Source organism: Sphingomonas sp. ABOLH, from assembly GCF_003951715.1.
Lineage (GTDB): Bacteria > Pseudomonadota > Alphaproteobacteria > Sphingomonadales > Sphingomonadaceae > Sphingomonas > Sphingomonas hankookensis_A.
On the sequence record NZ_QQWV01000026.1, the window covers coordinates 1 to 55,258 of the forward strand.

At 67.6% G+C, this 55,258-nt stretch carries 57 protein-coding genes; 29 read left to right on the forward strand and 28 right to left on the reverse strand.

Features of this window, described 5'->3' with window-relative positions; all coding sequences use genetic code 11:
- The 4 genes from CA237_RS12505 to CA237_RS12520 form a co-directional block, all read left to right on the forward strand.
- The coding region (locus tag CA237_RS12505; protein ID WP_126014260.1) for a cob(I)yrinic acid a,c-diamide adenosyltransferase at positions 1-422 on the forward strand (422 nt) is incomplete at its 5' end.
- 9 nt (positions 423-431) lie between these two features.
- Positions 432-1,688: an ergothioneine biosynthesis protein EgtB gene (gene egtB, locus CA237_RS12510; RefSeq protein ID WP_066688877.1), complete on the forward strand. Its 1,257-nt coding sequence runs from the start codon at positions 432-434 to the stop codon at positions 1,686-1,688.
- On the forward strand, positions 1,688-2,662 hold the full coding sequence (egtD, locus tag CA237_RS12515) for an L-histidine N(alpha)-methyltransferase (RefSeq protein ID WP_066688875.1): 975 nt from the start codon (positions 1,688-1,690) through the stop codon (positions 2,660-2,662). The genes egtB and egtD overlap by 1 nt, the downstream gene beginning before the upstream one ends.
- Positions 2,659-3,513, forward strand: coding sequence for an endonuclease/exonuclease/phosphatase family protein (locus CA237_RS12520; protein WP_241215490.1), 855 nt, complete (start codon positions 2,659-2,661; stop codon positions 3,511-3,513). Before egtD ends, CA237_RS12520 begins: the two co-directional genes overlap by 4 nt.
- Positions 3,514-3,526: 13 nt before the next feature.
- Here the strand turns inward: CA237_RS12520 and CA237_RS12525 are convergent, their stop codons facing one another.
- Positions 3,527-4,585, reverse strand: a complete 1,059-nt coding sequence (locus CA237_RS12525; protein WP_126014262.1) for a DUF1176 domain-containing protein — start codon at positions 4,583-4,585, stop codon at positions 3,527-3,529.
- Between the two features lie 88 nt (positions 4,586-4,673).
- Between CA237_RS12525 and CA237_RS12530 the strand changes: the two genes are divergently transcribed.
- From CA237_RS12530 to CA237_RS12540, 3 genes are all read left to right on the forward strand, one after another.
- Entirely contained in the window at positions 4,674-5,543 is an 870-nt protein-coding gene (locus CA237_RS12530) for a 3-hydroxyacyl-CoA dehydrogenase NAD-binding domain-containing protein (protein WP_126014264.1), read from the forward strand.
- Between the two features lie 65 nt (positions 5,544-5,608).
- The gene (locus CA237_RS12535; RefSeq protein ID WP_066689018.1) at positions 5,609-6,022 is read left to right on the forward strand and encodes a hypothetical protein; all 414 of its coding nucleotides are present in this window, start codon (positions 5,609-5,611) and stop codon (positions 6,020-6,022) included.
- Positions 6,015-6,215: a helix-turn-helix transcriptional regulator gene (locus tag CA237_RS12540; RefSeq protein WP_126014266.1), complete on the forward strand. Its 201-nt coding sequence runs from the start codon at positions 6,015-6,017 to the stop codon at positions 6,213-6,215. The genes CA237_RS12535 and CA237_RS12540 overlap by 8 nt, the downstream gene beginning before the upstream one ends.
- Before the next feature lie 134 nt (positions 6,216-6,349).
- On the opposite strand, the gene CA237_RS12545 is transcribed toward CA237_RS12540, so the two are convergent.
- The 3 genes from CA237_RS12545 to CA237_RS12555 all read right to left on the reverse strand — a co-directional run bounded on the left by CA237_RS12545 (position 6,350) and on the right by CA237_RS12555 (position 8,633).
- The gene (locus tag CA237_RS12545; protein ID WP_084401359.1) at positions 6,350-6,652 is read right to left on the reverse strand and encodes a YggT family protein; all 303 of its coding nucleotides are present in this window, start codon (positions 6,650-6,652) and stop codon (positions 6,350-6,352) included.
- A gap of 126 nt (positions 6,653-6,778) precedes the next feature.
- The gene (gene argB / locus CA237_RS12550; protein ID WP_066688868.1) at positions 6,779-7,675 is read right to left on the reverse strand and encodes an acetylglutamate kinase; all 897 of its coding nucleotides are present in this window, start codon (positions 7,673-7,675) and stop codon (positions 6,779-6,781) included.
- 289 nt (positions 7,676-7,964) lie between these two features.
- Positions 7,965-8,633, reverse strand: a complete 669-nt coding sequence (locus CA237_RS12555) for a queuosine precursor transporter (RefSeq protein ID WP_066688867.1) — start codon at positions 8,631-8,633, stop codon at positions 7,965-7,967.
- Positions 8,634-8,764: 131 nt separating this feature from the next.
- Here CA237_RS12555 and CA237_RS12560 point away from each other — a divergent pair, with 131 nt between their 5' ends.
- Positions 8,765-10,027, forward strand: a complete 1,263-nt coding sequence (locus CA237_RS12560) for a NupC/NupG family nucleoside CNT transporter (protein WP_066688866.1) — start codon at positions 8,765-8,767, stop codon at positions 10,025-10,027.
- Positions 10,028-10,131: 104 nt separating this feature from the next.
- Positions 10,132-10,536, forward strand: a complete 405-nt coding sequence (locus tag CA237_RS12565; RefSeq protein ID WP_084401357.1) for an Hpt domain-containing protein — start codon at positions 10,132-10,134, stop codon at positions 10,534-10,536.
- 232 nt (positions 10,537-10,768) lie between these two features.
- Here the strand turns inward: CA237_RS12565 and bfr are convergent, their stop codons facing one another.
- From bfr to purL, 4 genes are all read right to left on the reverse strand, one after another.
- Positions 10,769-11,260, reverse strand: a complete 492-nt coding sequence (gene bfr / locus CA237_RS12570; protein WP_066688864.1) for a bacterioferritin — start codon at positions 11,258-11,260, stop codon at positions 10,769-10,771.
- Between the two features lie 102 nt (positions 11,261-11,362).
- A complete protein-coding gene (locus tag CA237_RS12575; RefSeq protein ID WP_084401356.1) occupies positions 11,363-11,533 on the reverse strand; it encodes a (2Fe-2S)-binding protein in 171 nt (56 codons plus the stop codon).
- A gap of 90 nt (positions 11,534-11,623) precedes the next feature.
- Positions 11,624-12,850 carry a DUF418 domain-containing protein gene (locus CA237_RS12580; protein ID WP_126014268.1) on the reverse strand — a complete coding sequence of 409 codons (1,227 nt, stop codon included), beginning with the start codon at positions 12,848-12,850 and terminating at the stop codon, positions 11,624-11,626.
- A gap of 42 nt (positions 12,851-12,892) precedes the next feature.
- Positions 12,893-15,115 carry a phosphoribosylformylglycinamidine synthase subunit PurL gene (gene purL / locus CA237_RS12585; protein WP_066688859.1) on the reverse strand — a complete coding sequence of 741 codons (2,223 nt, stop codon included), beginning with the start codon at positions 15,113-15,115 and terminating at the stop codon, positions 12,893-12,895.
- 242 nt (positions 15,116-15,357) lie between these two features.
- Between purL and CA237_RS12590 the strand changes: the two genes are divergently transcribed.
- Positions 15,358-15,597 carry a hypothetical protein gene (locus CA237_RS12590; protein WP_066688857.1) on the forward strand — a complete coding sequence of 80 codons (240 nt, stop codon included), beginning with the start codon at positions 15,358-15,360 and terminating at the stop codon, positions 15,595-15,597.
- A 44-nt stretch (positions 15,598-15,641) separates the two neighbouring features.
- Here the strand turns inward: CA237_RS12590 and CA237_RS19895 are convergent, their stop codons facing one another.
- From CA237_RS19895 to aroQ, 6 genes are all read right to left on the reverse strand, one after another.
- Entirely contained in the window at positions 15,642-15,785 is a 144-nt protein-coding gene (locus CA237_RS19895) for a hypothetical protein (protein WP_157092688.1), read from the reverse strand.
- Positions 15,786-15,929: 144 nt separating this feature from the next.
- Entirely contained in the window at positions 15,930-17,513 is a 1,584-nt protein-coding gene (locus CA237_RS12595; RefSeq protein WP_126014270.1) for a phospholipase D-like domain-containing protein, read from the reverse strand.
- Between the two features lie 529 nt (positions 17,514-18,042).
- The gene (gene arsC, locus CA237_RS12600) at positions 18,043-18,378 is read right to left on the reverse strand and encodes an arsenate reductase (glutaredoxin) (protein WP_066688849.1); all 336 of its coding nucleotides are present in this window, start codon (positions 18,376-18,378) and stop codon (positions 18,043-18,045) included.
- A 195-nt stretch (positions 18,379-18,573) separates the two neighbouring features.
- Entirely contained in the window at positions 18,574-19,923 is a 1,350-nt protein-coding gene (accC, locus tag CA237_RS12605) for an acetyl-CoA carboxylase biotin carboxylase subunit (RefSeq protein ID WP_066688847.1), read from the reverse strand.
- Between the two features lies 1 nt (position 19,924).
- The gene (accB, locus tag CA237_RS12610; protein WP_066688845.1) at positions 19,925-20,446 is read right to left on the reverse strand and encodes an acetyl-CoA carboxylase biotin carboxyl carrier protein; all 522 of its coding nucleotides are present in this window, start codon (positions 20,444-20,446) and stop codon (positions 19,925-19,927) included.
- Between the two features lie 41 nt (positions 20,447-20,487).
- Entirely contained in the window at positions 20,488-20,922 is a 435-nt protein-coding gene (gene aroQ / locus CA237_RS12615) for a type II 3-dehydroquinate dehydratase (RefSeq protein WP_066688843.1), read from the reverse strand.
- A gap of 125 nt (positions 20,923-21,047) precedes the next feature.
- Between aroQ and thiS the strand changes: the two genes are divergently transcribed.
- Together thiS and CA237_RS12625 are read left to right on the forward strand one after the other, a co-directional pair.
- Positions 21,048-22,055: a sulfur carrier protein ThiS gene (gene thiS / locus CA237_RS12620; protein WP_084401354.1), complete on the forward strand. Its 1,008-nt coding sequence runs from the start codon at positions 21,048-21,050 to the stop codon at positions 22,053-22,055.
- 89 nt (positions 22,056-22,144) lie between these two features.
- Positions 22,145-22,327, forward strand: a complete 183-nt coding sequence (locus CA237_RS12625; RefSeq protein WP_066688841.1) for a CsbD family protein — start codon at positions 22,145-22,147, stop codon at positions 22,325-22,327.
- 86 nt (positions 22,328-22,413) lie between these two features.
- On the opposite strand, the gene CA237_RS12630 is transcribed toward CA237_RS12625, so the two are convergent.
- Positions 22,414-23,082, reverse strand: coding sequence for an outer membrane beta-barrel protein (locus tag CA237_RS12630; RefSeq protein ID WP_066688840.1), 669 nt, complete (start codon positions 23,080-23,082; stop codon positions 22,414-22,416).
- 61 nt (positions 23,083-23,143) lie between these two features.
- Complete coding sequence (locus CA237_RS12635) at positions 23,144-24,796, reverse strand: thiamine pyrophosphate-binding protein (RefSeq protein ID WP_126014272.1); 1,653 nt, start codon at positions 24,794-24,796, stop codon at positions 23,144-23,146.
- 217 nt (positions 24,797-25,013) lie between these two features.
- Here CA237_RS12635 and CA237_RS12640 point away from each other — a divergent pair, with 217 nt between their 5' ends.
- The 3 genes from CA237_RS12640 to CA237_RS12650 all read left to right on the forward strand — a co-directional run bounded on the left by CA237_RS12640 (position 25,014) and on the right by CA237_RS12650 (position 27,362).
- Entirely contained in the window at positions 25,014-25,715 is a 702-nt protein-coding gene (locus tag CA237_RS12640; RefSeq protein ID WP_066688837.1) for a CoA transferase subunit A, read from the forward strand.
- A 71-nt stretch (positions 25,716-25,786) separates the two neighbouring features.
- Positions 25,787-26,722, forward strand: coding sequence for an HAD family acid phosphatase (locus tag CA237_RS12645; RefSeq protein ID WP_332307266.1), 936 nt, complete (start codon positions 25,787-25,789; stop codon positions 26,720-26,722).
- Positions 26,723-26,726: 4 nt separating this feature from the next.
- Positions 26,727-27,362, forward strand: a complete 636-nt coding sequence (locus CA237_RS12650) for a CoA transferase subunit B (RefSeq protein WP_066688835.1) — start codon at positions 26,727-26,729, stop codon at positions 27,360-27,362.
- Positions 27,363-27,639: 277 nt separating this feature from the next.
- Here the strand turns inward: CA237_RS12650 and CA237_RS12655 are convergent, their stop codons facing one another.
- Complete coding sequence (locus CA237_RS12655; RefSeq protein ID WP_084401348.1) at positions 27,640-28,878, reverse strand: MFS transporter; 1,239 nt, start codon at positions 28,876-28,878, stop codon at positions 27,640-27,642.
- 142 nt (positions 28,879-29,020) lie between these two features.
- Here CA237_RS12655 and leuC point away from each other — a divergent pair, with 142 nt between their 5' ends.
- The 10 genes from leuC to phbB all read left to right on the forward strand — a co-directional run bounded on the left by leuC (position 29,021) and on the right by phbB (position 38,653).
- Positions 29,021-30,457: a 3-isopropylmalate dehydratase large subunit gene (gene leuC, locus CA237_RS12660; protein ID WP_066688834.1), complete on the forward strand. Its 1,437-nt coding sequence runs from the start codon at positions 29,021-29,023 to the stop codon at positions 30,455-30,457.
- Positions 30,458-30,578: 121 nt separating this feature from the next.
- Complete coding sequence (locus tag CA237_RS12665) at positions 30,579-31,412, forward strand: N-acyl homoserine lactonase family protein (protein WP_332307265.1); 834 nt, start codon at positions 30,579-30,581, stop codon at positions 31,410-31,412.
- Positions 31,412-32,041 carry a 3-isopropylmalate dehydratase small subunit gene (leuD, locus tag CA237_RS12670; RefSeq protein WP_066688833.1) on the forward strand — a complete coding sequence of 210 codons (630 nt, stop codon included), beginning with the start codon at positions 31,412-31,414 and terminating at the stop codon, positions 32,039-32,041. The genes CA237_RS12665 and leuD overlap by 1 nt, the downstream gene beginning before the upstream one ends.
- The gene (locus tag CA237_RS12675; protein WP_198158498.1) at positions 32,004-32,999 is read left to right on the forward strand and encodes an NADPH:quinone oxidoreductase family protein; all 996 of its coding nucleotides are present in this window, start codon (positions 32,004-32,006) and stop codon (positions 32,997-32,999) included. The genes leuD and CA237_RS12675 overlap by 38 nt, the downstream gene beginning before the upstream one ends.
- A gap of 184 nt (positions 33,000-33,183) precedes the next feature.
- Complete coding sequence (locus tag CA237_RS12680; RefSeq protein WP_126014274.1) at positions 33,184-33,507, forward strand: DUF1476 domain-containing protein; 324 nt, start codon at positions 33,184-33,186, stop codon at positions 33,505-33,507.
- A 1-nt stretch (position 33,508) separates the two neighbouring features.
- The gene (locus CA237_RS12685) at positions 33,509-33,745 is read left to right on the forward strand and encodes a BolA family transcriptional regulator (RefSeq protein WP_066688828.1); all 237 of its coding nucleotides are present in this window, start codon (positions 33,509-33,511) and stop codon (positions 33,743-33,745) included.
- A gap of 31 nt (positions 33,746-33,776) precedes the next feature.
- Positions 33,777-34,097 (forward strand): Grx4 family monothiol glutaredoxin, encoded by a 321-nt coding sequence (gene grxD, locus CA237_RS12690; protein WP_066688826.1) that lies wholly within the window; start codon positions 33,777-33,779, stop codon positions 34,095-34,097.
- Between the two features lie 293 nt (positions 34,098-34,390).
- Positions 34,391-36,622: a molybdopterin cofactor-binding domain-containing protein gene (locus CA237_RS12695; protein ID WP_066688824.1), complete on the forward strand. Its 2,232-nt coding sequence runs from the start codon at positions 34,391-34,393 to the stop codon at positions 36,620-36,622.
- A gap of 269 nt (positions 36,623-36,891) precedes the next feature.
- Positions 36,892-37,899: a ferrochelatase gene (gene hemH, locus CA237_RS12700; RefSeq protein WP_126014276.1), complete on the forward strand. Its 1,008-nt coding sequence runs from the start codon at positions 36,892-36,894 to the stop codon at positions 37,897-37,899.
- 31 nt (positions 37,900-37,930) lie between these two features.
- The gene (gene phbB, locus CA237_RS12705) at positions 37,931-38,653 is read left to right on the forward strand and encodes an acetoacetyl-CoA reductase (protein ID WP_126014278.1); all 723 of its coding nucleotides are present in this window, start codon (positions 37,931-37,933) and stop codon (positions 38,651-38,653) included.
- Between the two features lie 41 nt (positions 38,654-38,694).
- On the opposite strand, the gene purU is transcribed toward phbB, so the two are convergent.
- From purU to dacB, 3 genes are all read right to left on the reverse strand, one after another.
- Positions 38,695-39,546, reverse strand: coding sequence for a formyltetrahydrofolate deformylase (gene purU, locus CA237_RS12710; RefSeq protein WP_066688996.1), 852 nt, complete (start codon positions 39,544-39,546; stop codon positions 38,695-38,697).
- A gap of 495 nt (positions 39,547-40,041) precedes the next feature.
- The gene (locus CA237_RS12715) at positions 40,042-43,059 is read right to left on the reverse strand and encodes a TonB-dependent receptor (RefSeq protein ID WP_126014280.1); all 3,018 of its coding nucleotides are present in this window, start codon (positions 43,057-43,059) and stop codon (positions 40,042-40,044) included.
- Between the two features lie 164 nt (positions 43,060-43,223).
- Positions 43,224-44,627 carry a D-alanyl-D-alanine carboxypeptidase/D-alanyl-D-alanine-endopeptidase gene (gene dacB / locus CA237_RS12720; RefSeq protein ID WP_066688813.1) on the reverse strand — a complete coding sequence of 468 codons (1,404 nt, stop codon included), beginning with the start codon at positions 44,625-44,627 and terminating at the stop codon, positions 43,224-43,226.
- Positions 44,628-44,701: 74 nt separating this feature from the next.
- Here dacB and CA237_RS12725 point away from each other — a divergent pair, with 74 nt between their 5' ends.
- Positions 44,702-46,537 carry an amidohydrolase family protein gene (locus tag CA237_RS12725; RefSeq protein WP_126014282.1) on the forward strand — a complete coding sequence of 612 codons (1,836 nt, stop codon included), beginning with the start codon at positions 44,702-44,704 and terminating at the stop codon, positions 46,535-46,537.
- Here CA237_RS12725 and fucP read toward each other — a convergent pair.
- The 5 genes from fucP to CA237_RS12750 are packed head-to-tail and all read right to left on the reverse strand — an operon-like array spanning position 46,528 to position 51,068.
- Positions 46,528-47,826, reverse strand: coding sequence for an L-fucose:H+ symporter permease (fucP, locus tag CA237_RS12730; RefSeq protein ID WP_241215491.1), 1,299 nt, complete (start codon positions 47,824-47,826; stop codon positions 46,528-46,530). The two genes, CA237_RS12725 and fucP, sit on opposite strands and share 10 nt — an antisense overlap.
- On the reverse strand, positions 47,823-48,167 hold the full coding sequence (locus CA237_RS12735) for an L-rhamnose mutarotase (RefSeq protein ID WP_126014284.1): 345 nt from the start codon (positions 48,165-48,167) through the stop codon (positions 47,823-47,825). The genes fucP and CA237_RS12735 overlap by 4 nt, the downstream gene beginning before the upstream one ends.
- Positions 48,164-48,895 (reverse strand): SDR family oxidoreductase, encoded by a 732-nt coding sequence (locus tag CA237_RS12740; RefSeq protein ID WP_126014286.1) that lies wholly within the window; start codon positions 48,893-48,895, stop codon positions 48,164-48,166. The genes CA237_RS12735 and CA237_RS12740 overlap by 4 nt, the downstream gene beginning before the upstream one ends.
- Positions 48,892-49,899, reverse strand: a complete 1,008-nt coding sequence (locus tag CA237_RS12745) for an aldo/keto reductase (protein WP_241215492.1) — start codon at positions 49,897-49,899, stop codon at positions 48,892-48,894. Before CA237_RS12745 ends, CA237_RS12740 begins: the two co-directional genes overlap by 4 nt.
- Before the next feature lie 59 nt (positions 49,900-49,958).
- A complete protein-coding gene (locus tag CA237_RS12750) occupies positions 49,959-51,068 on the reverse strand; it encodes an S-(hydroxymethyl)glutathione dehydrogenase/class III alcohol dehydrogenase (RefSeq protein WP_126014288.1) in 1,110 nt (369 codons plus the stop codon).
- A 100-nt stretch (positions 51,069-51,168) separates the two neighbouring features.
- Here CA237_RS12750 and CA237_RS12755 point away from each other — a divergent pair, with 100 nt between their 5' ends.
- Entirely contained in the window at positions 51,169-51,636 is a 468-nt protein-coding gene (locus tag CA237_RS12755) for a hypothetical protein (protein WP_066688804.1), read from the forward strand.
- Entirely contained in the window at positions 51,633-52,181 is a 549-nt protein-coding gene (locus tag CA237_RS12760) for a septal ring lytic transglycosylase RlpA family protein (RefSeq protein ID WP_066688802.1), read from the forward strand. Before CA237_RS12755 ends, CA237_RS12760 begins: the two co-directional genes overlap by 4 nt.
- A gap of 410 nt (positions 52,182-52,591) precedes the next feature.
- Here the strand turns inward: CA237_RS12760 and CA237_RS19695 are convergent, their stop codons facing one another.
- Positions 52,592-52,744, reverse strand: a complete 153-nt coding sequence (locus CA237_RS19695) for a hypothetical protein (RefSeq protein ID WP_157092687.1) — start codon at positions 52,742-52,744, stop codon at positions 52,592-52,594.
- A 134-nt stretch (positions 52,745-52,878) separates the two neighbouring features.
- Positions 52,879-53,490: a 30S ribosomal protein S4 gene (rpsD, locus tag CA237_RS12765; protein ID WP_066688799.1), complete on the reverse strand. Its 612-nt coding sequence runs from the start codon at positions 53,488-53,490 to the stop codon at positions 52,879-52,881.
- Between the two features lie 197 nt (positions 53,491-53,687).
- On the opposite strand from rpsD, the gene CA237_RS12770 reads away from it, so the two are divergent.
- Positions 53,688-53,993 (forward strand): chorismate mutase, encoded by a 306-nt coding sequence (locus tag CA237_RS12770; protein WP_066688797.1) that lies wholly within the window; start codon positions 53,688-53,690, stop codon positions 53,991-53,993.
- Between the two features lie 150 nt (positions 53,994-54,143).
- Here CA237_RS12770 and CA237_RS12775 read toward each other — a convergent pair whose 3' ends face one another.
- Positions 54,144-55,202, reverse strand: coding sequence for a TrmH family RNA methyltransferase (locus CA237_RS12775; protein ID WP_084401341.1), 1,059 nt, complete (start codon positions 55,200-55,202; stop codon positions 54,144-54,146).
- Between the last annotated feature and the right edge of the window lie 56 nt (positions 55,203-55,258).

Here is a 55,258-nt window from a genome sequence, read left to right on the forward strand (position 1 = left end):
TCGCCGCGCTGGGCGAGCATCCCGACACGAAGACGCTGCTGACGATCCAGAACGACCTGTTCGATCTGGGCGCCGACCTGGCCACCCCGCCGTCGATCGACGGGGCGCTGCGCATCGTGCCGGAACAGGTGACGGCGCTCGAACAGGCGATCGACCGGGCCAATGCCGGCCTGTCGCCGCTGACCAGCTTCATCCTGCCCGGCGGGTCGGCGGCGGCGGCGGCGCTGCATCTGGCGCGCGCGATCGTGCGCCGGGCGGAGCGATCGGCGGTGGCGGCGTCGCACGATGCGCCGCTTAACCTGCATCTACTGGCCTATCTCAACCGGCTGTCGGATTTTCTCTTCGTTTTCGCGCGGCTTGTGAACCAAAGTGCCGGTGGAGACGTTTTGTGGGTACCGGGCGGGGAGCGTCCGGCACCCTAGGAGACGATCATGCGAGCGACACCGGCCGACCGGTCCGACCATCCGCTCGCACATCGTTACCGCACCGTCCGATCGCTGACCGATTCGCTGGCGGCACCGCTGTCCGATGCCGATGCCACCGTTCAGTCGATGGACGATGCGTCGCCGGCCAAATGGCATCTGGCGCACACCACCTGGTTCTTCGAAACCTTCGTCCTGCGCGACCATGTGCCCGGCTATACGCTGCACGACGACCGTTTCCCGTTCCTGTTCAACAGCTATTACGAGGCGGAAGGCCGGCGCCATGCGCGCAGCCGGCGCGGGATGATTACCCGCCCCAGCCTGGACGAGGTGCGCGGCTATCGCGCGGCGGTCGATGCCGCCCTGCTCGCCGCCTTGCCGACCCTGTCGGAGGCCGCGCAGGAACTGGTGGCGCTCGGCTGCAACCATGAGGAGCAGCATCAGGAATTGCTGCTGACCGACATTCTCCACCATTTCAGCGAGAACCCTCTGGAGCCGGCGATGTTCGCGCCCGAGCCCAAACGCCCGGTGGCGGTGCCGCCGCCGACCGGCTGGATCGAGCATCCAGGCGGGATCGTGCAGGTCGGCCATGGCGGACAGGGCTTCGCGTTCGATTGCGAAGGGCCGCGGCATGACGTGCTGCTCCACGCCCATGCCATCGCCGACCGGACCGTCACCAATGGCGAATGGGCGGCGTTCATCGCGGATGGCGGCTATCGCGACGCGCGGCTGTGGCTGGCCGATGGCTGGGCATGGGTGCAGGCGAACGGGATCGACGCGCCGCTCTATTGGGAGCGGCAGGGCGAGGTCTGGACCCGGTTCGGGCTGGACGGGCGGCGCGCGATCGATCCCGCCGCGCCGGTGACGCATGTCAGCTTCTTCGAGGCGGATGCCTATGCGACCTGGGCCGGTGCCCGCCTGCCGACCGAGTTCGAATGGGAGGCCGCCGCCGCCGCCCATGATCCGGCGGGCGGCAACCAGCTGGACCATGCCCATGCGGTCGAACCGCGCCCGTCGAGCGGCGGGCCGGCGTTCTTCGGCGATGTGTGGCAATGGACCGGCAGCGCCTACCGCCCCTATCCCGGCTTCCGCACCGTGGAGGGCGCGGTCGGCGAATATAACGGCAAGTTCATGAGCGGGCAGTTCGTGCTGCGCGGGAGCTCCTGCGCCACGCCGCGCGGCCATGCGCGCGCCTGCTACCGCAATTTCTTCTACCCCCATCAGCGCTGGCAATTCACCGGCGTCCGCCTTGCAAAGGATCTGTGATGCTGCTCAGCGACGACGTGCCGATGGTGACCCGTGCCGACCCCGCGTTCCGCGCCGATGTGCTGGCCGGGCTGTCGCTGTCGCAAAAGGCGATTCCGGCGCGCTGGTTCTATGACCGCAAGGGGTCGGAGCTGTTCGAGGACATCACCGCGCTGCCCGAATATTATCCGACGCGCGCCGAAACCGCGATCCTGAAGACGATCTGCCCCGAACTGGTCGGCGCGGTCGGCGACGGCGTGGCGGTGGTGGAGTTCGGATCGGGATCGTCGGTCAAGACGCCGATCCTGCTCAACTGCATCGAACCGGCCGCCTATGTCCCGATCGATATTTCGGGCGATTTCCTGCGGTCGTCGGCGGCGACGCTGAGCGGGCAGTTTCCGGGGCTGCCGGTGCTGCCGGTCGAGGCGGACTTCATGCATCCGGTGCCGTTGCCCGATGCGGTGGCGGACATGCCCAAGCTCGGCTTCTTCCCCGGATCGACCATCGGCAATATGGAACCGCTGGCGGCGGGTACGCTGTTGCGCGCAATGCGCGACTGGCTGGGCGAAGGCGCGATGCTGCTGATCGGGATCGACCGCGTGAAGGACGAGGATACGCTGGTCGCCGCCTATGACGATGCGGCAGGCGTGACGGCTGCGTTCAACCTGAACCTGCTCGACCGGATCAACCGCGAGCTGGCCGGCACGGTGCCGGTCGACGCGTTCGCGCACGAAGCGCGCTGGAACGACGATGCCGCGCGGATCGAGATGCATCTGCGCGCGACCCGCGACGTGGGTTTCACGGTCGACGGGCGATCGTTCGCGATGCGCGCCGGAGAGACGATCCATACCGAGAACAGCCATAAATATGGCGACCGCGACGCGCGGCTGTTGCTGCGCAGCGGCGGGTGGACCCCCCAGCAGCAATGGTGCGGCGACGATGGCGCGTTCTGCGTGATCCTGGCCGAAGCGCAGACGGTGCCGATCGCCCCGTGATCCGCCTTGTCCTGACGATGGTGGCGCTGGCGGCGGCGGTGCCGGCAGCGGCGCGCGACCTGACCGTGATGAGTCTCAACATCCGCCTGCCCGCCGAGGGCGACGGGGCGAACCGGTGGGAATTGCGGCGTGACCTGACCGCCGCGACGATCCGCCGGGCCGATCCGGACGTGATCGGTATGCAGGAATTGTTCAAGCTACAGGCCGACGACGTGGTCGCCCGGCTGCCGCGCTATCGGTGGATCGGCGTCGGGCGCAGCGGGACGGGTCGCGCCGAGGACGAGCATATGGGCGTCTTCTACCGCGCCGACCGGCTGCAGGTGGAGCGCTGGGGCAATTTCTGGCTGTCGGACACGCCCGAAGTGCCGGGCAGCATCAGCTGGGGACACCCTTATCCGCGCATGGTGACCTGGGCGATTTTTCGGGAGCGGGACGGCAAGCGGTTCGCGATGTTCAACACGCACCTGCCGTACCGCGCCGAGGACGAGGCGGCGCGGGAGAAGGGCGCGGCGCTGCTGGCGGCGCGGATACCGGGCATTGCCCGCGAGCTGCCCGTCGTGCTGACCGGCGATTTCAACACCGTGCCCGACAGCCCGACCCATCGCCGGCTGGAACGCGATCTGACCGATGCATGGGTCGCGACCAGGCGCCGTAGCGGACCGGAGGCGACCTTTCACGGCTTTACCGGCAAGCCCGACCGGCGGATCGACTGGATTTTCACGCGCGGCTTTACGCCGGTGTCGGTGACGACGATCGATACGCGCCGGGGCGACGTGTTTCCCTCGGACCATTATCCGGTGGTCGCGGTGCTGCGGCGCGCTCGGCAAGGTTCTGCGTCACCCCGGACGTGATCCGGGGCGAAGGCTAACGGATCACCCGCGCGGTCCAGGTCCGGATGAAGTCGGGATTGCCGCGACAGTCGTCCATCTGGCGCTGCTCGATCAGGCGGAAGCGGGTGCCGTCCCATGCATAGCGTTGCGTCATGCCGCAATCGCCCAGCCCCCGCCCCTTGGCGAAGGTGTCGAGGATGCCGTCCTCGAACGTCGCGTTGTACACCAGGTCGCCGTCGGAATCGCCGGCGACCGGCATGTCGAACGAGGCCGGTATCGCCTCGCCCCGCTCGATCACGAACAGCGCGGACAGGATGTTATAGGCCCCGGCGGCGCAGGGCACGATCGCCAGCGTGCGCGGGCCGTCCAGCGTCTTGGTGGTGACGTCGGGCAGGTCGTGGTCGTCGCAATCGGCCTGTTGGCGCATCCGGGTGATGAGCAGCGGGTCGAGCAGCGCGGCCTCCCCCCGGATGGTCGCGGCGCGGACGACCGGCAGCGGCGGGGCGGGGCGGGTATCGGGCTTCGTGCCGCGCGCGACGATCGCGCCGGTGGTGCCGACGCGCCCCTGCCGGTCGTCGATCCAGCGCAAGGCCGCCGACGCGCCGGTCAGCTTCACGGGAGTAATGCTCCGGCCACCGGCGGCGATGAGGGTCAGCGTCCGCCCGCTGGCGAGCTTTGCGGCGAGCGCCATTGCCGGAGCGCCGGTCAGGACGATGGCGTCGTCCTGCAGCGTGCCGCCGCGCGCCACCGGTTCGTCATCGACCGTGGCGGTCAGCGGGAGCGCGATGTCGTCCTGGCTGCGCAGGCGGATCGCGACCGGGGCGTCGGTGCCGGGGCCGCGTTCGATCGACAGGGTCAGGGCGGGGGCGTCGCCCTCCTCCGGCATCAGCGACCCCGCCTGACAGGTGCCGCCATTGTCGCAGCCGACCGCCCAGTCGCCGAAGCGCTTGAGGGCCAGGGGGCGGGGCGGGGTGGCGGTGTCGGTGAGCGGCGTGGGCGAGGGCGATGCGCTCGCCTCCGGGGCGGGCGGCGCCGACGCGCCGTTGCAGGCGAACAGCGACAGCGGCAGGGCGAAGGGCAGGAAACGGCGCATGGGGGTGCGATACCGGCATGCACCCGTGATCGAAAGCCGCTATTGCCGCGTTCGAGCCGGGAAACGGCATTTATCGAGAGGAAGCAGGATGAAGACGATTGGCGTGATCGGCGCGGGCCAGATGGGGGCCGGCATCGCGCAGGTGTCGGCGCAGGCCGGCTATGACGTGCTGCTGTCCGACGTGTCGGTCGAGCGCGCGCTGGGCGGCAAGGACGGCATCGCCAAGCAGCTGGCGCGCGCGGTGTCGAAGGAAAAGATCACGCAGGGCGATGCCGATGCGGCACTCGGGCGGATCACGCCGGTCGGCGACCTTGCGGCGATGGCGCCATGCGACCTGGTGATCGAGGCCGCGACCGAGCGGGAAGCGATCAAGCGCCAGATCTTCGAAACGGTCGGCAAGGCGCTGTCCGATACCGCGATCCTCGCCAGCAATACCTCGTCGATTCCGATCACGCGGCTGGCGCAGGCGGCCCCCGATCCGGCGCGGTTCATGGGGGTGCATTTCTTCAACCCGGTGCCGGTGATGGGCCTGATCGAACTGATCCGCGGCCTTGCCACCAGCGACGCGACGGTCGCGGCGGTCGAGGCGTTCGGGCAGAGCCTGAACAAGCGGATCGTCCATGCCAATGACGCACCGGGCTTCATCGTCAACCGCGTGCTGATGCCGATGCTGAACGAGGCCTGCTTCGCGCTCGGCGAAGGCGTGGCGACGATCCCCGATATCGATGCGGCGTGCCAGCTGGGGCTCAATCACCCGATGGGGCCGTTCACGCTCGCCGACTTTATCGGGCTGGACACCTGTCTGGAGATCACCCGCGTGCTGTTCGAAGGGACCGGCGACCCGAAATTCCGCCCCGCGCCGCTGCTCGTCAAATATGTCGAGGCCGGCTGGTACGGGCGCAAGGTCAAGCGCGGCTTTTATGATTATTCGGGCGAGGAGCCAGTGCCGACCCGGTAAAGGACGCTTGACGTAAAGCGAGCTTGTCATGTAAAGCGTCCTTCACAATAGTGGAGGACGCCGTGATGTCGATGCCGCCTGAAATGAAGCGCTATACCGTGCGGCTGATGAGCGTGATGACGCTGTACGGGGTCACGCTGGTCGGGGTGAATCTATGGTTCCGGCACGCGCCGCCGACAGGGGCGCTGGCCTATGTCGCGGCGGTACTGCCGGCGGTACCGATCGCGCTGGTATTCGTGGTGATCGGGCGGCTGCTCGTCGAGATGCGCGACGAGTATCTGCGGGCGCAGATGGTGCGTGATCAGCTGATCGCGACCGGAGTCACGCTGTCGATCACGACCGCCATGGGCTTTCTCGAAGGGTTCGGCATGATCGGCCATGTCGAGGGCTATTATGCGGCGACGATCTGGTTCGGCGCATTGGGGCTTGCCGCCTGCCTGCGCGGCATCGGCCGGTTGCGGGAGCGGGCCGATGGATAATCATCTGCGTACGCTCCGGGCCGAGCGTGGCTGGTCGCAGCAGCATCTGGCCGAGCGGCTGGAGGTGTCGCGCCAGAGCGTCAACGCGATCGAAACCGGCCGCTACGACCCGTCGCTGCCGCTCGCCTTTCGGATTGCCGAGCTGTTCGGGCTGACGATCGAGGACGTCTTCGTCAGCCCGACGCGGGGTTAGCGTTCGAGCCATCCATCATGGGAACGTCACCCCAGCGAAAGCTGGGGTCTCAGGCGACTCTTGCTGCGTGCCCCCACCGGGAGATCCCAGCCTTCGCTGGGATGACGTCGGGTCCGAGTGCAAGGGACCGAACCTCAGATAAACGTCGCCACCGTCGCGCGGTAGATGGCGGGCAGGATGATGCCCTGCAGGATGCCGATCAGCACCAGCACCACGAACGGCGCGAAGTCGAGCGCGCCGAAATCGGGCAGGATGCGCCGGATCGGGCGGTAGATCGGTTCCGTCACCACCATCAGCCCGCGATAGAGCGAGCGGATGAAGTCGTTGTGCGTGTTGATGACGTTGAACGCGATCAGGATCGACAGGAGCGCCTGTACGATGATGATCCACCACAGGACGTTCAGCAGTACCTGAATGATATCGAGCAGGACGTTCAACGCAGGGGGCCTTTCGCGAATGGCTCTCGACTATAGGGATGCGGACGCCCGGGTCCAAGCCTTGTCAGGTCGGTTCGGGGCCGGCGTGTTGTCGGTGCAACACAGCCGGCTGCCGTTCGTTCCTTGTCAGGCGTGGACCAGCGTGCCGGCGCCCTGTTCGGTGAAGATTTCGAGCAGCATGGCGTGCGGCACGCGGCCGTCGAGGATGACCGCCGCGTCGACGCCCTGCGCCACCGCCGATACGCACGTCTCGACCTTCGGGATCATGCCGCCGCTGATCGTGCCGTCGGCCTTAAGCTCGGCGATGCGCGCCGCGTCGAGGTCGGTCAGCAGCTCGCCGCTCTTGTCGAGCACGCCCGCGACATCGGTCAGCAGGAAGAAGCGCGAGGCGCCCATCGCCCCGGCGATCGACCCGGCCATGGTGTCGGCGTTGATATTGTAGGTGTCGCCATCCGCGCCCAGCGCGACCGGCGCCACGACCGGAATGAAGCCGTCGCGCGCGAGGCTGTGCAGGATCGTCGGATCGACCGCGACCGGCGTACCGACAAAGCCCAGGTCGACATGGCGTTCGATCCCCTGCGCGCGGTCGGGTTCGTTGCGGCCGACCTTTTCGGCGGTGACGAGGCGCGCGTCCTTGCCCGAAATGCCGACCGCCTTGCCGCCCGCCGCCGCGATCCAGGCGACGATTTCCTTGTTGATCTTGCCGGCCAGCACCATTTCCGCGACCTCGGCGGTGGCGGCGTCGGTGACGCGCAGCCCGTCGACGAAGCGCGATTCGACGCCCAGCCGCTTGAGCATCGCCCCGATCTGCGGACCGCCGCCATGGACGACGACCGGATTGATGCCGACCTGCTTCAACAGCACGACATCCTCGGCGAAATCGCGCGCCAGTTCGGGATCGCCCATCGCGTGCCCGCCATATTTCACCACGAAGGTGCGACCGGCATAGCGCTGCAGATAGGGCAGCGCCTCGGTCAGCGTTTCCGCCTTGGCGAGCATCTTCGGATCGGGTGCGTGGGTCATGGATGGGCGCTTTAGCGGGGTCGGGGGGCGGAAGGAAGAAGTTGGTTCACGCGGAGGCGCGGGGCGGCGGGAGAAAGAGATTTATTCGCGCAGAGGCGCAGAGGGCGCAGAGATAGTGCGCTCGCCGCGACAGCGGCTCTCCATCATCGGCTGCCGATAGAGAAGAGGCTGCGCCAGACCGGCCGCCATCGCCGGCACCACAACCTCTCAGCGCCCTCTGCGCCTCTGCGCGACAAAACCCCTTCTTCTTCTCCGCGCCTCCGCGCCTTCGCGTGAACCCGAATCCTTCTTACCGCGCCCGGTCCAGCCAGCGCCCCAGCCCGACAAAGGCATAGATCAGCGGCGGGACCAGCACGATCGACAGCACGACCTTGGCCAGCATCTGTCCGACCACCAGCTGCCCGATCGGGAACACGCCATAGAAGGCGACCGTCACGAAGATCAGCGTATCGACGATCTGCGACAGCACGCTGGCGATCGCCGCGCGCAGCCAGAGCAATTTGCCTTCGCCGCGCTTCAGCCAGCCGAAGATCGTGACGTTGAGCGTCTGCGATACGCCATAGGCGATGATCCCCGCGCCCCAGATGCGCCACGTCGCGCCGAGGATGATCTGGATCGCATCGCGATTGACCGGCAGCATGTCCGCCGATGCGGGCAGCGCCCACACGATCCATGACAGGATCATCGAGGTGATGAGCGGCACGAAGCCGAACCACACCAGATGCTTCGCGCGCCCCGGGCCATAGAGTTCGGCGATCGCGCTCGACACCACGACCAGCAGCAGGAAGGCGAAGATGCCCGCCTCCACCGCCAGCGGGCCGATCGCGACCTGCTTGTTGCCCAGCACGCCTGCGACGCAGACCATGCCGCCATAGAAGATCGAGAGGATGAACAGCGCGCGGGGCAGGGTGATCGTCGCGGACGCAGGTGCGGTCGCGGGCGGGGCGGGTGTCGTCATGACCCTTGCTAGTCCCGAAATCGGCCGATGGCAAAAGCGTTTGTCGCCGCTGGCGTCGCTGGCCGTGGCATGGCATGTCACGACGGTTTGGGCCGTCCGGGGCGGGCGGCGGGGCAGGGTAAGCGTTCAACATGACTCGTTTTCTGATCGGCATCGCCGGCATCGTCGTGATTCTGGGGATTGCCGTCGCATTGTCGACCAACCGCCGGGCGATCCGGCTGCGCGTGGTGGGGGCCGCGTTCGCGTTGCAGGTCGGGATCGCGGTGCTGGTGCTCTATACGCCATGGGGCAAGGGCGTGCTGGGCTTCCTGTCGGGCGGGGTCGCCAACCTGCTGGCCTATGCCAATGCCGGCACCTCGTTCCTGTTCGGGCCGCTCGCCCGGCCGGAAATCGGCGGGCAGAGCTTCGCCATCGCCGCGCTGCCGGTCATCATCTTCTTCGCGTCGCTGGTGTCGATCCTCTATTATCTGGGGATCATGCAGCTGGTCGTGCGCTGGATCGGCGGCGGCATCGAAAAGGTGATCGGCGTCAGCAAGGTTGAATCACTGTGCGCCGCCGCGAACATCTTCGTCGGCCAAAGCGAATCGCCGCTGGTGATCCGCCCCTATCTGGCAGGCCTGACCCCGGCACAGCTGTTCACGGTGATGACCAGCGGCATGGCGGGCGTCGCCGGCACGATCCTCGCGGCCTATGCGTCGATGGGCATCCGCATCGATTTCCTGCTGGCGGCCAGCTTCATGGCGGCGCCGGGCGGCATATTGATGGCCAAGATCATCATGCCCGACACGCCCGAACCTCCCGCCGGCGAACTGCCGCTGGGTGACGACCGCGAGGCGGAGGCGATCGCGCTGGCCGAGGCGACGCATGACGAGGAACGCCCGGCCAACATCATCATGGCGGCGGCCCAGGGCGCGCAGACCGGCGTGAAGCTGGCGGTGGCAGTCGGCGCGATGGTGCTGGCGTTCGTCGCGCTGGTGGCGCTGGCCAACGGGCTGCTCGGTGGCATCGGCAACTGGTTCGGCGTGGCGGACCTGAGCTTCCAGCGGCTGCTCGGCTATGTCTTCGCACCGGTCATGTATCTGCTGAACGTGCCGTGGAACGAGGCGGGGATCGCCGGCGGGCTGTTCGGGCAGAAGGTCGTGCTGAACGAGTTCGTCGCCTATATCTCGCTGGGCGAGGCCGGCGCGCAGCTGTCGACGCGGACGATCGCGATCATCACCTTCGCGCTGTGCGGCTTCGCCAATTTCTCGTCGATCGCGATCCAGATGGCGGTGACCGGCAGCCTGGCGCCGAACCAGCGGCCGATGATCGCCAAGCTCGGCATCCGCGCGCTCGTCGCCGGCAGCCTCGCCAACCTGATGTCAGCGGCGCTGGCCGGGCTGCTGCTCGCCTGAAATCCGGTCGGACGCGCCGGGTATCAACGCTCTGTTTACGATGGGTCGGCTAGATTCGACCCATCGTGCCGGACGCGGCGCGTTGAGTGACAGGACGGACAAAGATGCACCAGGGACTGATCGACGAGCGGACGCTGGCCAACGCGCGCGCGGAACTGGGCGCGAATTTCGTCCGCATTCTCGGCTATTTCAAGGAAGACGGCGTCAAGTCGCTGATCGCGATCGAACAGGCGATGCGGCAGCAGAATGCGGCGGCGATGGTGCTGCCGGCGCATACGCTGAAAGGGGAGTCGCGCCAGTTCGGTGCCGACACGCTGGCCGACCTGGCCGAGGTGATCGAGACGATCGCGCGCAACTGCGTCGAGACGCGCGACGTGCCGACCGAAGCACTGGAACATGTCGCGCAGCTGCGCCCGACGTTCGAGGCGACGCTGGGCGTGCTGGATCGCGACAGCAATCCGCTGGCGCAGCGGCGCAACGGGTTCGGAAAGCGGCCGGTCGCGCTGTAGGGCGATACGCTTAAGGACCACCCAAGGCCGAGTCCCGCCGGCGGTGAATCCGGCTGCGCTTTGACGTCACCCCAGCGAAGGCTGGGGTCTCAAGCGGCTCCTGCCATGTGATCCTACCGGGATATCCCAGCCTTCGCCGGGATGACGTCTGGTTCAGGCAGGGGGGGGGCAGGCCCTAATGCACCGGTCCCGGGCCAACCGGCCGCGCGTCCACGCGGCCGGTCGCGTCGGGTCAGCCGCCGTGCTTGTCCAGTTCGGCGACCGAGTTGAGCTGCACGTAATTCTGGATGCCCATCCGCTCGATCATCTCGAACTGGGTTTCGAGCGTGTCGACATGCTCTTCCTCGTTCATCAGGATCTCGGCGAACAGGTCGCGGCTGACGAAATCACGGATGCTTTCGCAATAGGCGACGGCTTCGCGCAGCTGGGCGACGGCCTCGACCTCGATCGCCAGATCGGCTTTCAGCACCTCTTCGACGGTCTCACCGACGCGCAGGCGGCCGAGCAGCTGGAAATTGGGCAGGCCGTCGAGGAACAGGATGCGCTCCGCCAGTCGGTCGGCGTGCTTCATCTCGTCGATCGATTCGTGACGTTCGAACTGGGCCAGCTTGTAGACGCCCCAATGGTCGAGCAGGCGATAGTGCAACCAGTACTGGTTCACCGCCGTCAGCTCGTTCTTGAGCGCTTCGTTCAGAAATTCGATGACCTTGGCGTCGCCCTTCACGTCGTTCGTCCTTATATGATGACGAACCGCCCATACGCGTTTCGGGGCTTTGGCGACAGGGTAAAAATGGCGGATTTCCGCCGTTTTCGGCAGCTGCGAACGTTACGCAGCCGCGCGTTCCGCATCGATAATGGCTCGCGCGAACGGCACGCATTGCCCGCATTTCGCCTGGCATCCCAAGGCCCGGTACGCCTGGCAGGCGCTGCTGGCACCGCCCCGTGCGGCCGCGCGGACATCGCGTTCTTTGATGGCATTACAGACGCATACGACCATGTTCGACCCTCGCTCTGACGAGTCGATCAATAGTAGTAATGAAACTCGTTCGCAAGAGTTATTGCGGATGACTCGCACGAACGGCGGCGATCAGCGGATGCGGATCGGTTGCAGCTGCCACCGGGCGAGCGACCGCCACAGCCATTCGAACGGGCCGAAGGGGAACCGGGCGAGCCACCAGGGCGACCACAGCAGCATCAGTCCGCACATCGCCAGCACGGGCAGGTACAGCGTGGCGCGCGACCAGAAGCCGAACTGGCCGAGGCCCCAGCCATGAAAGACGAAGCACATGACGATGGTGGTCGCCAGATAGTTGCTGAGCGCCATGCGCCCGACCGCTGCGCACCGGGCAACGATGGCGCCGCCGCGCTGCGCGAGCAGCAGGATCGCGGCGGCATAGCCCGCGATCATCACGCCCCGGAGCGGCGGGGGAAGGGCGAAGGCGCCGATGATGACCGAGCGGGCATCGATGCCGTGCGAGAACATCCATGCGGCGATCATGGCATAGCCCGCCACGCCGATGCCGATCCCGACGCCTGCCCAGCGCCACAGCCGGGCGCGGGACCATGTGCCCGTCAGCATCCCGCTGCGCAGCGCCGCCATGCCGAACAGCATATAGGCGAGCGTCTCGATGCCGATGAAGATGGTGTTGTAGAGCGTCGTCGCCAGCTCGACCAGATTATGGTGCACGATGCCGGCATAGCTGCCGCGAAACAGCGCGATCTCCTGCGCCAGCACGGCGGGCGTCGGGATGCCGAAGCCGTTTTCGAAGTCGCGCAACCCTTGTGCGGCGGCAGGCGTGTCCGCACCCTTCATCGCGACGAACGACAGCGCGATCGCGCCCAGCAACAGCCATTCGAGCGCCGCCAGCGCGATGCCGCATGCGACCATCCGCCGTACCGAGCTGGCGCGAAAGCCATAGGCGGCGCTGGAGACCAGCGCATAATGCATCAATATGTCGCCCGGCCACAGCAGCACGGCATGGGCGAGCCCCAGGACGAACAGCCAGGCCATCCGCCGGTAATGCACCGCCGCCGGGTCCGCGCCGCCGGCTTCCGCCCGGTCGACGACCAGCAGCAGCGAGGCCCCGAACAGGAAGGAGAACAGCCCGCGCATCTTGCCGTCGAACGCGATCATCGTCGCGAAATAGGCCCATAGGTCGGCGGGACCGGTCATGCCCCACGCATGGGGGCTGAGCCGCGCGGTGTCGGGCAGCGCGAAGCTCAGGATGTTGACGAACAGGATGCCCATCACCGCAACCCCGCGCACCACGTCGAGGGTGACGATGCGGTCGGCGGCAGGGCGGGGGTCGGTCATGGGAAATTCCCCTGCCCGATCGCGCGGGCAGGGGGAAGGTGGTTAGGCGAGCGCCGCGTCGGCACCCATCAACGCGGGGAAGAAGCCTTCATGTGCCTTGCGCAGGTCGTCCAGGGACACGGCGAAGTCGCCATCGGTCAGTTCGAAGATGATCCGGCTGCCGATGGTGCGGCCGATCGGTTCGGCATCGACCCCGGCCTTTTCGGCGCCCTGCAGGAATTCGAGCAGCGCGTGGTCGTGCACCGTGACGATGTAATTGCCCTGATCCTCACCGAACAGCGAGCGGGCGATGTCGTCGAACGGCAGCTTGCGGTCGAGGATCGCGCCGACATTGCCGGCGAGCGCCATCTCCGCCACCGTCACCGCGACGCCGCCATCCGACACATCGTGGCAGGCGGTGATCTTGCCCGACAGGATCGCCTGGCGGATATAGCCGCCGGTACGACGCTCGCCGTCGAGATCGACCGGCGGCGGCGGGCCTTCCTCGCGGCCATGGACTTCGCGCAGCCATAGCGACTGGCCGAGCGAGCCGGTGCGGTCGCCGACGCGCAGGATGATGTCGCCGGTCTGCTTGAAGGCGATGGTCGCCGACTTCTCCCAGTCGGCCAGCAGCCCGACACCGCCGATCGCCGGGGTCGGCAGGATCGCCGAGCCGCCGCCGGTCGCCTTCGATTCATTGTAGAGCGAGACGTTGCCCGACACGATCGGGAAGTCGAGGGCGCGGCAGGCCTCGCTCATCCCGTCGAGGCAGCCGACGATCTGGCCCATGATCTCGGGGCGCTGCGGGTTGGCGAAGTTCAGACAGTTGGTGACAGCGAGCGGCGTCGCGCCGACCGCGGTCAGGTTGCGATAGGCCTCGGCAATCGCCTGGCGACCGCCCTCGACCGGATCGGCGAAGCAATAGCGCGGGGTGCAGTCGGTGGTCATTGCCAGCGCCTTCTGCGTCCCGTGCACGCGCACCACCGCCGCGTCGCCGCCCGGGCGCTGCACGGTGTCGGCGCCGACCATGTGGTCATACTGTTCCCAGATCCAGCGACGCGACGCGATGTCAGGCGATCCCATCAGCTTGAGCAGGTCGGCGGCCGGATCGGTGCTTTCGGGCACGTTTGCCAGTTCGGCGGATTTCGGCGTCGGGACATGCGGCCGGTCGTAGAGCGGGGCTTCGTCCGCCAGCGGGGCGAGCGGGATGTCGGCGACGACGTCGCCCTGCCACTTCAGCACCATGCGGCCGGTGTCGGTGACATGGCCGATGACCGCGAAGTCGAGTTCCCATTTGTCGAAGATCGCCCGCGCGAAGTCCTCGCGGCCGGGCTTCAGCACCATGAGCATCCGCTCCTGGCTTTCCGACAGCATCATCTCGTACGGGGTCATGCCGCGTTCGCGCTGCGGCACGTCGTCCATGACCAGTTCGATGCCGACGCCGCCCTTCGACGCCATTTCGACCGAAGAGGAGGTGAGGCCGGCGGCGCCCATGTCCTGAATCGCGACGATCGCGTCGGATGCCATGAGTTCGAGGCACGCCTCGATCAGCAGCTTTTCGGTGAAGGGGTCGCCGACCTGCACGGTCGGACGCTTTTCCTCGGCATCCTCGCCGAAATCGGCCGAGGCCATGGTCGCGCCGTGAATGCCGTCGCGGCCGGTCTTCGACCCGACATAGACGATCGGATTGCCGACGCCGGAGGCGGCCGAATAGAAGATCTTGTCGGTATCGGCGATGCCGACGGTCATGGCGTTGACGAGGATGTTGCCGTCATAGGCCGGGTGGAAATTCACCTCGCCGCCCACGGTCGGCACGCCGACGCAATTGCCATAGCCGCCGATGCCATGGACCACCCCCGCGATCAGGTGGCGCATCTTCGGGTGATCGGGCCGGCCGAAGCGCAGCGCGTTGAGGTTCGCGATCGGCCGCGCGCCCATGGTGAACACGTCGCGCAGGATGCCGCCGACGCCCGTCGCCGCACCCTGATAGGGTTCGATGTAGGACGGGTGGTTGTGGCTCTCCATCTTGAAGATCGCCGCCTGCCCGTCACCGATGTCGATGACGCCGGCATTCTCACCCGGCCCGCAAATGACCTGACGTCCGGTGGTCGGCAGCTTCTTCAGGTGGATGCGGCTGGACTTGTAGCTGCAATGTTCCGACCACATGACCGAGAAGATGCCCAGTTCGGTCAGGTTCGGTTCGCGCCCCATCGCGTGCAGGACGCGCTCATATTCTTCGGGGCTCAGGCCGTGTTCGGCGACAATCTCGGGCGTGATCTGGGTCATGGGCGAGCCTCTAGCGCGCACGCGCCTGTGGTGCCAGCCGGTTTGTTGGCCGCGGCGACGTAACAGAAGGGCAATGTTGCGTTGCCGAATAGATACAGTGGTGGAACAAATTTCGTTCGAAAGGATTAAAGCGCTTCTGAATCATGCCGGTGCGTGGGAACCGTTCGCCACGCTGGGAGTCGGTGCGGTGCATCGTCGGACTCGGCGTAGCATGGCATGATGCCGAGCAAGGGAGAATGTGAATGGTTTCGAAGTTTCTGACGGCAATCGCCGCGACCACGCTGGCCGCTGCTCCGGTCGCCGCCAATGCCGCGCAGAACGCGTCGGCCCTGTCGGTCGCCAAGTCGGTCCGCGCGTCGGCTCCGGCCAAGGGTGGCCAGAAGCTCGCCGGCGGCGGCATCGTGTTCGCGCTGCTGGCAGCCGCGATCGTGGCCGGTGGCGTGATCATCGCCGTCGACGACAACGATTCGGACAGCAACTAAGTCCGATTGCGGGGCGGGGGCCGGTGTCGGTCCCCGCTTCCGTTTCAGGCCGACTCTTCGGTCTGTGCACGATCGCGGCGTTCCGCCCAGCGCGCGATACCGTCGTTGCCGAACACGCCGGAAAGCATGATCCACCATGCCGGGTTGCTGTCGAACCGCAGCTCGCCGGACCAACGCCACCATGTCATGATGGCCAGCGGATCAGTGCGGTAACCACGAATATCTGCCGCAGCCGCTGGGCGCCGGGATGGCGGGATGAGGCCGTTGCCGATCCCGATCAGTCCCGCTAGCGCCCGCATCACCGAGCGGCCCCGATCCGCTTCGAAAGCGGTTCAGCCCTTCCGCTGCTTCCACGCATTCCAAAGCATCATGCCGATCAGCGTGCCGCCGGCGACGGTGCCGCCGACCGCTACCGCGGTGACTACAGGCGACAGCGTGTTGTCGGCGCGGTGGAGATGGGGGCGGTGCTTCTTCAGCTTCTTGAGCAGCGGGCTGCGCGCCGACAGCGCCTCGAACATCTCGCCCGGCCCTTCCGGGTCGAGGATCTTGTTGTCGGCGAGCCATTCGGTCACCGCCCCCAGATCGGGAATTTCGTAGGGGCGTAGCGAGCGGCCTTCCCCACGCAGTTCCTCGATCGTCGCAATCAGCGAGTTGGTGCGCTCCAGCGTAGCCTCGATCGTCTCGCAATCCACCCCAAGATGCTCGGCGAGCAGCGAATCGCGGATGCCGGCGATGGTGCGGCGTTCGTCGGCATTGGCGTGGCGAGTGGCGTCGACCGTCACGTCGCATTCGGTGTCGAGCCTGAGCGAGCGGTTGTTGAAGTTGGACGATCCGACCCGCAGCAGCTGGTCGTCGATCACCGTCACCTTGGCATGGACATAGATCGGCGTGCCGCCGGCGGTGAAGGGATGGTAGAGCCGCAGCCGGTCGTGGCGGTCGCGTTCCTTCAAAGCCTGGAACAGGCGCGCGCGGGCCGAATCCATCGCGACGGGTTCCAGCCAGCCCTCGGCCGTGGTCGGGTTGACGATCACGATCTCCGGGCCGTCCGGCTCGTCGAGGCGTCTCGCGATCGCTTCCGCCACCTTGCGCGAGGCGAAATACTGGCTCTCGGCATAGAAGAAGCGTTCGGCACGCGCGATCAGGTCGAGGTACAGCGTCTCGATCTCGTGCACCGGTTCCTGGTCGGTCATCTCGGGCACGGTGCGGGCGATGGCGACGTCGATCTCGGTAAAGTCGGCGTCGAGCCCGGTCGGCCAGCAGCCGCCGACGCCGGTCGGCGCGGGCAGGGCGTCGCCGCCCGAGATTTCCCAGCGCTGCCGGCACATGTCGCCCAGCGCTGCCGCGACCGGCCCCTCCAGCGCGGTGGTGACGTCGTGCCAAGGCTGGTAGGGCGTGCCGTCCGGTTCGATCCGGCGGGGATCGTCGTCACGATGCTCGCGCGTGTCCCAGCGGTCGACGGTCATGTCGATCCCGCCGCAAAAGGCGACGTCGTCGTCGATCACCACGACCTTCTGGTGATGCGAACCGGCGACCGGGTGATGGGTGTCGAGCCGCATGTGCACCTGCGGGTCGGCGATCCATTTCGCGATGCGCACGAGGGTGCGGCCATGGAACAGCGTCTTGATCGCGCCGGTGTCCCAGCGCAGGATATGGACCTGCAGCCCCGGTGTCCGGCGGACCAGCCAGCTGATAAATTCGCCAACCTTTTCAGGGCCTTCGCTGGCAGGGTCGGTCTTGAAGCGGATGCGGGCGTCGAAGTCCCAGCCGATCAGCAGGATCTGCCTTTTCGCCTTCAGCATCGCGTCGCGGGCATGGGTGAAATAATTGTCGGCATCGACCAGCACGGTCGCGCGCGTGGCACGCTCGATCCGCCAGCAGTTGCGACCCGGTTCGAGTGGTGGGGTGTGACGGACCATGGGGACAGCAATGGCACCCTATCGTTGCAGTTCCAAGCGATTGCGGTCGGTCGGTTGGGTTTCGGCGGTCCAAAGTTCACTAAGTTCACACTCGTGCGCTGTTTGCGGCGTGGCGCGCGGGGTGGCGTTTGGGCGGGCGGGGGCGCGGACGATGGGAAAGAGCGGGGACGATGCTGGCAGGTTGGGTGCGTGTAGGAAAGGGGGGACATCGTCCCCGCGACGGGGACCGATAGACGTTGATGGTTCGGTCGGAGGTGCTGCTGCTGCGCGTGTGGATACCTGCCTTGGCGAGACCGTTGCGAACGTCCGCTTCACCGTATCCCCGCGAAGGCAGGGATCCAGGGTCGCATCCGCAAAGCTTTGTTTTGCTTGGCTCTGGACCCCCGCCTGCGCGGGGGTACGGCGAGTATGTGACTGAGCCCGAGACTTTCGGAGAGGCCTCGCCTTCGCGGGAATGACGACGGGGTGTTGTCGTGCCTCGCCATTGGCATCGGGCACCCAGATTACGTTCGGCGTGACGGTGGCAGGGTCAGAGGATGTCGTGGACGCGCTCGGGTGGGCGGGCGAGGACGACGCCCTTCGCCGTTTCGACGATCGGGCGTTCGATCAGGATCGGGTGCTCTGCCATCGCATCGAGGATCGTCGCATCGTCGGCGGTTTTGAGCGGTTTGGCTTCGGTCTCGCCGGTGCGCAGGGCTTCGCGCGGGGTCAGGTCGGCGCGGGTCAGCAGGGCGGCCAGTTCGTCGCGGGTCGGTGGGGTTTTCAGATATTCGACGATGGTTACGTCGGCGCCGGCTTGCGTGAGGAGCGCGAGGGCGGCGCGGGACTTCGAGCAGCGCGGGTTGTGGTAGATCGTGGCTTGCATGGTTCCTCCCCGGCACGGGGAGGAGGACCGCCGGCGCAGCCGGGTGTGGAGGGGGTTGGCCAGTTCCACCACGGTTGCGTCTGCGGAGGCCCCCCTCCACCATGCTACGCATGGTCCCCCTCCCCGCGAGCGGGGAGGATCTTGGGTGTTTGTTCGGGCCTGGTGCCCTCCCCGCGAGCGGGGAGAAGCTTCAGGTCAGTCGTTTTTCGCCAGCCATTCTTCCAGCCACTTGATCGTGTAGTCGCCCTGCTGGAACTGCGGGTCGTCGAGCAGCGCCTGGTGGAGCGGGATGGTGGTCTTCATCCCCTCGATCACGAACTCTTCCAAGGCGCGGCGCAGGCGCATCAGGCAGCGTTCGCGGCTGGTGCCGTAGACGATCAGCTTGGCGATCATGCTGTCGTAATAGGGCGGCACCTTATAGCCGGCGTAGAGCCCGCTATCGACGCGGACGTGCATGCCGCCGGGCGCATGGAAATGCTTCACCGTGCCGGGCGACGGCGCGAAGGTGCGCGGGTCCTCGGCATTGATGCGGCATTCGATGGCGTGGCCGGTGAAGCGGATCTGCTCCTGCTCGCATGACAGGCCATGGCCCTCGGCGACGCGGATCTGTTCGCGGACCAGGTCGATGCCGGTGATCATCTCCGTGACGGGATGTTCGACCTGCAAACGGGTGTTCATTTCGATGAAATAGAACTCGCCATCTTCCCACAGGAATTCGATCGTGCCCGCACCGCGATAGCCCATATCGGCCATCGCCTTGGCACAGATGCCGCCGATCCGTTCGCGATCGGCCTGGCTGAGCACGGGGGAGGGGGCTTCCTCCAGCACCTTCTGGTGGCGGCGCTGGAGCGAGCAGTCGCGCTCGCCCAGATGGACCGCCTTGCCATTGCCGTCGCCGAAGACCTGGATCTCGATGTGGCGCGGGTTGCCAAGATATTTTTCGAGATACACCGTGGCGTCGCCGAACGCGGCCTTTGCCTCGCTGCCGGCCTGCTGCATCAGCGTTTCGAGTTCGTCCTCGGAATGGCACACCTTCATGCCACGGCCGCCGCCGCCCGACGCTGCCTTGATGATGACCGGATAGCCGGCCTTGGCCGCGATCGCCTTCGCCTCGGCGATGTCGCTGATCGCGCCGTCGCTGCCGGGGACGAGCGGCAGGCCGAGCGCGCCGGCGGTGCGCTTCGCCTCGATCTTGTCGCCCATCGTGCGGATATGTTCGGGCTTCGGCCCGACGAAGATCAGGTTGTGCAGCTCGACGATCTCGGCGAACTTGGCGTTTTCCGACAGGAAGCCATAGCCCGGATGGATCGCGTCGGCGCCGCTGATCTCCGCCGCCGAAATGATATTGGGGATGTTGAGATAGCTGTCGGTCGCCGAGGGCGGGCCGATGCAGATCGCTTCGTCGGCAAGGCGGACGTGCATCGCGTCGGCGTCCGCAGTCGAATGGACCGCGACCGTCTTGATCCCCATTTCATGGCACGCGCGGTGGATGCGGAGCGCAATCTCACCCCGGTTGGCGATCAGCAGTTTCTTGATTTCGGGCATGTTATTCCACGACCACCAGCGGCTGGTCGAATTCGACCGGCTGGCCGTTCGACACCAGGATCTGCGTCACGGTGCCGGCGGCCGGGGCGACGATCGGGTTCATGACCTTCATCGCCTCGACGATCACCAGCGTGTCGCCGGCGGCGACCTTCTGCCCGACCGACACGAACGGCTTCGCTTCCGGGTTGGCGGCGAGATAGACGGTGCCGACCATCGGCGAGGTGACCGGGGGCACGCTGCTGACCGGCGCGACGGCGGCGCCGGCCTCGATCGTGGTGGTCGCTGCGCTGGCCAGCTGCGGTGCGGGCGCGGGGGCGTAGGCCGGGGCGGGGGCATAGCTTGCCGCCGCCTGTACCGGGGCGGGCTTGCGCACCACGCGGACCTTGCGCGCGCCGTCCTCCACCTCGACCTCGGTCAGGTCGGTTTCGTCCAGCACCTGCGCCAGCGCGCGGACGAGGTCGATGTCGACGCGCATCGCGTGGCTGGTGAACGGCGTTCCTTCGCCCTGATTGTCGTCTGCCATGGTAACCCCCAATGGTGTATTCTTAAAAAACCGCGCCCTTGTCAGATGCGGGCGGCCGCTTCAAGCGCGACCAGATAGGAAAGCGCGCCGAACCCCGCCACCGTGCCGCGCGCGGCGCGCCCGACATAGCTGACATGGCGAAACTCCTCGCGCTTGTGCGGATTGGACAGATGGACCTCGATCACCGGGGTCTTCACCGCCTTGATCGCGTCGTGGAGCGCGATCGACGTATGGGTATAGGCGCCGGCGTTGAGCAGGACGGCCTTCGCGCCTTCCGCCTGCGCCTCGTGCAGCCAGTCGACCAGATGGCCTTCATGGTTCGATTGGCGCAGGTCGATCTGAAGCCCCAGCTCGCGGGCGCGATCCTCCAGCATGCCGGCAATGTCGTCGAGCGTGTCCGACCCGTAGATTTCCGGCTCGCGCAGGCCGAGCAGGTTCAGGTTCGGGCCGTTGAGGACGAAGACGGTGGCGGTCAAGCGGGCAGGCTTTCGGTTGCGGGCGCGTGTGCGCGGTCCCTATATGCAGCGCACCATAGCCGGACCGGGCACCCCAAGTCGAGACGAGCAAGTCGAGACAGGGGGGCGCCCCGACAGGAGACGACATGCACAGCGACGGCACCATCACCATCACGGTCAACGGCGATCACATGCGGATTCGCGACGGGCTGACCATTGCCGAGCTGGCGGCACAGATCGGGCTGGTGCCGGAAAAGGTCGCGGTCGAACGCAATCTGGAGGTCGTGCCGCGCTCGACGCTGGCCGACGTCCGGGTCGAGGATGGCGACGAGCTGGAGATCGTGCATTTCGTCGGTGGCGGCGACCATCAAACGGTCGGGCAGGCGGCCGATACGTGGAGCGTGGCGGGCAAGACCTTTACCTCGCGGCTGATCGTCGGGACCGGCAAGTACAGGGATTTCGAACAGAATGCCGCGGCGGTGGCGGCATCGGGCGCGGAGATCGTGACCGTGGCGGTGCGCCGGGTGAATGTCAGCGATCCCAAGGCGCCGATGCTGACCGACTATATCGATCCGAAGAAGGTCACCTATCTGCCCAATACCGCCGGCTGTTTCGATGCCGACAGCGCGATCCGCACGCTGCGGCTGGCGCGCGAGGCTGGCGGCTGGGACCTCGTCAAGCTGGAGGTGCTGGGCGAGGCGCGGACGCTGTATCCCGACATGGTGGAAACGCTGCGGGCGACCGAGGTGCTGGCCAACGAAGGCTTCAAACCGATGGTGTACTGTGTCGACGATCCGATCGCGGCCAGGCGGCTGGAGGATGCCGGCGCGGTCGCGATCATGCCGCTGGGCGCACCGATCGGATCCGGCCTCGGCATCCAGAACCTCGTCACGATCCGGCTGATCGTCGAAGGCGCGAAGGTGCCGGTGCTGGTCGATGCCGGCGTCGGCCAGGCGAGCGATGCGGCGGTGGCGATGGAATTGGGCTGCGACGGGGTGCTGATGAACACCGCGATTGCCGAGGCGAAGGACCCGGTGCTGATGGCGCGGGCGATGAAGTCGGCGGTCGAGGCGGGGCGGATGGGCTATCTGGCCGGGCGCATGCAGCGGCGGCGCTATGCCGACCCGTCGAGCCCGCTCGCCGGACTGATATGAATCAGATTCAATGGAACCCGCAGGTCGGGCTGCGCTTTGTATAATCGCAATCCAGCGAGGGCAACCTCGCCAACCTACAGGAGCCTTTCATGGGTGAATTCACCGACAAGCTCGCCGCCGCTGGCAACAAGGTCGCCGGCAACGTGAAGGAAGCCGTTGGCAAGGCGACCGACAACGAGCGCCTGGAAGCCGAAGGCCAGGCCCAGCAGGCCAAGGGCACCGGCCAGGACGTGAAGGGCAGCGTCAAGGGCGCGCTCGGCGACAAGATCTGAGCTGATCGGACACCGCGTACCGCCGGGTAGTTGGCGGATGGTGTCGAAGGGGCCGTTCCGGGAAACCGGGGCGACCCCTTTTTTGGTCAGAAGCGGTAGCCGAGGCCTGCGACGACATGATGGCGCTCGACGCCGTTTTCGAGAACGGTCTGGCCGATCGTCTCGCGGTCGGCGGCATAGTTGGCGTAGCGATATTCGAGCTTGCCATAGGCGCGGCTGGTCAGGCCGAATTCGCCGCCCGCGCCCAGGTGGAAGCCGTCCAGCCGGCGTCTGGCGCGGTAGCTGAACGCAGGGTCGGTCAGGTCGCGGACGTCGCGGCGGACTTCGCCGTTGCTGTAGCCGCTCTTGAGATAGACCAGCGAATTGGGGCCGGTGATGAAGCCGATGCGCGCGCCGACATCGATCTCGCGTCCGGTCGACAGGCAGTCACGCGCGACCACGGTCGCACCGAACGACAGGTCGTCGCACGTCTCCAGCGTCGATTTCGACAGGCCGGCATAGACGCCGAGCACCGAGGCGCGCGACAGCACCATGTCATAGCCGACTTCGCCGCCATAGGTGATGCCGCTGTCGCCGGCGCTGGTTTCGCTGCGCTCGGTGCCGTCGCGCACCTCGGTCACGACATCGACCCGGTCCCAGCCGACGCGCAGTTCGATGCGGGGGCCGAGCGGCGTGTCGACGATGTCCTGCGCGGCGGCGGGTGCGGCGATGGCGACGGCAAGCGTGGCGGCGGTGATGGTCGCGACGGTCTTCACGGAAATCCCCCGGAGATTGAATGTCTTGGCCGAGGGATAGGGTCGAATCGATACGATAGGCTTAACGCGCGCGCATCGCGGCGATGGTGGTGCCGTGGGTGATGACGTTCATGTCGGTGCGCAGGTGGAGCAGCCGCACGCCGTCCCGCGCCAATGCCCGGTCGAGCGCGGGGGCGAATTGCTCGGTCGTCTCGACCGTTTCGGCCCAGGCGCCATAGGCGCGGGCGAGCGCGGCGAAATCGGGGTTGGTGAGCGCGGTGCCGCTGACCCGTGCGGGATATTCACGCTCCTGATGCATGCGGATCGTGCCGTAACCGCCATTGTCGACCAGCAGGACCAGCAGGTTCGCCTGCGTCCGGATCGCGGTTGCCAATTCCTGTCCGTTCATCAGGAAATCGCCGTCGCCCGCAATTGCCACCGCCAGCTTGTCCGGGCAGCGCAAGGCGGCGGCAACGGCGGCGGGCGTGCCGTAGCCCATCGCGCCGCAGGTCGGGGCCAGCTGCGTGCCCGACCAGCCATAATGCCAGTAGCGATGCCACCAGCCGGAGAAATTGCCCGCGCCGTTGCAGATGATCGTGTCGTGCCCCGAAAGCCGCTCGCGCATCGCCGCGACGCACGGACCGAGGTCGAGGGTGACGTCGCGCGGTACGGGGGTGTACCATGCCAGCCATTCGCCATGCGCCTCGGCCATTGCCGGGCGAGGCTCGACGGGCGGTTCGGCGCGGGCGAGCATGGCGGCGAAGGCGTGAGGATCGGCAGCGATGGCGAGGTCGGCGCGGTACACCCGGTCGAGTTCGGCCGGGTCGGGATGGACGTGGATCAGCGTCTGCCCGGGATGGTCGGGGGTGACGAGGGTGTAGCCGTCGGTCGTCGCCTCCCCCAGCCGCGCGCCGATCACGAGCAGCAGGTCGGCGGCCTTGATCCGCTGGACCAGTTTGGGCGAGGGGCCGTAGCCGAGATTGCCGGCCCATGCCGCGCTGTCATTGGCGATGGCGTCCTGTCGCCGGAACGCGCCCGCGACGGGGATGCCCCAGCGCTCGGCGAAGGCACTGAACGCCGCGCCGGTCGCTTTGTCCCAGCCCGCGCCGCCGACGATCGCCACCGGCCGCTCGGCCCCGGCGATGCGATCGAGCAGGTCGGTGAAGTCGGCGGGATCGAGGGTGGTTGCCAAGGGGACGAGCGGCGGCCGGTCGGCGACTTCCGCGCGTTCGCACAGCATGTCCTCGGGCAGCGCGATCACGACCGGGCCCGGCCGCCCGGAGGTGGCGGTGCGCCATGCGCGGGCGACATATTCGGGAATGCGCGCCGGATCGTCGATGCGCAGCACCAGCTTGGCGAGCGGGGCGAACATGGCGAGGAAGTCGACTTCCTGAAAGCCTTCGCGGTCGCGCATCCCGCGGTCTACATCGCCGATGAACAGCAGCATCGGCACCGAATCCTGCCGCGCGACATGCACCCCGATCGACGCATTGGTCGCACCGGGGCCGCGCGTGACGAAGGCGACGCCCGGCCGGCCGGTCAGCACGCCATCGGCGCACGCCATGAAGCCGACCCCGCCCTCCTGCCGGCAGGTCACCAGATCGATCGTCGGCGTGTCGTGCAGCGCGTCTAGCACGGCGAGGAAACTTTCGCCCGGCACGTGGAAGATGCGGTCGCAGCCTTGCAGGGCAAGGGCGTCGACAAGGATACGGCCACCGGTGCGCGACTCTGTCATTTTTGCAGGCTAACGCGGGGTCGGGCCGGGCGCCAGTACCGGGTCTTTGTGGACTGGTTCCCGACGTTGGCCGGCTGGGGGTGACGGGTGGGGCAAGGGTGTCGCGCATCATCGGCGGGGTCGCGGACGATGTCGCCAAGTTGAAAGCTGGTTCAGGTTCTTGACCCGCCCCGGCGGCCATGCGTAATCCGCCTGAACGGAAGTTGGGAGAGTGGCGATGAAGAAGCTGTACCCGAATGCGGAGGCTGCGCTCGACGGGCTGCTGCACGACGGCATGACGCTGTGCGCCGGTGGGTTCGGCCTGTGCGGCATTCCCGAACGGCTGATCGATGCGATCGAGGCATCGGGGGTCAAGGATCTTACCATCGCCAGCAACAATGCCGGGATCGACGGGCAGGGGCTGGGCAAGCTGCTGCGCAGCCGGCAGGTGAAGAAGATGATTTCCAGCTATGTCGGCGAGAACAAGGAGTTCGAGCGGCAATATCTGAGCGGCGAGCTGGAGGTGGAATTCTGCCCGCAGGGGACTCTGGCAGAACGCTGCCGTGCGGGCGGGGCGGGGATTCCCGGCTTCTATACCAGGACCGGCGTCGGCACGCTGATCGCCGAGGGCAAGGAAGTGAAGCAGTTCGACGGGGAGGATTATATCCTCGAACGCGGCATCCGTGCCGACCTGTCGATCATCAAGGGGTGGAAGGCCGACGAGGCCGGCAACCTGATCTTCCGCAAGACCGCGCGCAACTTCAACCAGCCGATGGCGACCGCCGCCAACATCTGCGTCGCCGAGGTCGAGGAAGTGGTGCCGGTGGGGTCGCTCGACCCCGATGCGATCCACCTGCCGGGGATTTACGTGAAGCGGATGATCGTCGGTGCGCCCTATGACAAGCAGATCGAGTTCCGCACGGTGCGGGAGCGGGTTTGATGGTGGCTCGCAGAAGTCGTATTCCCGCGCAGGCGGGAATCCAGGGTTATGATACGCCGACGTCTGCGCCTGTGGCTCTGGATCCCCGCCTGCGCGGGGATACGGTCGGGGCGGTGGTCAAGGCCCTGACCCTCGCCACCGCCGCCTTCGCCCTGTCGGGCTGCGTCGTCGCGGTCGGCAACCAGTCGCCCGCCCCGGTTGCGCCGGCCACCGTGGCGGGCGTGCCGGCGGGGATGCAGTATCTCTACGGATCGGGCGAGGCCGTTGCCGCCAGCCGGCAGACCTATTCGGCGCTGGTCCGCTATGTGCAGCAATATCAGCGCGACCGCACGACGCTACGCCGCATGCCGCTACAGGCGGTGCTGGCGCCCGGCGCGACGCTGGCCCAGCCGACGCAGCTGACCTGTACCGGCAAAGCGGCCGTCGTGTTCGATGTCGATGAAACCGTGCTGCTCAACACCGGCTATGAATATTCCGACGCGCGCGGTGGGCTGAGCTATGACGCCAGCCGCTGGGAACGGTGGGAGCGGTCGGACGGGCGCGCGACGCGGGCCGTGCCGGGCGCGGTCGAGGGGCTGGCGGCGCTGCGCGCGGCGGGTGTGACCGTGGTGTTCAATTCGAACCGCAACGCCGCGACCGCATCCTATACCGAAGCGGTGCTGAACCGCGCCGGCCTCGGCCCCGCCAGGCATGGCGAGACATTGTTCCTGAAGGGCGATGCGCCGGGCGGGTCGGGCAAGGATGCCCGCCGGGCGCTGATCGCGGCGAAATATTGCGTCGTCGCGCTGGTCGGCGATCAGCTGGGCGACTTTACCGACCTGTTCAATGCGGGCCTCAAGCCCGCCGAGCGGCGCGCGGCAGCGGATTCGCCGGCGATCGCGCCGCTATGGGGCAATGGCTGGTTCCTGTTGCCCAACCCGGTCTATGGCACCGCGCTGGCCGGTGATTTCGACGACGTCTTCCCCAATGATCTGCGCTGGAGCGATCCCGGCGCGCCCAAGGAGTAATCGCATGGCCTGGACCCGCGACGAAATGGCGGCACGCGCCGCGCGCGAGCTGAAGGACGGTTTCTACGTCAACCTCGGCATCGGCATCCCGACGCTGGTGGCGAACCATATCCCGGACGGGGTCGAGGTGACGCTGCAGTCGGAAAACGGGATGCTGGGCATCGGCCCGTTCCCCTATGCCGGCGAAGAGGATGCCGACCTGATCAATGCCGGCAAGCAGACGATCAGCGAATTGCCGCAGTCGGTCTATTTCAGCAGCGCCGACAGCTTCGCCATGATCCGCGGCGGGCATATCGACCTGACCGTGCTCGGCGCGATGGAGGTGTCGGAAAAGGGCGACATCGCCAACTGGATGATCCCGGGCAAGATGGTGAAGGGCATGGGCGGCGCCATGGACCTGGTCGCCGGGGTCAAGAAGATCATCGTCGTTATGGAGCATACCTCCAAGAACGGCGACCCGAAGTTCATCCCGGAATGCACCCTGCCGCTGACCGGGCTGGGGGTGGTCGACATGATCATCACCGATCTCGCGGTGTTCGCCCGCGACGATCATGCCAGCCCGTTCCGGCTGATCGAAACTGCTCCGGGCGTGAGCGCGGAGGAAGTGCGGTCGAAGACGACGGCGGCGTACGAGGGATAAGGTCTAAGAATTGGTTCACGCGAAGGCGCGGAGGCGCGGAGAGAGAAGAAGGTAGTTTTCGCGAAGAGGCGCAGAGGACGCAGAGGGGCTGTGGGCGCGGCGGTTGCAGCCTGTCCGGCGCAGCCTCTCTTCCTGTTGCGACGAAAGCTGAAGGCCGCTGGTGCGGCGGGGCTTCACCGCGAACGCCACCCCTCTGCGTCCTCTGCGCCTCTGCGCGAACCAATTCTTCTACTTCTTCCTCCGCGTCTCCGCGCCTTCGCGTAAAAACAACCTTCTTTCACTGTCGCGAAGCCGTCTCCGGCATCTTCCACCAAAGCAACCCCAGCCCGACCGCCGCGATCCCCGCCAGCAGCAGGAACGCCGCGTCGTATCCGCCGCGCACGATCATCACGCCCGCCAGCGTGGTGCTGAGCGCGCCGCCCAGCCCCTGCACCGTCGCCACCGCGCCCTGCGCCGCGTTGAACCGGCCGGTGCCGCGCATGATCGCCGCGACGACCACCGGCAACAGCGCGCCGAAGATGCCCGCGCCGATCCCGTCGAGAAGCTGCACGCCCAGCAGCCAGGCCGGCGCATCGGCCACGCTATAGAGCACGCCGCGCGCCACCAGCACGCCCATGCCGACCAGCAGGATCGGGCGGTGGCCCCAGCGATCGGCGTTGCGCCCAACGACGATCGCGACCGGGACCATCACCAACTGCGCCCCGACGATGCAGGCGGCGACCAGCGACGTCGCCTGTCCCGCGCCGACCTCGCGCCCCAGCAACTGCCCGACGGCGGGCAGCATCGCGGCATTGGCGAGGTGGAACAGGAACGCCGCCCCGGCAAAGATCGCCAGCGCCGGATTGCCGGTCAGCGTGGCGAGCAGCGAGGGCGTGGGCGCGCAGGATTCGTCCGGCTTCCCCTCGCACCCGCGCGCGACGTCATGGTCGATCGCATCGCCATCGACCCACAGGATCGCGGCAATGCTGCACGCCGCCAGAATACCCATCAGGTAGAAGACGACCACGGGGCCGAACTTCCACGCGAGCAGCCCGGCCAACGCGGCGGCGACGGCGTTGCCGGCATGGTTGAACGCTTCGTTGCGCCCGACGCGGCGGGTGAATGCCTTCGGTCCGACGATCCCGAGCGAAATCGCGGCGATGCCCGGCGCGAACACCGCCCCCGCCACTGCCGCGACCGACTGGGTAGCGGCGACCGCAAAGAAGCCGGAAACGATCGGCAGCGAAATCGACGCCAGCGTCACCAGCAGCGCGGCGACGACCAGCAGCGCGCGCTTCGCCTTCACGCGGTCGACCAGCGCGCCCGCCGGGGTCGTCGCCAGCAGCCCGGCGATCCCGGCGATGGTCATCACCATCCCCGCCGTCGCCTCGTCCCAGCCATGGGTCGGCCCTCGGACCGACACGAGATAGATGGCGAGATACGGTCCCAACCCGTCGCGAACGTCGGCCAGAAACGCGTTCATCGCATCGAGGGCGCGGGCGTTGCGGCCATGGGCGGGATCGGGATGGGGCGGCATGGGGCGATCCCGTAAAGGAGGATCGCGCAGGAACGTCGATTGCCTGCGAAGGGTCCGCGGATCGAATACGAAATTTGCCAAGGCTGGTAATAAAATGTCGCCAGACCTTTCGTTCGCGGCTGTTTTCGGTTAACGCGCGGCCATGAGTAGCCGTCCGCAAACCCTGTACGAGAAAATCTGGAACGACCATGTCGTCGAGCGTCGCGCCGACGGCACCTGCCTGATCTATATCGACCGGCATCTCGTCCACGAAGTCACCAGCCCGCAGGCGTTCGCCGGGCTGCGCGCCAATGGCCGCACCGTGCGCCGGCCCGATCTGACGCTGGCGGTGCCTGACCACAACCTGCCGACAACGCCGCGGGTCGATGCGGCGGGCAACCGCCTGCCCACCGTCGATCCGGCCAGCGCCAGCCAGCTCGCCGCGCTGGAAAAGAACGCGCCCGATTTCGGCATCCGCTATATCGACGCGACGGCGGCGGAGCAGGGCATCGTCCATGTCGTCGGGCCGGAACAGGGTTTCACCCTGCCTGGCACGACCCTGGTGTGCGGGGACAGCCATACCAGCGCGCACGGCGCGCTGGGCGCGCTGGCGTTCGGCATCGGCACCAGCGAGGTCGAGCATGTGCTGGCGACCCAAACGCTGTTGCTGCAGCAATCGAAGACGATGGAAATCCGCGTCGACGGGACGCTCGGCTATGGCGTGTCGGCCAAGGACGTCGTGCTGGCGATCATCGGCAAGACCGGGGCGGCAGGCGGCACCGGCTATGTCGTCGAATATACCGGCGACGTCATTCGCAGCCTGTCGATCGAAGGGCGGCTGACCGTCAGCAACATGTCGATCGAGGGGGGCGCGCGTTCCGGCCTGATCGCACCGGACGAGACGACCTTCGCGTACCTCAAGGGCCGGCCGATGGCACCGAAGGGCGACGCGTGGACCCAAGCCGTCGAATACTGGCGGACGCTGCCGAGCGATGCGGGGGCGGTGTATGACAAGGTGGTACAGCTGCACGCCAGCGACATCGCCCCGTCGCTGACCTGGGGCACCAGCCCCGAGGATGTCGTGCCGATCACCGGCGTGGTGCCGTCGCCCGACAGCTTCGCCGATCCGAGCAAGCGCGTCGCGGCGCAGAAATCGCTCGACTATATGGGCCTGACGCCCGGCACGCGGATGCAGGACGTGCCGGTCAGCTACATCTTCATCGGCAGCTGCACCAACAGCCGGATCGAGGATCTGCGTGCGGCGGCCAGCGTCGTGAAGGGGCGCCATGTCGCGGGCGGGATCAAGCAGGCGCTGGTCGTGCCTGGATCGGGGCTGGTCAAGCGCCAGGCCGAGGCCGAGGGGCTGGACCGCATCTTTACCGAAGCCGGCTTCGAATGGCGCGAGCCGGGCTGTTCGATGTGCCTGGCGATGAACCCGGACAAGGTGCCGCCGGGCGAACGCTGTGCTTCCACCAGCAATCGCAATTTCGTAGGACGGCAGGGACCGGGCGCGCGGACGCACCTCGTCTCCCCGGCGATGGCGGCGGCGGCGGCGGTGACGGGGCGGCTGGCCGATGTACGCGATTTGGTGACGGAGTAAGGCGGATGAAGCGGGTTCTGATCGCGTTGATTGCGGGCGCGGTGCTGAGCGGCATGGCGGCCGCCTATGCCTCGGTCCGTCCGGCCAAGGCGGCGGCCCCGTCGCGGACGGACGCGCGGCAGTGATCGCACGCCTCGCGGCACTGGCCGCACTGGTGCTGACGATGGCGCAGGCACCGGCACCCAAGCCTGCCGCCGACGTCGAGCTGTGGCGGCTCGATTGCGGCGGTGTGCAGGTCAACGACCTCAACGCCTTTTCCGACACGCTGGCCTATAGCGGACAAAGCAAGCGGCTGGTCGCCAGCTGCTATCTCATCCGCCACGGCAGCGACTATATGCTGTGGGACACCGGCCTGCCCGAGGCGGTGATCGGCCAGCCGGTGAGCAACACCGACGCGATGTCGCCGATCCTGACGACGACGATCAAGCGGCAGCTGGCGCAGATCGGCGTGAAGCCCGAACAGATCGGCCGCGTCGGCATCAGCCATTATCATTTCGACCACACCGGACAGGCGGCGGGCTTTCCGGGCGCGACCTTGCTGATCGGCAAGGGCGATGCCGATGCGCTGAGTGCCGGCAAGCCCGGCACCAGTGCCGAACCGCTCAAACCCTGGTTCGGTGGCGGCGCGAAGATCGAGGCGATCGATGCCGACAAGGACGTGTTCGGCGACGGCAGCGTCACCCTGCTGAACCTGCCGGGCCATACGCCGGGGCATCACGCGCTGCTGGTCGTATTGAAGGGGAAGGGGCCGGTGCTGCTGTCCGGCGACCTTGCCCATTTCCGGGAAAATTACGACACGAACGGGGTGCCGCCGTTCAACACCGATCGCGCGGCTACGCTCGCCTCGCTCGACCGGTTCAAGAAGCTGGCGGGCAATGTGAAGGCGACCGTGATCCTGCAACATGAACCGGGCGATGTCGCCAAGCTGCCGGCCTTCCCGGCATCGGCGCGCTGATGGAACCGATCACCAAGGTCGAAGGGCGCGCCTATCCGTGGGGCGCCAAGAATATCGACACCGACATCATCATCCCGGCGCACTGGCTGAAGACCACCACCCGCGAAGGGCTGGGCAAGGGCGCGTTCGAAAGCGTGCGGGCGGAACCGGACAATATCTTCGACGATCCGCGCTATGCCGGCGCGCCGGTGCTGATCGCGGGCGAGAATTTCGGCTGCGGGTCGAGCCGCGAACATGCCGCCTGGGCGCTTACCGACATGGGGGTCAGGGCGGTGATCGCGCCGAGCTTTTCCGACATCTTCTCCGGCAACGCGATCAAGAACGGGATCGTCACCGTTGTCCTGCCACAGGACGCGATCGATCGCCTGGTCGAGGTCGCGAAGACCGACATGGTTGCCGTCGATCTGGAGACGATGACTGTCACCACCCCGTATCAGGATCGTTTTCCCTTCGAGCTCGACCCCTTTCGTCGCCAATGCCTGATGGAAGGGCTGGACGAGATCGGCATGACGCTGGCACAAGATACCGCGATTTCGAAATATGAGTCCGGCGTGGCCAGTGCCCGACCGTGGCTCCACCAGGAGAGCGGACATGCGGGCGTTGCTGTCGAAGGAAACGGGCGGACCTGACACGCTGACCATCGGCGACCTGCCGGACCCGGTCGCGGGCCGGGGTCAGGTCGTCATTGCGGTCAGGGCATGTGCGGTAAACTATCCCGACCTCCTGATTATCGAAGATAAATACCAGTTCCGCCCCGAACGCCCGTTCGCGCCGGGTGGCGAAGTGGCGGGCGTGATCGACAGCATCGGCGACGGCGTCACCGGCTGGGCGGTCGGCGACCGGGTCGTGGCGGTCACCGGCCATGGCGGCATGGTCGAGAAGCTGGCGGTGCCTGCCGCCGCGCTCCACCGCCTGCCACCAAACCGCAGTTTCGAAGATGGCGCGGCGCTGCTGCTGACCTATGCCACGTCGATCCATGCGCTGCTCGATCGCGGCCGACTGGGCGAGGGGCAGACGCTGCTGGTGCTGGGCGCGGCAGGCGGCGTCGGCCTTGCCTCGATCGAACTGGGCAAGGCGTTCGGCGCGCGGGTCGTCGCGGCGGTATCCTCGGAAGAAAAGGCGGCGGCTGCAAAGGACGCGGGCGCGGACGAGACGGTCGTCTACCCCCACGCCCCGCTCGACAAGGACGCATCGCGGGCGCTGGCCGAGGCGTTCAAGGCGGCGGTGGGGCCCAAGGGCGCGGACGTGGTGTTCGACCCGGTCGGTGGCGACTATGCCGAACCCGCGCTGCGCAGCGTCGGGTGGGAGGGGCGCTATCTGGTCGTCGGCTTCCCGGCGGGCATCCCGAAGCTGCCGCTCAACCTGACGCTGCTGAAAAGCTGCGACGTGTGCGGCGTGTTCTGGGGCGCGTTCGCGATGCGCGATCCGGCGGCGAATGCCGCGCACGTCGCGACCTTGTTCCGCCTGTGGGACGAGGGCCGGATCGCGCCGCGCGTGACGGGCACGTTCCCGCTGGAGCGTGGTGGCGAGGCAATTGCCGCGCTGGCCGCGCGCAAGGTCATCGGGAAGCTGGTGGTGGTGATCTAACCGTATCCCCGCGCAGGCGGGGATCCAGGGTTAGCGGGCGCCAGCGCCGGTTCTACCTGGCTCTGGACCCCCGCCTGCGCGGGGGTACACCGACTGTCGAGGTCCGCTCCGCCCGACACCTGTGCCGTTGCGCGTAACCCCGTCGCATCCTATCTCGCGAAGGAGGGATGAGTAGGGGAATGCGATGACGACGTTCGACGACCGGGAACGTGCCTTTGAAGCCAAATTCGCCCGCGATGGCGAAATTGCGTTTCGGGTGACGGCACGGCGCAACAAGCTGCTGGGCCAATGGGCGGCCGAGCGGATGGAGCTGACCCCGGCCGAGACCGATGCCTATGCGACCTCGGTCGTGCAGGCCGATTTCGAGGAAGTCGGCGACGACGACGTGATCCGCAAGCTGCTGTCCGACCTCGCCGCCGCGGGTGTCGATACCGACGAAGCGCAGATTCGCCAGGCGATGGCCGATTGCGATGTCGAGGCGCGTCGCCAGCTGCTCGGAAGCATCTGACATGCCGATGGAAGCACAGGCGATCGAGGCATTGATCGTCGCCGCGATCCCCGATGCCGTGGTCGAGATCACCGATCTGGCGGGCGACGGCGACCATTATGCCGCGCGGGTCGTGTCGGGAAGTTTCCGGGGTAAGCCGCGCATCGCGCAGCAGCGCGCGGTCTATGCCGCGCTCGGCGGGCGGATGGGGGGCGAACTCCATGCGCTGCAACTGACCACTGCCGTTCCCCAGGATTGAATCGCCGACACGGCGCCAAAAGGAAATGACAATGACCGACGATACCCATGCCCGCATCGACGCGGTGGTGAAGAACAACCCGGTGGTGCTGTTCATGAAGGGCAGCCCGCTATTCCCGCAGTGCGGCTTTTCCAGCCGCGCGGTTGCAATCCTTAACCACCTGAACACCCAGTTCGAAAGCGTCGACGTGCTGCAGGACCAGGGCATCCGCCAGGGCATCAAGGCCTATTCGGACTGGCCGACCATTCCGCAACTCTATGTCAACGGCGAATTCGTCGGCGGGTCTGACATCATGATGGAAATGTACGAGAGCGGCGAGCTGGCCGAGCTGCTGGGCGGCAAGGCGGCGTAAAAGCCGCCTCTCCCGGAACCCTCCGTCACCCCGGGCTCGATCCGGGGTCCCGCTTCTTCTTCCTGACGGCACCCCAAACCGTCGCCCCAGCGAAGGCTGGGGCATCGAGCGGCTCCTGCCCCGTGCTGCAACGGGGAGATCCCGGCCTTCGCTGGGGTGACGTTCACGGCGAGGCTCAGCAAGCGGGACCTCGGGTCAAGCCCGGGGTGACGTTTGAGGCGGAAGGGTTCACGACCTAACCCGCCACCCCACGCCCCCTCCCCACATCGGGGAGCATTTGCTACGGCAACCCCATGGCCGAACCGACCACCCCCCGCATCACCCGTCGCCGCCTGCTGATCGGGGGCGGGGCCGGGGTCGGGTTGATTGTCGCCTGGGGGCTGTGGCCGCGGCGCTATGGCGTCAATCTGGCGGCGGCGGAGGGGGAGAGCATCTTCGGCCCATATCTCAAGATCGGCGCCGATGGGCAGGTCACCGTCGCCGTGCCACAGGCGGAGCATGGGCAGGGCGTCTATACCGCCCTGCCGCAGATCGTCGCCGACGAACTGGGCGCGGACTGGCGCACCGTCGCGGTGGAGGCGGCGCCGATCAACCCGCTCTACGCCAATCCGCTGGCCGCTGGCATCCTGTTTGGTGACGCGCTGGCGCTGCTGCCCGCCGCTACCCGCGCGGCCCATGCCGAACGCACCGCGTTGATGCTGACCGCCGGGTCGACCTCGATCCGCCGGTTCGAAGCGCCGCTCAGGGAAGCCGGCGCGGCGGCACGCGTGTTGCTGTGCAAGGCGGCGGCGCGGGCATGGGGTGGCGACTGGCGCAGTTGCGGGACGGCGGACGGCTTCGTGGTGATGGGCGAACGCCGCGAACGCTTCGGCGTGCTGGCGGCAGCGGCGGCGGGCGAAAGCCTGCCCGGCGGCGAACTGCCCTACCGCGTCGGCGACGAAAAGCGGCTGGTCGGCACGGCGCAGCCGCGACTGGACGCCCCGGCCAAGGTCGATGGCAGCGCGACCTTCGCCGCCGATGTGCGCAAACCCGGCATGGTCTTCGCCTCGATCCGGCAGGGGCCGATCGGCGACACGCGGCTGCTGAGCATCGACAAGCCGGCGGCGGATGCCGTGCCGGGTGTCGTCAGCGTGGTGGAAACCGACCGCTGGGTCGCCGCTGCGGCCACGACCTGGTGGGCGGCGAACCGCGCGGTCGATGCGATGGCGCCGCGTTTCGAAACGCACGGGCTGGTCGACAATGCGTCGATCGCCACCGCACTCGACACCGCCTTGTCGGGGGAGGGGGCGCGGGTGCACGAGGCGGGCGACATCGACGCCGCGTTCACCGGCGGGCGGACGCAGACCGCGACGTACCGCGTTGCCGCCGCGCTGCACGGCGCGATCGAGCCGACCAGCGCCACCGCCGACTGGAGCGACGGCACGCTGACCCTGTGGATGCCGACCCAGGCGCCGACGCTGGCGCGTGCCGCCGCCGCCCGCGCGATCGGCATCGCTGAGGATCGGGTCGTGCTGCACCCGACCATCGCCGGCGGATCGTTCGGCGCGAACCTCGACCATCGCGTCGCCGAACAGGCGGCGGTGCTGGCGCGCAAGCTGGAAAAGCCGGTGCAGCTGACCTGGTCGCGCGGCGAGGATTGCCTCGCCGATCGCTACCGCGCGCCCGCCGCCGCGCGGATGACCGCGCGGTTGGGACGGGGCGGCACGATCCTGGGCTGGCGGGCACAGGTCGCGGCGCCGCGCACCGGCCGCGACCTGGCGCGGCTGCTGCTCGGCGGCGATGTCGCGGCGTCGCTGGCGATGGCATTGCCCGGCGACCGCGGCGATGCGCTGGCGACCGATGGCGCGGTGCCGCCCTATGGCATCCCCAACCTTGCGGTCGACCACCACCCCGCCGACCTGGGATTGCCCGCCGGATGGTGGCGGTCGGGCGCGCATAGCTACACCGCGTTCTTCACCGAATGTTTCCTCGACGAACTGGCCGGGTTCGCGGGGATGGAGGCGCATTCGTTTCGCATCGCGATGCTGGGCGGCGACGTGGCGCTGGCCCGCTGCCTGTCGACCGTCGCCACGATGGGCGGCTGGCAGGGCGGGGTGCCGGGCAGCGCGCAGGGCATCGCCTGCCACCGGATGCGGGGATCGGCCATCGCCTGCATGGCGGAGGCGCATATCGGCGACAACCAGCGGGTGAAGGTCGACCGGCTGGTCGTCGCGGTCGATTGCGGGCGGGTCATCAATCCTGACCTTGTGCGCCAACAGATCGAGGGCGGGCTGTTGTTCGGCATGGCGATGGCGACCGGCGCTTCGACCGGCTTTGCGGCCAATCTGCCCGATGTGCGCGGGTTCGGCGGCATGAACCTGCCGCGGCTTGCCGACAGTCCGGAGATCATGATCGAGATCGTCGACTCCGACGCCGATCCGGGCGGGGTCAGCGAACTGGCGGTGCCGGTGGTCGCCCCCGCCATAGCCAACGCGCTCCACGCCGCTACGGGTCGGCGCTATCGGTCGCTGCCGTTGCTGGGGTGAGGGCGGCGTAACGAAGAAGGATTAGATTTCGTGCAGAGACGCGGAGGCGCAGAGAGGTTGCGTTTGCAGTGCCGTCTCGTGATCGGAAGACTATGGTGGCCGCTATGCCATGGTGCTGCATGCGCTTACGCGCGAAACGATGCCGCCGGCGCATCCCCTCTGCGCCTCCGCGTCTCTGCGCGAACCACTTCTTCTTTTGAAATTGGGCGCGTAGCCCGCCCCAAAATACAGCTTGCCCCGAACCCCGGCGTCGCGCGTTAAACCGGCGCATGGAACGCCCCTCGAATCACCCCGCCATCCCGAAGCGCCGCATCGGCGTGCTGCTGATGAACCTCGGCACGCCCGACGATCCGTCGCCGCGCTCGGTCAAGCGTTACCTGGCGGAGTTCCTGTCCGACCGGCGCGTCGTGGAAATCCCGCCGATCGCGTGGCAGCCGATCCTGCGCGGCATCATCCTGAACACCCGCCCGAAGAAATCGGCCCATGCCTATCAGCAGGTATGGAGCGAGCACGGCTCCCCGCTCGCGGCGATCACCCGCGCGCAGTCGGAAGCGATGCAGGGGGCGTTCGGCGACGGCGTCGTGATCGACTGGGCGATGCGCTACGGCAATCCGTCGATCGCCAGCCGGATCGAGCATCTGCGCGAACGGGGCTGCGACCGCATCCTGCTCGCCCCGCTCTACCCGCAATATTGCGCAGCAACGACCGCGACGGCGAACGACAAGGCGTTCGCGCATCTGGCGAAACTGCGCTGGCAGCCGGCGATCCGCACCCTGCCGCCCTATTATGACGACCCGCTCTATATTAACGCGCTGGCGACGACGCTGCGCGAGGATCTCGCGAAGCTGACCTTCGAACCCGATGCGATCGTCGCAAGTTTCCATGGCATGCCCAGGCGTACCCTTGAAATCGGCGATCCCTATTACTGCCATTGCCAGAAGACCGCGCGGCTGGTGTCGGAGGCGCTGGGCCGTCCGCTGACCGTCGCGTTCCAGTCGCGATTCGGCCCGGCCAAATGGCTGGGCCCGGCGACCGACGAGACGCTGGTCGAACTGGCCAAGGCCGGCAAGCGCCGCGTCGCGATCTTCGCGCCGGGCTTTTCGGCCGACTGTCTGGAGACGCTCGAGGAACTGGCGATCCGCGGCAAGGAAAGCTTCGAGGAAGCCGGCGGGACCGATTTCGCCTATCTTCCGTGCCTGAATGCCGAGCCGACCGGTAATAAAATGTTGCGCAACATTATCGCGCGCGAACTTGCGGGTTGGATCGACCCGGCCTAGCAGGGGGTCAAACTTTCGTAGGAGAGAATGCATGGCACGGGTAGCGATCGTCACCGGCGGCACGCGCGGGATCGGTGAGGCGATCAGCCTTGCGCTCAAGGACATGGGCGTCACCGTCGCCGCCAACTATGCCGGCAACGACGAAAAGGCGAAGGCGTTCACCGACCGCACCGGCATTGCTGCCTTCAAGTGGGACGTGGGCGATTTCGAAGCGACCCAGGCCGGCGTGAAGGCGGTCGAGGAAGCGATCGGCCCGGTCGACATCGTCGTCAACAATGCCGGCATCACCCGCGACGGCACGCTGCTGAAGATGACGTACGACATGTGGGACGATGTCATCCGCACGAACCTGGGCGGCTGCTTCAATCTTGCCAAGGCGACCTTCCCCGGCATGCGCGACCGCAAATGGGGCCGCATCGTCAACATCGGCTCGATCAACGGGCAGGCGGGCCAGTACGGCCAGGTGAACTACGCCGCCGCCAAGTCGGGCATCCACGGCTTCACCAAGGCGCTGGCACAGGAAGGCGCGCGCTTCGGGGTCACGGTGAACGCGATCGCGCCGGGCTATGTCGATACCGACATGGTCGCGGCGGTCCCGGCCGACGTGCTCGAAAAGATCGTGGCGAAGATCCCGGTCGGTCGCCTGGGTCAGGCGAGCGAGATCGCGCGCGGCGTCGCGTTCCTGTGTTCGGAAGAGGGCGGCTTCGTCACCGGCTCGACGCTCAGCATCAACGGCGGCCAGCACATGTACTGACCGGGCGGCGCGGGGCGGCCATCGCCGTCCCGCTCTCCCCTTCAGCCGCGAAACACCACCGTCCGCGCGCCGTGCGGAAACACCCGGTCGTTCAGGTGCAGCCGCACCGCTTCGGCCAGTACGCGCCGTTCGATATCGCGGCCCTTGCGGATCAGGTCGTCGGGCGTGTCGGCATGGCTGATCGGCTCGACATCCTGATGGATGATCGGTCCCTCGTCCAAATCCGCCGTGACGTAATGCGCCGTCGCGCCGATCATCTTCACGCCCCGCGCATGCGCCTGATGATAGGGTTTCGCGCCCTTGAAACCGGGCAGGAAGCTGTGATGGATGTTGATGCAGCGCCCCGACAGGAACGCCGCCAGATCGTCCGACAGGATCTGCATATAGCGCGCGAGGACGACCAGTTCCGCGCCGCTATCCTCGACCAGCCGCTTGACCTGCGCCTCCTGCGCCGCCTTCGTCTCTCGCGTGACGGGCAGGTGGTGGAACGGAATGTCGCCGATCAGCGACCCGTGCAGCAATTCGCGCGGATGGTTGGACGCGACCGCGACGACCTCCATCGGCAATTCGCCCAGCCGCGCGCGATAGAGCAGATCGACGAGGCAATGGTCCCATTTGGACACCATCAGCAGCACCCGCTTGGGTGTCGCCTGATCGCGCAGCGACCACTCCATGCCCGACGCCTGCGCTATCGCCGCGAACTCGGTACGTAACTGGTCGATCGGCACGTCGGCGGTGAACGCGACCCGCATGAAGAACTGGCTGGAGAGCGCATCGTCGAACTGCTGCGCATCGACGATATTCGCGCCGCGCTCGGCGAGGAACCCGGCCACCTTCGCCACCAGCCCCGGCCGGTCCGGGCATTGCAGCCGAAGCGTGTAGATGCTGGTCAAGAAGCGTCCCCCCGTGTCGACCGGTGCTTGCGGTCGGTTGCGCCGCTGTGGCTGCATCGCGGTGGCGGGTAAAGATAGCGTTTGTATCGGGTGGGGTGGCGGGGTGTTGCCCTGCCTCGGTCCACGCGGGAAGGTGACGCCTCGGCCCCATGCCGTTCGGTTCGAGCAGCTTCGAGCTTGTCGAGAAGCGTCGGTCGAGAACCCGGTGCTTGGGGCAGCCCCTTCTCGACTTCGGTTCTCGACAGGCTCGAACCTGCGCTCGAAGCAAACGGATTGGGATGAGGGCAGCGTCAGGACGGCTGGCTCCATGGCCAGCCGGTTGTATATCGCGCGCGCCCGAACTCTGAGGATACGATGGAACCGTTCGTCCTGAGTAGCCGCTGAGCTTGTCGAAGCGGCGTATCGAAGGACCGCTGTGCGCAGATGCTTAGATACGGGTCTTCGACTTCGCTCAGCCCCTACTCAGCACGAACGGTCCTACTCAATGCTGCCCCCCTAGAACTTCACATCCGCCTGCACCGTAAACGCCCGGCCGCGCGGATCGGCGACGCGCGGTTCCCATGCGCCGCCCGACCCGGTGTTCGAATCATAGGTGATCGCAAATGGCGGATCGACGTCGAACAGGTTCTTCACCCCCAGCGTCAGGCGCGTCGCCTTGTTGCCGAGATTCAGGAAGCTGACCGCGAGGTTATAGGTCACATAGGGCTTCACATATTCGTTGAATCCCGGCCGCGTGACCGTGCCCGCCGCGATGCCCGGCAGCGCCTGGTTCTTGTATCCGTCGCGATACAGCTGGGTCAGCGCGATCGTCACCGCATCGTTGGTATAGCTGACGAACGCGTTGTGCTTCCACTTGAGGCTCAGGTCGCCGGCAAAGCTGAACACACCGATCAGGCTGGGACCATAGGGCGAATTCTCGGTCAGCTTTTCGCGCCGGCGCAGCATGTAGGTGCCGTCGATCCCGGCGAGGAAGCTGCCGCCCAGCCCGTCGACGCCGCCGCGCGCAGTCAGCTCGAGGCCCTGGGTGCGGCGCGCACCGGCATTGATCCAGCGCCGGTCGATCACGACCAGCTCGCCCGCCGGGTTGCGGAGGAAGCGATCGGCGAACAGTCCGGCATTGTCGATCAGCTCGCGTTCGGTCAGCAGCTGGATCGTGTCGTCGACATTGATCGCCCAGAAATCGACCGAGGCGCTGAACTTGGGCGCCGGCTGGATGACCACGCCCGCGCTGAACATCTTGGCGCTTTCCGGCCCCAGGTTCGGATTGCCGCCGGTATAGATGTTGGGCTGCACCGCCTGGCAGGCCGGGTTGGTCGTGTTGGGGATGCCGCCGGGGCAGCGCACCGGATCGGCGAGGTCGCGGCCCGAATAGGGTGAATCGGTCAGGCCGTTGAAGATCTGGTTGAAGGTCGGCACGCGGAACCCGGTGCTGAACGATCCGCGGAACATCAGCGGTTCCCACGGACGCCACTTCGCCGACACCTTGGGATTGGTGCTGGTGCCGAAATCGCCATAATCGTCGATGCGTGCCGCCGCGTTCAGTTCGAACCCGCGGAACAGCGGCAGCAGCAATTCGGCATAGGCGGCCTTCACCTGCCGGTTGCGCCGGCGCAGCGCGTTCACATTGTCGAATGCCGCGAGGAAGATGACCGGCGCGGCGGCGGCCGCCGCTTCCGATCCGTTGAAGCTGTAGGTTTCGCTGCGGAAATCGATGCCGGCGGCCAGCTGCGCCTTGCCGCCGGGCAGGCGGAACAGCGGGCCGGCGATCGAATAGTCGATCTGCTTCACCTCATAGCGCCCGCCGTACAGCGTCGCCCCTTCGGCCGACACGGCGGCAAGCCCCGCCAGCGCGGCGTCGCTCTGGTTGATCGAGAAGGGGTTGAGGATGCCGCTGTTGAGCAGCCCGGCAAGGCCCGGCCCGCTCGCCCCCGGCGCGGTCGGCGCCAGCGGGTCATAGGCGCCGCTGTTCAAAGTGCCGCGATAATAATAGCCGCTGCCCAGCGTCGAGCTGGCCTCGCTCTTGGCGTACGACCCGCCCGCGCGATAATCCCATCCGGCCCACAGCGGCCCTTCGGCGGCCAGCGTGACGCGAATCGTCTTGGTATCGGTTTCGTACTCGCGCGGGCCGCAGGCGATGCAGCGCCAGCGGAAGGCGATCGGCTTGCCGTAATTGGCGGCGACCGCCGGGAAGGTGCCGCGGATCGCATTATAGACCGCGTTATAGGTCGGCGCGGTCAGGCCGTTGAGCGGATACGCGACCTGGAAATTGGTCGTGTTGCTCGACACCTGCGCGTTGGAGAACAGCTTGGCCGAATTGGCGTTGGACCCGGTGACCTCGACCGAGAGCTGGTGATCCTCCGCCACGCGCGCGACGGCGCGGGCGAGGTAGGTCAGCGTCTTGATCGGCTGCTGGATCACCGCCGCGCGGCCCGTATCCCACGCGCAGGCATAGCGCGCCGACACGTTGTTCCACAGCGCGTCGTCATACGCCATGCCGCCGTCCATCGACTCGCATCCCGCCCCGCCGGGCAGGTCGAGGATGTTGATGCCGCCGGTCGCCGCCGTGGTGGTGCCGGGGATGACGAGGCCGTTCAGCAACTGCGCGGTTGCAGTCCCGCCCAGCAGCGTGCCGCCCGCCAGCGTGCTGCCTTGCAGGGTGGAGCGATTGAGCGGAAAGGCGGTGGCGATCGGCGTGCCGCGCGTGTCGACCGACAGGCCGCGCTCTGGCTGGTTGCCGTTCACGAAGTCGCGATTGGCGCCGAACAGGATGTTGTTCCAGCGATAGGCGACCGCGCCCATCACGTTGAACCCCTGATCGTCCAGATCGCCATAGCCGGCGATCGCCGACACGCGGTAGATCGCGCCATCGCCCTGTTCGGTGATGTCGCTCGCCCCCATCGCGCCGACGCCCTGGTAATCGGTGCGGGTGATGAAGTTGATGACGCCGCCGATCGCGTCGGTGCCATAGATTGCCGAGGCGCCGTCCTTCAGCACCTCGACCCGCTCGATCGCGGCGAACGGAATCTGGTTCACGTCGACCGCTGCGCCGGACAAGCCGTGCGCCGCGACGCGGCGGCTGTTGAGCAGGACGAGGGTCGCCGCCGACCCCTGACCGCGCAGGTTCGCCGCCGACAGCCCGTTGGTGCCGCGCTGCGCGCCTGTCGTCACATCGGCGTTGGAGGCGAGGTTGTCGGCGCCGGTGCCGTTGCTGGTCAGCAGGCCGATCAGCTGTTCCGGGCTGGCGATCGCGTTGCGTTCGATTTCGGCATTGCTGATGATCTGCAGCGGCAGCGAACTGTTATTGGGGTCGCGCTTGATCCGCGAACCGGTGACCAGGATTTCGCCGTCGTCCGCCTTCGACGCTTCCGAAGTTTGCACCGCGACACCGGTCGGCGTGGCCGCCTCCTGCGTCGTGACCCCCTCGCTGACCGTCTGTGCGCCAGCGCTTCCGGTCGCCATCATCGCGGCGAACAGCGATCCGCCCACCAGCATCATTGCCTTGCCAGCCCGCATAGTCTTGCCCCCAAGCCTGCGCCGCCATTCCCCGTGAGCGGCTGTCAGCAATAGTAAGCAACAAAAGCGTGGCGGTGCGGAAGGGGGCGTTCAGCGAGTTTTCACGGAACCGTAGCGTTACGGTAACACTCACCCAAATTTGATGGGAACGCCATAACGCCCGGCTATAGCGCGGCCGCCGCCGCCAGCAGCGCGGCGTCCATCGTCGGCGTGGCGGAGGTGCCGTCGGGATTGTCGTTGGCATAGAGCGCGAAGGTCAGCGTCTGCCCGCTCGCGGCCGTCATCGTGCCGGCCAGTGCCGACACGCCGCTCAGCGTGCCGGTCTTGGCGTGGATCTTCCCGGCGAGCGGCGTGTCGCGGAACCGGCGCGACAGCGTGCCGTCGACTCCGCCGACCGGCAGCGTCTCGATCCACCGCGCGCCCCAGGGTTGCGCCTGCGCCCAGGTCAGCAGCGTCACCATCGCGCGCGGGGTGACCCGGTTATAGGTCGACATGCCCGACCCGTCCGACAGGTCCCATGCGGACCGCGGTACGCCGGCCGATGCCATCATCGCCTCGACCCGCTTCAACCCGTCGCCGATCGACCCGCCGCCGCCGACGCGTCCGATCCGGCGCAGCAGCAGTTCGGCGTGCAGGTTCTGGCTGGCCTTGTTGGTGACCGTCACATCCTCGATCAGCGGTCCGGGCTGCAGGCGTGCCAACATCGGCGGCAAAGTGGCACCTTCGACGACCCCGCCATCCTCCTCCGCCCGGTGCGGCCGGTGGCGGACCGCCACGCTCCCGGTCACCCGGACACCCCGCTCGCGCAACAACTTCGCGAACATCCACGCCGCATGATGCGCCGCGTCCTCCACCCCGGTCCTGACCGTCACCCCCGGCCCCGGCGCGACCGTCCCCGACAGCCGCAACACGTCGCTCCCCGGCATCCGCTCGAACGCCACCGCATTGGTCGTGCCCACCCGTATCCGGTTGTCGATACGGTAATAATCCGACCCGCCGACTACCGCGCGGTCGCCCTTAGCGGTAACGGTCAGGACCAGTTCGTTGTCGTCCAGCGTCAGCGCGGAGGTGGCGGTGCCATAGCGCCCGGCCATGTTGTTCCACCCCATGCCGGGCGACCAGCGCTGGTCGGGAAAGCGGCTGTCGTCGCCGATCACATCGCCCACCACCCGGGTCTTCGCCGCCACCGCATCGGCCAGCGTCGCCAGGCAGTCGACCTGGCAATCCGCCGCGCTCGACAGCCGCGCATCGCCCGCCCCCACCAGCACGACGTCGCGTCCCTCCATCCGCACCCCCGCGCCGCCATCGTCGGCGGCGTCGAGCGGCAGGGTGGCAAAGCTCGCCAGCGTCGTGAAAATCTTGGTATTCGAAGCAGGTACGAAGCGCCGGTCCGGCTCGATCGCTACCTGTTCGACGCCCGCGGCATCGCGCACCACCATGCCGAAACGGGTGCCGGCCGGTGCCTTGGCCAGCGCCGCGCGCACCGCCGTCTCCACCGCCGGATCGGGCGCCGCCGCCGCCAGCATGGCGCCCGCCGCTCCGATGATGATCGCTTGTATCGTCTGCATGAGCGGCATCCTACGCCGCCCCCCGGTCCGCGCAACCGTTGGACGCGCGCGGTATAGCCGGTACACATGGAGCCATGCTCGTCCGTCTCCTGCTCGCGCTGCTGCCCCTGCTGCTGATCGCTGCCGACCGGCCGGCGGCCGGCGCGGAGGCGGTGCTGATCCGGGGTGCGCGGGTGTTTGACGGCACCGGAGCGCCGGCGGTGGCGGGGGATGTGCTGATCGTCGGCGACCGGATCGCTGCGGTCGGACCCCGGCTGAAGCGACCGCGCAGGGCGCGGGTGGTCGATGCGCGCGGGCTGACGCTGCTGCCCGGGCTGCACGACCTGCACACCCATTTGCGCGCGTCGGGCTATGGCAGTCCCGACGATCTGGGCAAGGCGTGGGGCTCGCATCTGGCGAACGGGATCACCAGCGCCAACGATTTTTCGCTGTCGGGTGAGATGCTTGCGCCGATCCGCGCCATTGCCGCCGATGGGACCATTCCCACGCCGCGGCTGAACCTCGCCATCCGGTTGGGTGTGCCGGGCGGACATGGCACCGAATATGGCTGGGGCAGCTTCTTCACGCTGACCGCGACGACCCCGCGCGCGGCGCATGTCGCGATGAAGACCGCGCTGGCGTACCGGCCCGACGTCATCAAGGTGTTCGCCGATGGCTGGCGCTACGGCCGCTCGCCCGATCTGGCCAGCATGAACGTGCCGACACTGGCGGCGATCGTCGCGGATGCCCATGCGGCGGGGCTGCCGGTCATTACCCATACGGTGACGCTGGCGGGGGCGAAGGTCGCCGCCGCCGCCGGGGTCGATGCGCTGGGGCATGGCATCGGCGACGCGCCGGTCGATGCCGAGCTGATCGCGCTGATGAAAGCGAACCACGTCGCTTATGTACCGACCCTGGTGGTGTACGAACCGCAGCAGAACCGGACGTTCGTACCGCTGGAGTGGCGGCACCTCGCCGCGCCGGAACGGGCGGCGGAGGCGGCGCGGATGGCCCGCCCGGTCGAGGCGATCCCCGAACTGGAATCGAAGCGCTGGGCGATCCTGCAGGCCAATGTCCGCGCGCTGCACGCGGCGGGTATCCGCATCGGCGTCGGCACCGATGCCGGGATCGGCGGCGTTTATCACGGGTCGAGCGCGGTGCGGGAGACGCGACTGCTGGCCGGACTAGGGCTGACGCCGGCCGAGGCGCTGGTCGCGGCGACCGGCGGGGCGGCGGACATCTTGCGCCAGCGCGACCATGGCCGGATCGCGGTCGGTCAGCGGGCCGACCTGATACTGGTTGGCGGGCGGCCGGACGTGTCGATCGACGACCTGCACGATGTTCGTCGGGTGTTCGTCGCCGGGCGGGAGATGCCGCTCGAGGCGTTGCGGCAGCGGATCAATTCGTCCGAGGCGACGCCGATGCCGGTGCACGCGATGGCCGGGCCGATCGATACCGGCGCGCGGGGCGACGGGCGGACCGATCTCGACACGCTGCCGGTCGAAAGCACCGAGCCGGGGACCGATCACAGCCGGCTCGACATCGTGCGGCCCGATCGTCCGCACGATCCGCACCTGTTCGCGGTGGCGCGGCTGGGCGCGGCGGACCGGCCGTTCGCCGCGTTGGTGCTGCCGTTGACGAAGGGGGCGATCGACGTTGCCGACGCACGCGGCTTTACCGGCATCGCGTTCGAGGCGCGCGGGGCCGGCCGCTACGGTGTCGCCTTCGACGTCTATGGCGCGCGCGGGGCGGGGCGGGCGTTGTTCGAAGCGAGCGGCGAGCGGCGGGAAATCCGGCTGCCGTTCAGCGCCTTTGCCAGTGGCGACGCGCCGCTCGACGTCACCCGGCTACGCAGCGTCGCCTTTCGCCTGACCGGGGAGCCGGGTGGGCGGGCGTGGCTCGAACTGGCGAAGGTCCGCTTCTACCGCTGAACGCTACGCGGCACGGTCAGCGCAAAGGCCAGCACCACCGCGAAGGACAGGCATGGCACCAGCATCGCGGTCTGGATTGAGACGATGCCATGGCTCAGCCAGCCCATCAGCGGTGGGAACACCGCCCCGCCGATCACCGCCATCACGATCAGCGGCGCCCCCAGCGGTGCGCGAGGTCCCAGGTCGCGGACGCCGAGCGAGAAGATGGTCGGGAACATGATCGACATGAAGAAGCTGCTGAGCGCCAGCGCATAGATGGCGGTCATGCCATGGGCGAGGGCCGCGACCAGCATCAGCGCGATATTGGCGATGGCGAAGGCGGCCAGCAGCCGCGTGGCGGCGATGCGGTGCATCAGGATCGTGCCGATCAGCCGTCCGGCGAGGAACAGCGCGAGGCTGATCGACAGTAGATAGGCCGCCTGTCGTTCGGGCGTGGCCGGGCTGATCGTCTTCACCACGTCGATGAAGAAGCTCCACACCCCGACCTGCGCGCCGACATAGAAGAATTGCGCGACGACTGCCCAGCGCAGGGCGCGGACGCCCCATACCGACCGCAGCCCCTGCCAGGGGTTGCCGCCGGTCTCGCGCGGCACGTCGGGCAGGCGGACGATGGCGACGGCCAGCGCGATCAGCACCACGATGCCGGCGAGCACGAGATAGGGCAGCTGCACCATCTGCGCCTCGGCCGCGCGATAGGCGGCAAGGGCGGCGGGAGACATGGCGTCGAGGGTCGCGCTGTCATGCTCGACGCCCGAGAAGATGAAGCGGGCGCCGATGACCGGGGCGATCGCGCCGCCGAGGCCGTTGAACGCCTGCGCGAGGTTCAGCCGCTGTTCGGCACGCGCCGGATCGCCGAACGCGACGATATAGGGATTGGCCGCGGTTTCGAGGAACGCCGCGCCCGAGGCGATGACGAACAGCGCGCCCAGGAACGCGGCATATTCGCGGACCTCCGCCGCCGGATAGAAGAGCAACGCGCCGACCGCGTAGAAGCCGAGCCCCGCGAGGATGCCCGCGCGATAGCCGAAGCGGCGCAGCACCAGCCCGGCGGGCAGCGCCATCACGAAATAGCCGATATAGAAGGCGAACTGGACGAGGCCCGCCTGCGCGCGATTGAGGTCCAATGCCTTCTGGAATTGGCGGATCAGCAGGTCGTTGAAATTATTGGCGACCGCCCAGAGGAAGAACAGGCTGACCACCACCGCGAAGCCGGCGGCATAGCCCGGCGTCACGAAGCGCCGCCCGGTCCCGGTATCGGCGGCGGCGGGCGGGGCGGCGGGGGGCATCATGGATGGTCGCTCAGGGCGAAGATCGGCGTCATCGGCGTCCAGCGGCTGCCGTCCGGCGCGGCTGGCAGCGCGCGTTGGAACCGGCCCATCCGCGCCTCCCATGCCGCGACCTCCGGATCGGCGGCGTCGGCATTCGCCTTGGCCGCGGGATCGAAATCGGGGGCGACGGTCATCGTCATTACGAGGCGCGTACCGGTGCGGAAAATCTCCATCTGCTGAACCCCCGAAGCGCGGATCGCGGCCAGCACGGGCGCGGGCACGTTGCCGGGCTGGTGCCAGCGTTCATACTCCGCGATTGCCGCCGCATCGTCGACCAGGTCAAGGGTCAGGACGCGGATCATGCGTTCGACCAGCCGCCGTCGATCACATGGACCGCGCCGGTGGTGTAGGACGATGCGTCGGAGGCGAGGTACAGCGCCAGCTCGGCAATCTCCTCGGCACGGCCCAGCCGCCCCATCGGCTGGCGCGCGGTAAACGCGGCGCGGGCGGCCTCCGCATCGCCGGTCGCGGCCATGCGTTCTTCGAGCGAGGGCGACTGGACCGTGCCGGGGCAGATCGCGTTGCAGCGGATACCAGACCCCACGAAATCGAGCGCGACCGATTTGGTGAGGCCGATCACCGCCGCCTTCGACGCGGTATAGACGAAGCGGTTCGGCACCGCGATCACATGGCTGGCGACCGAGGACATGTTGACGATCGATCCGCCGCCGTTCGCGATCATCGCCGGCAGCAGCGCGCGGATCAGGCGAAATTGCGAGCGGACGTTCAGGTCGAAGCTGAAGTCCCAATCGACTTCCTCGGTCGTCAGGATCGTGCCGGCATGGACGAAGCCCGCGCAGTTGAACAGGATGTCGACCGCGCCGACCTGCCCGGCAAAGTCCTTGATCGCCTGGCCGTCCATCAGATCGACGGCATGCGCCTCGCAGCCCTCCAGCGTCGCCAGCGCGTCGGCGTTGATGTCCAGTGCGAGGACGCGGGCGCCTTCGCGAGCGAACAGTTCGGCGGCGGCGCGGCCGATGCCCTGCGCCGCGGCGGTGACGATGGCGGTCTTGCCAGACAGGCGGGTCATGCGGTCTCCGTAGGGATGGGGGCGTCGGCGCGGATCAGGCCGGCGTCGATCAGGTCGGTCCATAGCGCGGGCGGCAGCGGCATTGTCGCCAGCGTCGTCGCCTGCGCCACCTCGTCCGCGTCCGCCATGCCGGGGATCACCGCGGTCACGACCGGATGCGCCATCGGGAATTGCAGCGCGGCGGCGGCCATCGGGACCGCATGGCGCGCACAGATCGCGGCGATGGCGTCGACCCGGCGGGTGACGTCGGCGGGCGGCGCCTCGTAATTGTAGCGCGCATCCGGCCCGGCGCCCGAGGCGAGGATACCCGAATTATAGGGGCCGCCGACGATCACCTGCACGCCCTTGGCCGCGCAGCGTGGGAGCAGCGTGTCGAGCGCGGCCTGTTCGAGCAGCGTGTAGCGCCCGGCCAGCAGGATGACGTCCAGTTCGATCCGGTCGAGCAGTTCCTCGCACACCGCGATCTCGTTCACGCCGATGCCGATCGCGCCGACCACACCCGCATCGCGCAGGCTGCGCATCGCCGGATAGCCGCCGTCGAGAAAGGTCGCCATCTGCGCCGGGGCGTCCGCGCCATGGGTCAGCGCGCCCAGATCATGCGCCAGCAACAGGTCGATCCGGTCGCGGCGCAGCCGGTCGCGGCTGGCGTCGAACGAGGAGAGCACGCCGGCGCGCGAATAGTCGAACGCGCTTTCGACCGGTTCGGGGGAGACGAACCCCTGTCGCTCGGCGGACAGGTCGCGGTCGGGGGCCGGGCGCAACACCCGGCCGACCTTGGTCGAAACGAACGCCTGCCCATCGGGATCGAGCGCGGCCAGCGCCCCGCCCAGCCGCCGTTCGGACAGGCCGAAGCCGTAATGCGGCGCGGTATCGAAGCAGCGAATGCCCCGATCCCAGGCGGCGTCGATCGTGGCACGGGCGGCGTCATCACCGACCGGCCGATACAGGTTCCCGATCGCGGCCCCGCCAAAACCCAGCTTGGCGGGGACCAGCCCGTGCATCATCACCTATCCTCTCTCCGCATATATTCGCGAAGAAATTTCACCTGTCAAAACGATTTGGATCAGTAGACGACGACCGAGCGGATGCTCTCCCCGGCGTGCATCAGGTCGAACCCCTTGTTGATATCCTCCAGCTCAAGGACATGGGTGATCATCGGGTCGATCTCGATCTTGCCGTTCATATACCAGTCGACGATCTTCGGCACGTCGGTCCGGCCCTTGGCTCCGCCGAACGCGGTGCCGCGCCAGTTGCGTCCCGTCACCAGCTGGAAGGGGCGGGTGGCGATTTCCTTGCCCGCTTCGGCCACGCCGATGATGATGCTGGTGCCCCAGCCACGATGGCACGCCTCCAACGCCTGGCGCATGACGTCGGTATTGCCGGTGCAATCGAACGTATAGTCCGCCCCACCATCGGTCAGCGCGACGAGGTGCTGGACGAGGTCGCCGGATACGTCCTTCGGGTTCACGAAATGGGTCATGCCGAAGCGACGGCCCCATTCCTCGCGGTCGGGGTTGATGTCGACGCCGACGATCATGTTCGCGCCGGCCATCTTCGCGCCCTGCAGCACGTTCAGCCCGATACCGCCCAGGCCGAAGACGATGATATTGTCGCCCGGTGCGACCTTGGCGGTGTTGACCACCGCGCCGACGCCGGTGGTGACGCCGCAGCCGACATAGCAGCTGGTCTGGAACGGCGCGTCCTCGCGGATCTTCGCGACCGCGATCTCGGGCAGGACGGTGAAGTTCGAGAAGGTCGAGCAGCCCATATAATGGTAGATCGGCTGCCCCTTGTAGCTGAAGCGGGTCGTGCCGTCGGGCATCAGCCCCTTGCCCTGCGTCGCGCGGATTGCGGTGCACAGGTTGGTCTTGCCCGACAGGCACGACTTACACTGGCGGCATTCGGGGGTGTAGAGTGGAATGACGTGGTCGCCGACCGAGACACTGGTCACGCCGGCGCCGACTTCGCGAACGATGCCCGCGCCCTCATGGCCCAGCACGCTGGGGAAGATGCCTTCCGAATCCAGCCCGTCGAGCGTGTAGGCGTCGGTATGGCAAATGCCGGTCGCCATGATCTCGATCAGTACCTCGCCGGGCTTCGGGCCTTCGAGGTCGAGCTCGACGATTTCGAGGGGGCGCTTCGCTTCGAAAGCGACGGCGGCGCGGGTCTTCATGGGGCGTCTCCTTATCGCGTGCGGCGTAGCGGGCGGGGATGGGTATCGGCAAGGGGCCGCCGGGGCTATCGTTCGCACGATCGGGCGGAAGGGAGGACAGATGCGCAGGATTTTCACGATCGCCATGCTGGTGCTGGGCGGATGTGCGACGGGGGACGGCGGGGTGCCGATGACCGCGATCTATTCGCCGCCGGTCCGGCCGGGCGGTACGGGGCAGATGATGTTCCTGCCGACGGGCAAGCCGCTGGCGCTGCCGATCGAGGCGTTGCCGCACGCATCGGCATTCGTCGGTGGCAAGGGCGTGTTCGGCGGCGAACCCGTGCTGGCCGATGCCGCAACGTGCCGGGCGCGGCTGACCGCCATCGCGACGCGGGCGGCGCGGCGTTATCCGGCGGCGAGCGGGATCACGATGATGCGGGAGGATGAACTGACGATCCTTGGCCCCTGGACGCAGCCGATGCGGGTGTTGCGGTTCCGTTGCGAGGGTGAGCGGATGGTGCGCGAGGACGGCATGGTCGTGCCGCATGCCCAGATGCCGTCGCCGCCACCGGTCGCCATCCGGCGATGAAGCACGGCTGGGTTCTGCTGGCGGCGGCGCTCTCGGGGTGTGCCGGCGGCGACTATCGGCCGGTCAGCGATGCGGCGGTCAAGATCGGCGCGCCGTACCGGGTGCGGGGGACGACCTATGTCCCGGCGGTCGATCCGAGCTACGACATGCTGGGGCTGGCCAGCTGGTATGGCAGCGAGTCGGGCAGGCGGACGGCCAATGGCGAGCGGTTCCGGCCGGGCGGGGTGAGCGCGGCGCACACCACGCTGCCGCTGCCGAGCTATGTCGAGGTGACCGCGCTCGACACCGGGCGGCGGATATTGGTGCGAGTCAACGATCGCGGGCCGTTTGCCGGGCGGCGGCGAATCCTCGACCTGTCGAAGGGTGCCGCCGAGGCGCTGGGCGCGCGCGGGCAGGGTGTAGTCCCGGTTCGCGTGCGGGTGGTGTCGCCCAGCGAGCGCGACCGGGCACGGCTGCGCCGGGGCAAGGCGGCGCGCGAATTGCCGCCGGTGGACGAGGCGACGCGGGCCAATTTGCGGGCGCAGCTGCGGGCGAGCGGGCTGTAGCGGCGGTCCAAAGTTCACTAAGTTCACACTAGTGACGTAGTTGCGTGGCGTTCGGTTCGGGGGCGGGGTCTGCTGACCGGCAGGCCGCGGCGTGGGTCAAAGTTCACTAAGTTCACACTCGCCGCGTTTTCGTCGCGTGTTCGCATCAGGCGCGCCGGAGCGACAGGCGGGCGATGCTCCAGGTCGGGACGCGCACCGCGAACATCGTCGTCACCCCGGGCTCGATCCGGGGTCCCGCTGATCCCGCTGCCGTTGGAGAGAAGCGGGACCCCGGGTCGAGCCCAGGGTGACGGGAGGTAGTGCCGAATTGCCGACCGTATCGGCTTCGGTTGTATGGCGGCGATGTCAAAGAGCGTCGGGTAGACGAGCCCGGTGCGATCGTGTCGTGCCGGCGCGTTGTAGGAAAGTGGTTATTGGGCCTGCATGCCGGCCAGCCTTTTGTCCTGTTCGGCCTGTACCGGGACGCCGAGCGCGGTGCGCAGACGCAGAAAGGGCGGCCTCTTGCGGGGCCGCCCTTTTTTTCTGCCAGCGCCATGGGCGAAGCCGGCTTCGAGGTCGACCATGCCCCCGGCATGGTCTGCGGAATGCGGGGCATTCCGCACCTCGAAACCCGTCGGTCGGGGCCTCGGCCCCGCCGGCCGGTCGCGCTGAGGTGGTGCCTTGGTCCAGCTTTGCTGGACCTTGGCTCAGCGCGACGTCAGCGCGAGTAGAATTCCACCACCAGGTTCGGTTCCATCTTCACCGGATAGGGCACTTCGTCCAGCGTCGGAACGCGGGTGAAGGTGACCTTGGTGCCGTCGGTGCCGATGTACTCGGGCACGTCACGCTCGGCGAGGGTCTGCGCTTCGAGGACCAGCGCCATTTCCTGCGCCTTGGTGCCCAGCGAGATTTCGTCGCCGACATAGCAGCGGCGCGACGCGATGTTGCACTTCACGCCGTTGACGCGGACGTGGCCGTGGCTGACCAGCTGGCGCGCGGCGAACACGGTCGGCGCGAACTTCGCACGGTACACGATCATGTCGAGGCGCTGTTCGAGCAGGCCGATCAGGTTCTGACCGGTGTCGCCCTTCATGCGCGACGCTTCTTCATAGGTGCGCTTGAACTGCTTTTCGGTGACGTCGCCGTAATAGCCCTTCAGCTTCTGCTTCGCGCGCAGCTGGATGCCGAAGTCCGACATCTTGCCCTTGCGACGCTGACCGTGCTGGCCGGGGCCATATTCACGCTTGTTCACCGGGCTCTTGGGACGACCCCAGATATTCTCGCCAAGGCGGCGATCGAGCTTGTACTTGGCGCTGGAGCGCTTCGACATGGGTATTTCCAATGCAATCTGGTATGACGTTTGACCGTCCGGGGACGATCGCGGCTCCCGGTCTTCGCCTCCGACCTGGGTCGGGGCCACCGCTTCACCGGGAATGCGGGGCCGAATTGCGAAGCGGCGCGGTTAGCCGGGTGCGTGCAAGGAGTCAAGCTGGACAGGGCGGGCGTGGCACGCCACAGCATTCGGCCATGACGATCCTTCCCGGCCCCCAGTGCACCACCATGACCGAAGTCCGCGCCGGCGTGGACGCCCTCGACCGCGAACTGGTCGCGCTGCTGGCCCGGCGCTTTGCCTATATGGACGCGGCGGCGCGGATCAAGCCGGGGCGCGAGGCGGTGCGGGACGAGGGGCGCAAGGCTGAGGTCATTGCGAACGCGCGGGCGGCGGCGGTCGCGATGGGCGTGCCGGAGGATGTCGTGGCGGAGCTGTGGGAGCGGCTGGTCGAGGGGTCGATCGCGTATGAGTTGGCGCGGTTCGACGCTATGCGGGGGTAGGTCCTTTCCCATTCCCTACTCCGTTTGCTTCGAGCGCAGGTTCGAGCCTGTCGAGAACCGTAGTCGAGAAGGGGGTGCCCCAAGCGGCGCGTTCTCGACGGACGCTTCTCGACAAGCTCGAACCTGCTCGAACCGAACGGATTTCGAGTATTATCGCCGCCGTTTCGCCCCATCCAGCGCCGACAGCACCCCGCGCATCGTCCGCACTTCCTGCGACGTCCAGCCGGCCTTCGTCAGCAGCGTCCTGAGCGTCCGGCGCGAGGTCGCCGCGCGTTCGGGGGGATAGAAGAAGCGCGCGGCTTCCAGCATGTCGTCGAGCTGGCCGATCATGCCCTCCAACTCCTGGTGCGGGGCGGGGGCGCCCAGGTCGACGGTCGGCGGGCTGGCCAGCCCTTCGCCCTTCGACCATTCGTACGCGACGAGGATCACCGCCTGGGCGAGGTTGAGCGAGCCGAATTCGGGGTTGATCGGTACGGTCAGGATGGTGCGGGCCAGCGCGACGTCGTCGGTTTCGAGGCCGGAGCGTTCGGGGCCGAACAGGATCGCCGAGCGGCCCGGTTCGGCGCGGATCGCCTGCGCGGCGGCTTCTGGGGTGACGACCGGCTTGGTGATGCCGCGCTTGCGGACGGTGGTGGCGTAGACATGCGCGCAGTCGGCGACCGCTTCGGCGACGGTGTCGTAGACGGTGGCGTCACGCAGCACCTGGTCGGCGCCGCTGGCGGCGGGGCCGGCTTCGGGATTGGGCCAGCCGTCGCGCGGGGCGACGAGGCGCATTTCGACGAGGCCGAAGTTCAGCATGGCGCGCGCGGCCTTGCCGATATTCTGGCCGAGTTGCGGGCGGACGAGGACGATGACGGGTGGCTTCCCGACATCTTCGGCTTTCTCGCCGTTTGTCCTGAGTAGGGGCTGAGCCTGTCGAAGACCCGTATCGAAGGACTTGCGGGCAAGCGCGCTGACGGTAGCCCAATCGGCACCTATCAGCGCTTTTTTCTTCGCACGCGACCATCCCTTCAGGCGGGTTTCGGCGGCGACTGCTTCCTCGCGCGTGGGGAAGCTCTCGCTCCAGACCAGTTCGACGGGCAGCCGGCTGGCAGTAAAACCCGGAATTTCGCCGGACTGATGCTGTGCGATCCGCCGTTCCAGATCGTCCGTATGCCCGACATAATATTTTCCGTCGGCGCAATGGAGCATGTACGTGGCGAAACTCATGGCGGTCCTTCGATACGCGTCTTCGACTTCGCTCAGCCGCTACTCAGGACGAACGG

What these genes read in the sequence shown, in the direction of transcription:
- phbB (WP_126014278.1), top strand. Translation starts at nt 37,931, where the DNA reads ATGGCACGGGTAGCGATCGTCACCGGCGGCACGCGCGGGATCGGTGAG.
- CA237_RS12525 (WP_126014262.1), bottom strand. Translation starts at nt 4,585, where the DNA reads ATGCGCCGTTTCCTGCCCTTCGCCCTGCCGCTGTCGCTGTTCGCCTGC.
- CA237_RS12675 (WP_198158498.1), top strand. Translation starts at nt 32,004, where the DNA reads ATGCGGGCGTTGCTGTCGAAGGAAACGGGCGGACCTGACACGCTGACC.
- CA237_RS12685 (WP_066688828.1), top strand. Translation starts at nt 33,509, where the DNA reads ATGCCGATGGAAGCACAGGCGATCGAGGCATTGATCGTCGCCGCGATC.
- egtD (WP_066688875.1), top strand. Translation starts at nt 1,688, where the DNA reads ATGCTGCTCAGCGACGACGTGCCGATGGTGACCCGTGCCGACCCCGCG.
- CA237_RS12565 (WP_084401357.1), top strand. Translation starts at nt 10,132, where the DNA reads ATGCACCAGGGACTGATCGACGAGCGGACGCTGGCCAACGCGCGCGCG.
- CA237_RS12740 (WP_126014286.1), bottom strand. Translation starts at nt 48,895, where the DNA reads ATGACCCGCCTGTCTGGCAAGACCGCCATCGTCACCGCCGCGGCGCAG.
- accC (WP_066688847.1), bottom strand. Translation starts at nt 19,923, where the DNA reads ATGCCCGAAATCAAGAAACTGCTGATCGCCAACCGGGGTGAGATTGCG.
- CA237_RS12560 (WP_066688866.1), top strand. Translation starts at nt 8,765, where the DNA reads ATGACTCGTTTTCTGATCGGCATCGCCGGCATCGTCGTGATTCTGGGG.
- CA237_RS12715 (WP_126014280.1), bottom strand. Translation starts at nt 43,059, where the DNA reads ATGCGGGCTGGCAAGGCAATGATGCTGGTGGGCGGATCGCTGTTCGCC.
- CA237_RS12680 (WP_126014274.1), top strand. Translation starts at nt 33,184, where the DNA reads ATGACGACGTTCGACGACCGGGAACGTGCCTTTGAAGCCAAATTCGCC.
- CA237_RS12635 (WP_126014272.1), bottom strand. Translation starts at nt 24,796, where the DNA reads ATGACAGAGTCGCGCACCGGTGGCCGTATCCTTGTCGACGCCCTTGCC.
- CA237_RS12625 (WP_066688841.1), top strand. Translation starts at nt 22,145, where the DNA reads ATGGGTGAATTCACCGACAAGCTCGCCGCCGCTGGCAACAAGGTCGCC.
- CA237_RS12695 (WP_066688824.1), top strand. Translation starts at nt 34,391, where the DNA reads ATGGCCGAACCGACCACCCCCCGCATCACCCGTCGCCGCCTGCTGATC.
- leuD (WP_066688833.1), top strand. Translation starts at nt 31,412, where the DNA reads ATGGAACCGATCACCAAGGTCGAAGGGCGCGCCTATCCGTGGGGCGCC.
- CA237_RS12775 (WP_084401341.1), bottom strand. Translation starts at nt 55,202, where the DNA reads ATGAGTTTCGCCACGTACATGCTCCATTGCGCCGACGGAAAATATTAT.
- arsC (WP_066688849.1), bottom strand. Translation starts at nt 18,378, where the DNA reads ATGCAAGCCACGATCTACCACAACCCGCGCTGCTCGAAGTCCCGCGCC.
- CA237_RS12640 (WP_066688837.1), top strand. Translation starts at nt 25,014, where the DNA reads ATGAAGAAGCTGTACCCGAATGCGGAGGCTGCGCTCGACGGGCTGCTG.
- CA237_RS12750 (WP_126014288.1), bottom strand. Translation starts at nt 51,068, where the DNA reads ATGAAGACCCGCGCCGCCGTCGCTTTCGAAGCGAAGCGCCCCCTCGAA.
- CA237_RS12745 (WP_241215492.1), bottom strand. Translation starts at nt 49,899, where the DNA reads ATGATGCACGGGCTGGTCCCCGCCAAGCTGGGTTTTGGCGGGGCCGCG.
- CA237_RS12650 (WP_066688835.1), top strand. Translation starts at nt 26,727, where the DNA reads ATGGCCTGGACCCGCGACGAAATGGCGGCACGCGCCGCGCGCGAGCTG.
- fucP (WP_241215491.1), bottom strand. Translation starts at nt 47,826, where the DNA reads ATGATGCCCCCCGCCGCCCCGCCCGCCGCCGCCGATACCGGGACCGGG.
- thiS (WP_084401354.1), top strand. Translation starts at nt 21,048, where the DNA reads ATGCACAGCGACGGCACCATCACCATCACGGTCAACGGCGATCACATG.
- egtB (WP_066688877.1), top strand. Translation starts at nt 432, where the DNA reads ATGCGAGCGACACCGGCCGACCGGTCCGACCATCCGCTCGCACATCGT.
- CA237_RS19895 (WP_157092688.1), bottom strand. Translation starts at nt 15,785, where the DNA reads ATGACATGGTGGCGTTGGTCCGGCGAGCTGCGGTTCGACAGCAACCCG.
- CA237_RS12535 (WP_066689018.1), top strand. Translation starts at nt 5,609, where the DNA reads ATGTCGATGCCGCCTGAAATGAAGCGCTATACCGTGCGGCTGATGAGC.
- CA237_RS12530 (WP_126014264.1), top strand. Translation starts at nt 4,674, where the DNA reads ATGAAGACGATTGGCGTGATCGGCGCGGGCCAGATGGGGGCCGGCATC.
- CA237_RS12725 (WP_126014282.1), top strand. Translation starts at nt 44,702, where the DNA reads ATGCTCGTCCGTCTCCTGCTCGCGCTGCTGCCCCTGCTGCTGATCGCT.
- CA237_RS12755 (WP_066688804.1), top strand. Translation starts at nt 51,169, where the DNA reads ATGCGCAGGATTTTCACGATCGCCATGCTGGTGCTGGGCGGATGTGCG.
- argB (WP_066688868.1), bottom strand. Translation starts at nt 7,675, where the DNA reads ATGACCCACGCACCCGATCCGAAGATGCTCGCCAAGGCGGAAACGCTG.
- CA237_RS19695 (WP_157092687.1), bottom strand. Translation starts at nt 52,744, where the DNA reads ATGGTCGACCTCGAAGCCGGCTTCGCCCATGGCGCTGGCAGAAAAAAA.
- hemH (WP_126014276.1), top strand. Translation starts at nt 36,892, where the DNA reads ATGGAACGCCCCTCGAATCACCCCGCCATCCCGAAGCGCCGCATCGGC.
- CA237_RS12540 (WP_126014266.1), top strand. Translation starts at nt 6,015, where the DNA reads ATGGATAATCATCTGCGTACGCTCCGGGCCGAGCGTGGCTGGTCGCAG.
- dacB (WP_066688813.1), bottom strand. Translation starts at nt 44,627, where the DNA reads ATGCAGACGATACAAGCGATCATCATCGGAGCGGCGGGCGCCATGCTG.
- grxD (WP_066688826.1), top strand. Translation starts at nt 33,777, where the DNA reads ATGACCGACGATACCCATGCCCGCATCGACGCGGTGGTGAAGAACAAC.
- CA237_RS12580 (WP_126014268.1), bottom strand. Translation starts at nt 12,850, where the DNA reads ATGACCGACCCCCGCCCTGCCGCCGACCGCATCGTCACCCTCGACGTG.
- CA237_RS12590 (WP_066688857.1), top strand. Translation starts at nt 15,358, where the DNA reads ATGGTTTCGAAGTTTCTGACGGCAATCGCCGCGACCACGCTGGCCGCT.
- rpsD (WP_066688799.1), bottom strand. Translation starts at nt 53,490, where the DNA reads ATGTCGAAGCGCTCCAGCGCCAAGTACAAGCTCGATCGCCGCCTTGGC.
- CA237_RS12595 (WP_126014270.1), bottom strand. Translation starts at nt 17,513, where the DNA reads ATGGTCCGTCACACCCCACCACTCGAACCGGGTCGCAACTGCTGGCGG.
- leuC (WP_066688834.1), top strand. Translation starts at nt 29,021, where the DNA reads ATGAGTAGCCGTCCGCAAACCCTGTACGAGAAAATCTGGAACGACCAT.
- CA237_RS12575 (WP_084401356.1), bottom strand. Translation starts at nt 11,533, where the DNA reads ATGGTCGTATGCGTCTGTAATGCCATCAAAGAACGCGATGTCCGCGCG.
- CA237_RS12555 (WP_066688867.1), bottom strand. Translation starts at nt 8,633, where the DNA reads ATGACGACACCCGCCCCGCCCGCGACCGCACCTGCGTCCGCGACGATC.
- purL (WP_066688859.1), bottom strand. Translation starts at nt 15,115, where the DNA reads ATGACCCAGATCACGCCCGAGATTGTCGCCGAACACGGCCTGAGCCCC.
- CA237_RS12735 (WP_126014284.1), bottom strand. Translation starts at nt 48,167, where the DNA reads ATGATCCGCGTCCTGACCCTTGACCTGGTCGACGATGCGGCGGCAATC.
- CA237_RS12760 (WP_066688802.1), top strand. Translation starts at nt 51,633, where the DNA reads ATGAAGCACGGCTGGGTTCTGCTGGCGGCGGCGCTCTCGGGGTGTGCC.
- accB (WP_066688845.1), bottom strand. Translation starts at nt 20,446, where the DNA reads ATGGCAGACGACAATCAGGGCGAAGGAACGCCGTTCACCAGCCACGCG.
- CA237_RS12770 (WP_066688797.1), top strand. Translation starts at nt 53,688, where the DNA reads ATGACGATCCTTCCCGGCCCCCAGTGCACCACCATGACCGAAGTCCGC.
- CA237_RS12655 (WP_084401348.1), bottom strand. Translation starts at nt 28,878, where the DNA reads ATGCCGCCCCATCCCGATCCCGCCCATGGCCGCAACGCCCGCGCCCTC.